This is a genomic window from Kitasatospora sp. NPDC048662 (assembly GCF_055587065.1).
In genome coordinates, this window is sequence record NZ_JBVJHA010000006.1 from 391,252 (window position 1) to 447,520 (window position 56,269).

Sequence of the window (56,269 nt, forward strand, 5' to 3'; positions counted from 1 at the left end):
TTGGAGAACGCCCTGGGGCGGTGATCAGAATGACGATGCCGATTCCGGTCGACCCGGACGTGCGGCCGCCCGAACCGCCGGACAGCCCCCCGCGCCCGACCGATCCGCCCGGCCCGCTCGGCCCCTCGCCGCTTCCGCCGGACCCGGACCCGCCGATCTCCCCGCCCGTCCCGGGCGAGCCGCAGCCGCCGAGCCCCGCCCCGCCCGGCCCGGAGCCCACGCCCGAACCCGAACCCCAGCCCGCCACTCCCCCACCCGGCGGGTAGCCGGGCCCTGCTGACCCGATCGGGTGAGGCCCGCCGCCGGACGGCGGCGCGGAGCCGGGCCCGGCGGGCCGGGCACCGCTAGCGTCCTGCGGGACCGGGCAGCGACCGGACGGGGAGAGGACGGGGAGAGGCACATGCGGTGGTGGACGGCGGTGGCCGAGACGACCCTGTGGTGGGTCGTGCTGTGCGGCCTGTACACCGTGCTGATCTCCACCGTCGACCCGTTGGAGCTGCTGGTGGGAGCGCTGGCCGCACTGCTCGGTGCGCTTGCCGCCCGCCCCGCCCGCCGGTCCTCCGGTGCGCGCACGGGCGGCGCGGCGGGGCTGTGGCCGGCGTTGTGGCGCTGGCCGTTCTCGGTGCTCGCCGACACCTGGCGGCTCGCCGTCCTCACGCTGCGCCCGTCCCTCGCCCGTCCTGGTTTCCGTGACCTGCCGTTGCCCGAACGCACCGGCGCCGCTTGGGCGTTGGCACTGTACTCGGCGACCCCGGGCGGCTACGCGGTGGCCGCCGACCCGGCCCGGGTGCACGTCCTGGCGGACGAACCCCGAATGCTGGAGCGGGCGTTGACGGGCCGTCGAGGGTGAGCGCCTGGCTGGTGGCCGCAGCCCTCGACTCCGCGGTCCTCGCACCTTGTCTGTGGCGCTGCACGATCGGCGCGCCCGAGGAGCGGCTCGCCGCGGTGGCGCTGGCCGGCCCCGTGGTGACGGCGCTGTTCCTGCTCCTCTCGCAGGGCTTGAACCGTCCCTCCTACGGCGACCTGGCGCTGGTGTCGGCCGTCCTCGCCCCGGCCGGGACGCTGGTGTTCACCCGACTGCTGGCGGGCGATCCGCACCACGAGACCACCGACGAGGAGGCCGGGTGACGGGGCGTCACACTGCGGCGCTGGCGCTGCTGTCCGCCGGGTGCGCGGCGCTGCTGCTCGCGGGGGCGTCGTTCGCCCGGCTGCGGGGGCGCTACCTGCGGCTGCACGCACTGTCGGTGGCGAGCACCCTCGGGGTGCCGTTGACGGCCGCGGCGGTGGCGGTGGAGACCGGGCCGGGCCGGGTCGCGCTGAAGCTGCTGCTGATCGGCGCCCTGGTGCTGACGACCGGCCCGGTCACCACGATGGCGATCGGTCGCCTGACGGTCCATCAGGACCCGTCGCGGGAGGAGGATCCCCGGTGACCGGCCTGATCGCCGTCGCGCTGGCACTGACCGCCGCGTTCGCCACCCTCGCCGCGCTGACGCGTGACCCGGCCCGGCAGGCCGTGGTGCTGGCCGGTCTCGGCCTCGCCCTGGCGTTCCTGTTCACCACCCTCCAGGCGCCGGACGTGGCCCTGTCGCAGCTCGGCGTGGGCACGGCGATCACGCCGCTGCTGATCCTGCTGACGGTCCGCAAGGTGCGCCGCCGACAGGACGACGAGCCCGGCGACCGGGAGCGGCGGTGAGACCCGCCGTCCGGCTCGCCCTGTTCGCCCCGGCCGCGGCCGGCCTCGCGGCCGCGTTCACCGCCGCCGCGCTGCGCCTGCCGGTCTTCGGCGGCGACCAGCACCCGTACGGGACGAGGGCGGTGGCGGCGGCTCTGGCGCACCGGACGGCGAACGCGGTGTCCTCCGTCAACTTCGACCAGCGGGCGTTCGACACGCTCGGCGAGGAGTCGATCCTGTTCGCGTCGGTGCTCGGCGCGACGCTGCTGCTGCGCCTGGCCCGGGACGAGCACCACCGCCGCCCGGAGCCCGCCCGGGTGCTGCCCAGCACCCGGCTGCTCGGGGCGGGCCTGCTGCCGTTCACGCTGCTCACCGGCGTGTACCTGGTCGCGCACGGGGCGCTCAGCCCGGGCGGCGGCTTCCAGGGCGGCGTGGTGCTGGCGACCGGTCTGCACCTGGCGTACGTCGCCGCGGACTACCGGGCGCTGCGCCGGCTGCGGCCGCTGGCGGTGCTGGACGTGGCGGACGCGGTCGCGGCCGGGTCGTTCGCGGCGCTCGGGCTGGTGGGCCTGGCGGCGGGCGGGGCGTACCTGCAGAACGTGCTGCCGTGGGGGACGTTCAACACGCTGGCGTCGAGCGGGCTGGTCGCGGTGGTGAACGCGGTGGTCGGGGTGGAGGTGGCGTGCGGGGTGGTCGTGCTGCTGGCGCACTTCCTGGAGCAGGCCGTGGAGACGGCGGAACGGAGTGAGGGCTGAATGGGCGTCCTGGCGTACCTGGCGGCGGGCTGGATCCTGCTGGCCGGCTGCTACGGGCTGGTGACCAGCCGGAACCTGATCCATGCGGTGGGCTGCCTGGCGGTGTGCCAGTCGTCCACGTACGTGCTGCTGTTGGCGGTCGGCTACCGGGCGGGGGCGACCGCGCCGGTCTTCGCCGACGTGCCGACGGACACGCCCGTGGTCGATCCGGTGGTGCAGGCGTTGGCGCTGACCGACGTGGTGGTGGGCGCCACCGTGACGGCCCTGCTGCTGGCCCTGGTGATTCAACTGCGCAAGCGGCACGGCACGGTGGACCCGCAGCGGCTGACCGGCCTGCGGGGCTGACGGAGTGCCGGGGGCCGCCACGCCGCTGCCGCTGTCCGCCCCGCTGCCGGACGCGGCGGCGCTGCTGCCGCTGTCCGTCGCGGTCCCGCTGCTGGGCGCGGCGCTGCTGGCGGCGGCCGGACGGTGGCTGCCGCGCACCGCGCGGGACGCGCTGGCCGGGTGCTGCGCGCTGGCACAGGTGCTGTGTCTGGTCGCCCTGTGGGTGGGCACCGGTGACGGGGTGTCGGTGTCCTGGCTGGGCGGCTGGGCTCCGGTGGGCGGCTCCTCGGTGGGGATCGTGCTGGCGGCGGACCGGATCGGCGTGCTGCTGGCGCTGCTCGCGGCCGTGCTGGTGCTGGCGGTGGTCGGCTACTCGTGGCGGTACTTCGAGGAGCCGACCGGCCGGAAGGGCGGGGTGTATCCGGCGCTGCTGCTGCTGTTCTCCGCCGGGATGTGCGGGTTCGCGCTCACCGCCGACCTGTTCGACGCGTTCGTGTTCTTCGAACTCATGGGCGCCGTCGCGTACGCGCTGACCGGCTACCGGATCGAGGACCCGCGGCCGCTGCACGGCGCACTGGCCTTCGGCATCGTCAACTCGCTGGCCGCGTACTGCTCGCTTCTCGGCATCGGCCTGCTGTACGCGCGCACCGGCGAACTCGGCCTGGCCCAGCTCGGGCAGGCCCTCGACGCCCGCCCGCCGGACGCGCTGGTGCGCTGCGCGTTCGTCCTGGTCCTGGCCGGGCCGCTGGTGAAGGCCGCCGCCCTGCCGTTCCACTTCTGGCTGCCGGACGCGCACGCGGTCGCGCCCAGCCCCGTGTGCATGCTGCTGTCGGGCGTGATGGTGGAGCTCGGCGTGTACGGGACCGCGCGTATTTTCTGGACGGTGTTCGCCGGCCCCGGCGGGGTACCGGCGGACGCGGTGCGGCCGGTGCTGCTCGCGCTGGGCGTGCTCACGGCGCTGGTCGGGGCGGTGATGTGCTGGCAGCAGCGGCACCTGAAGCGGCTGCTGGCGTTCTCCACGGTCGGTCATGTCGGCCTGTTCCTGGCCTCGTTCGCGCTGCTCACCCCCGCCGGGGTGACGGGCGCGGCGGTGTACCTGGCCGGCCACGCGGGCTGCAAGGCCGCGCTGTTCGGGCTGTGCGGCGTCCTGCTGGACCGCTTCGGCTCGGTCGACGAGCACGGGCTGTTCGGCCGTGGGCGACAACTCCCCTTCGCCGCCGCACTGTTCGCGCTCGGCGGGCTGGCCCTGGCCGGGCTGCCGCCGTTCGGCACCGGCCTCGGCAAGGCACTGGCGGAGGACGCCGCCGGCGCCTGGTCGTGGTGGCTGCCCGGCCTGTACGTGCTGGTGTCGGCGGTCACCGGCGGCGCGGCACTGCGGGCCTGTGCCCGGGTGTTCGGCGGCTGGGGGCGGCACCCGTCCGAGCGGCCCGGCGAGCCGGAGACCACCGGCGAGGGCGAGGAGCCGGAGGTCCGCGACCCGACCCGCCCGCTCCCGCCGCCCGTCCTGGCCGTCCCCGCGCTGCTGCTGGCCGGCTGCCTGGCGATCGGCCTGTGCCCGCCGCTGGACCGTCAACTCGCCTCCGCCGCCGCGCGGTTCACCGACCGCCCCGGCTACCTCGACGCCGTCCTGCGCGGCGTCACCGCCCTGCCCGCCCCGGCCTCCCCGCCCGCCGACTGGACCACCGCCGGCGTCCTGCTCGGCCTGCTCTCCACCGCCCTCGCCAGCGCCCTCGCCGCCGGCGCCCTGCGCGGCCCGCTCCCCGCCCCCACCTGGACCCGCCGCACCGTCCGGGCCCTGCGCCGCCTCCACTCCGGCCTGCTGGGCGACTACGTCACCTGGCTGCTGGTCGGCCTGGCGGGCCTGCTCGCGGCGATCACCGCCCTGGCCTGAACCGAGGAGGCGTCAACTCGCCGCACGCTCCTCCCCCGTCGCGGCGAACGGCGCCGAGGGGGCGTCAACCGGCCGCGCGCTCCGCCTCCGTCGCGGCGAAGAACGCCAGCAGCCGCTCGTTGACCAGCTCCGGGCACTCCAGCGTCAGCCCGTGGCCCGCACCCGCCACCATCTCCGCCCGCACGTTCGGCAGCAGCGCGTTGACGCGGGCCAGCACCCTGCGCGGGCGCAGCAGAGCACTGCGGGCGCCGATCAGGACGAGGGCGGGGACGGTGACGGCGCGAAGTTCCTCGTCGGTGAACGGGGGTGCGGCGGGGCGGCCGGTGGGCTTCCAGGTGCGCATGGCGAGCATCATCGGGGCGAGCATCTCGGGCGGGGCGACCAGCGCGGGGTTGGCGAGCAGGCGGGCGAGGGCGGGGCGCAGGCGGCGCGGGGCCAGCATGCCGAACAGGCCCGCGACCATGTGGAAGTAGAACCGGACCGGCACCTTCTCGATCCCGCCCGGGTCCAACGGGGCGGGTGGCGGCGGTGGCCCGGACGCGGTCCCCACCGACGAGGAGAGCCGCACCTTCCACCTCGTCCACACCGCGTACGCCGTCCTCTCGGTCACCGACCCGGCCCTCGCCGGGCAGCCCTTCCTGGCCGCCCCCGACGAGATGGAAGCCTTCCTGGTCGCCCACCTCACCGCCGCCGGCATCCCCGACCCCCACCACGAGGCCGTCGCCCTCCTCGCCCTCTCCGCCGGCCTCGGCCTCAGCGTCCTGCTCGCCCAGCGCACCCCCGAGGCCGCCACCGCCGTCCTGCACCACCACCTCGCCCGCCTGTTCCGCGCCCCCTGATCCCGCTCCCTCCGGATGGCCCCCGCCGGGCCGGCGGCCCCCCGGTCGGCTGGACGGCCGACGGCGTCGCCGCCACCGGCAACGGCCGCACCACGCTGACCGCCGTCGTGATGTGCGCGAGCTGACCTCCGGCACGGCCCCGGAGCGGACGGTTCCCGAACGGCGCGCGCGGGGAGGTCCCGATCGAGGCCGCGCCACGGCGGGCGCGCCGGACGTTTCCGTTCCGGATGAGTGGCCAGACGCGCGGAGAGGTTTGTTCGCGTCTGAAGGAGGGACGTCCCCGTGTCCAGGAACGTGGCCGATCAGGTGTTGGGGCGACTGCGGGAGTGGGGGGTGGAGCAGGTCTTCGCGTACCCGGGGGACGGGATCAACGGGCTGTTGGCGGCGTGGGGGCGGGCCGGGAACGAGCCGGTGTTCGTGCAGGCCCGGCACGAGGAGATGGCGGCGTTCGAGGCGGTGGGGTTCGCCAAGTTCTCCGGCGAGGTGGGGGTGTGCGCGGCGACCTCCGGGCCGGGTGCGATCCATCTGCTGAACGGGTTGTACGACGCCAAGCTGGACCATGTGCCGGTGGTCGCGATCGTCGGGCAGACCGACCGCTCCGCGATGGGCGGCTCGTACCAGCAGGAGGTGGACCTGCTCAGCCTGTACAAGGACGTCGCGTCCGCGTACTGCCAGATGGTGACGGTCCCCCAGCAGCTGCCCAATGTGCTCGACCGGGCGATCCGCACCGCCGCGCTGTACCGCACCGTCACCGCCGTGATCATCCCGGCGGACGTGCAGGAACTGGCCGAGCAGGCCCCCGAGCACGCGTTCAAGATGGTGCCGTCCAGTCTCGGGCTCCCGCACTCCCGGCCGGTGCCCGAGGACGCCGACCTGGACCGGGCCGCCGAGGTGCTGAACGCCGGCACGAAGGTCGCCATGCTGGTCGGCCAGGGCGCCCGGCACGCCCGTCCGCAGCTGGAGCAGGCCGCGGACCTGCTCGGCGCGGGAGTGGCGAAGGCACTGCTCGGCAAGGACGTACTGCCCGACACCCTGCCGTACGTGACCGGCTCGATCGGGCTGCTCGGCACCCGGCCCTCGTACGAGCTGATGCGGGACTGCGACACCCTGCTGACCGTCGGTTCGAGCTTCCCGTACACCCAGTTCCTGCCGGAGTTCGGGAAGGCCCGGGCGGTGCAGATCGACGCGGACCCGTTCATGGTCGGGCTGCGCTACCCGTACGAGGTCAACCTGGTCGGCGACTCCGCGGACACCCTGTCGCGGCTGCTGCCGCTGCTGCGCCGCAAGAAGGACCGCGACTGGCAGCGGGGCATCGCGAAGAGCACCGAACGCTGGTGGCAGGTGATGGAGGCGCGGGCGAAGGTCCCGGCCGACCCGATCAACCCCGAGTACCTGGTGCACGCCCTGGACGCGCTGCTGCCCGACAACGCCATCGTGGCCGCCGACTCCGGCTCGGCCGCCAACTGGTACGCCCGGCACCTGCGGATGCGCGGCAGCATGCGCGGCTCGCTGTCCGGCACCCTCGCCACCATGGGCCCGGGCGTGCCGTACGCGATCGGCGCCAAGTTCGCCCACCCGGACCGGCCGGTGGTGGCGATCGTCGGCGACGGCGCGATGCAGATGAACGGCATGGCCGAACTCGTCACTGTCGCACGGTACTTCGAGCAGTGGACGGACCGCAGGCTGGTGGTGTGCGTACTCAACAACGGCGATCTCAACCAGGTCACCTGGGAGATGCGGGCCATGCAGGGCGCCCCGCAGTTCCTGCCCTCGCAGTCGCTGCCCGACGTGCGCTACGCGGACTTCGCCGAGTCCGTCGGCCTGCGCGGCCTGCGGGTCGAGGAGCCGAAGAAGGTCCACGCCGCCTGGGAGTGGGCGCTGACCGCCGACCGGCCGTGCGTGCTGGACGTGCGCACCGACCCCGCGGTGCCGCCGATCCCGCCGCACGCCGAGTGGTCGCAGATCAAGGACGCCGCCGAGTCGGTGCTGCGCGGCGACAGCGACCGCGCCGCCGTGGTGAAGCGGGGCCTGCGCGCCAAGCTCGCCGAACTGCTGCCGCACCGTTCCGGAAGCCGGTGAGGACGGTGACGAAGGCAGCCGGTGCGCCAGCGGCCACGTCCTTTCCGGCCACGTCCTTTCCGGCCACCGCCCTGGAGGCCCTGCGCACCGGCCGGTTCCAGCGTTCGCTGGCGCTGGCCACCGCCGGCGGATCGCTGGTGACCGCCGCCGAGATCTACCTGGAGCACGACCGGGCGGGCTTCGGCAACCGGATGATGTGGTGGCCGGTGCTGCTCGGCCCGGTCGGCGCCGCCGCCGGGGTGGCCGGCGCCGTGGACGAGCGGGCCGCGCGCACCGTGCTGCCCGTGGTGTCGGCCGCCGTCGCCGCCAACGGCGTGCAGGGCTTCTGGCTGCACCTGCGCGGGCTGCTGGAGAAGCCCGGCGGGTGGCGGATGGCCCGGTTCAACCTGGAGACCGGCCCGCCGCTGTTCGCACCGCTGCTGATGGGCATGGTCGGCGGCCTGGGCCTGGTCGCCGCCGTGCTGCGCCGCGAGGACACCGCCCTTTCGACGGACGGGAGTTGAGCGATGGAACGGTTCCCCGGCCATCGCTCGCTGGACCGGCGCCGGCACTGGGACCCGGTGACCGCCGCCGTCGTCACCGCCCGGGTCGCCGGCCCCCGACCACCGCTGCGGCTGTTCTCCCCCGCCGAGGAGGCCTGCGCCCGCGCCCTGCTGAACCGGCTGCTCGACGATCCGCCGGTCGACCTGCTGCCGATGATCGACGCCCGGCTCGCCGAGCGCGAGACCGACGGCTGGCACTACGCCGACCTGCCGCCCGACGACCGGGCCTGGCCCGAGACGATGCGCGCCCTGGACGAGGACGCCCGCGCCCTGCCCGGACGCACCGCCTTCGCCGAGCTGACGGAGCGCCAACAGACCGGCCTGGTCGAGAAGGTGCGCCGCGCACACCGCTGGCACGGCTGGCCCGCCAGGCACGTGTGGAGCCTGTGGACGCGCTACGCCTGCACCGCCTACTACAGCCACCCGAACGCCTGGGACGAGATCGGCTTCGGCGGCCCCGCGTTCCCGTCCGGCTACGCCCGGCTCGGCATCGGCCGCCGCGAACCGTGGGAGGTCGCCGACGCGCACCCGCGGGCACCGGACGCCCAGAAGCCCGATCCGCCGCCGCTGCCCGCCGTCACCGACCCCGCCCGGCACAGCGAGGCGAAGGCCGCGCTGGCCACGCTCCGGCAGACCACCCGCCGGCAGCGCTCGGTGCGCCGCCGCAACGCCTCCGCCTGGCTGCTGCCGCCCGGCGGACTCGGCTTCGACCGTCAACTCCTCGACCGCATGCGGATGTTCCACGACGAGGACGAGGTGGACCTGGTGATCGTCGGCTGCGGCGCCGGCGGCTCGGTGCTCGCCCAGCGGATGGCCCGGGCCGGCTGGTCGGTGGTGGTGCTGGAGGCCGGGCCGTTCTGGGACCCGCTGCGGGACTGGGTGAGCGACGAGTACGGCTCGCACCACCTGTACTGGACCGAGCCGCGGGTGCTGGCGGGCCGCGACCCGGTGCCGATGGGATCGAACAACTCCGGCCGGGGCGTGGGCGGTTCGATGGTGCACTTCGCCGGGTACACGCCGCGCTTCCACCCGTCCGACTTCGAGACGTACAGCCGGGACGGCGTGGGCGTGGACTGGCCGCTGGACTACGCCGACCTGCGCGAACCGTACCGGCGGCTGGAGGCCGAACTGCCCGTCGCCGGACAGTACTGGCCGTGGGGCGAACCGCACGCCTACCCGCACCCGCCGCACCCGGTGGGCGGCAACGGCGAGGTGTTCCTGCGCGGCGCGGCGGCACTCGGCATCGAGGCCCGGGTCGGACCGGTGGCGATCTCCAACGGCCGCTTCGGCCGCCGCCCGCACTGCGTCTACCGGGGCTTCTGCCTCCAGGGCTGCAAGGTCAACGCGAAGGCCTCCCCGCTGATCACCCACCTGCCGGACGCGCTCGCGCACGGCGTGGAGATCCGCGCCGACGCGATGGCGGCCGCCGTCGAACTCGGCCCCGACGGCCTGGCCTGCGGCGTGCGCTACCTGCGCGGCGGCCGCGAACACCTTCAGCGGGCCCGCACCGTGGCCGTCGCCGGGTACGCGATCGAGACGCCCCGGCTGCTCCTCAACTCAACGGGAAAGCGTTTTCCGCACGGCCTGTGCAACGACCACGACCAGGTCGGACGGTACGTCATGGTGCAGGGTGCGCCGCAGACCTCCGGCCGCTTCGACCAGGAGATCCGGATGTACAAGGCGCCACCGCCGGAGGTCTCCACCGAGGCGTTCTACGAGACCGACCCGGCCAAGCCCTACCGGCGCGGCTTCACCATCCAGAACATCTCGCCGCTGCCCATCACCTGGGCCGAACACGTGGTCGCCCAGGGCCACTGGGGCCCGCAGCTGCGCCAGTACCTGTCCGACTACGTGCACTGGGCGACGCTCGGCGCGATGGCCGAACTGCTGCCGCAACCCGGCAATCGCGTCACCCTCGCCGAGGAGAAGGACCGGCACGGGCTGCCCGTCGCGCACTTCGCGTACTCGCAGTGCGACAACGACCGCCGACTGATCGCCGCCGCCCGCGGCGTGATGGAGGCCCTGCTGGCCGCCGCCGGGGCGAGCGAGGTGATCACCATCGACCGGTACGCACACCTGGTCGGCGGCTGCCGGATGGCCACCCGCCCCGAGGACGGCGTGGTCGACCGGGACCTGCGCAGCTTCGCGGTGCCGAACCTGCTGATCACCGACGGCAGCGTGCTGCCCACCCAGGGCGCGGCCAACCCTGCGCTCACCATCATGGCCCTGGTCGACCGGGCGGCGTCCGTTCTCGCCGCCGGCGCCCGCAGCGGCCTGCGCACCCCCGCGGAGGCCTCATGACGAGCCGTCGGCCCGAGTTCCCCGTCGATCGCCTCACGGTGCGGGTGTACACCGTCCCCACCGACCGTCCCGAGGCCGACGGCACCTTCTCCTGGCACACCACCACCCTGGTGCTGGTGCAGGCCCACTGCGGCCCCGCCACCGGCCTCGGCTGGACGTACGGCGCGCCGGCCACGGCCGCGCTGGTCCGCGAACCGCTGGCCGCCGCGGTGCTCGGCCGGGACGCGCTCGACACCGCCGGTGCCTACGAGGCGATGCGCCGCGCCCTGCGCAACGCGGGGCGCCCGGGCGCCGGCACGTACGCGCTGTCGGCCGTGGACGTCGCGCTGTGGGACCTGGCGGCCCGGCTGCTCGGCCTGCCGCTGGTGCGCCTGCTCGGCGGGCGGTCCCGGCCGGTGGCGGTGTACGGCAGCGGCGGGTTCACCAGCTACCCGGACCGGGTGCTGGAGCGTCAACTGCGCGGCTGGACCGACCGTCAGGGCATCCCCCGCGTCAAGATCAAGATCGGCGAGGCATGGGGCACCCGCCCCGAACGCGACCTGGAGCGGATCGCCGCCGCCCGGCACGCGATCGGCCCCGGCACCGCGCTCTACGTGGACGCCAACGGCGCGTTCACCGCCAAGCAGGCGATCCGGCTGGCCGACGCCTTCGCCGAGGACGGGGTGACCTGGTTCGAGGAACCCGTCCCGTCCGACGACCTGCCCGGCCTGGCCGCCGTCCGCGCCGCCGTCTCCTCCGACGTGGCGGCCGGCGAGTACGGCGACGAACCCCGGTACTTCGCCCGCCTCGCGCCCGCCGTGGACTGCCTCCAGGCCGACGCCACCCGATGCGGCGGCCTCACCGGCTTCCTGCGCGCCGCCACCGTCGCCGAGGCCGCCGGGGTGCCGCTGTCCGCGCACTGCGCGCCGCACGTGCACGCGCACGCCGCGGCGGCCCGGCCCGGGGTGCGGCACCTGGAGTGGTTCCACGACCACGTCCGGGTCGAGTCACTGCTGTTCGACGGCGTCCTCGACCCCACGGGCGGCACCGTCACCCCCGGCGCGTCCGACGCCTCCGGCCACGGGCTGCACCTCGCCACCGAGCGGGCCGAGTCCCACCTGACGGCCGCCTGGACCCTGCCCGCCGATTGAGCGCAGGGCCACGGGGCAGACGCCGCATGCAACGGAGCAACGGAGCAAGCGAAAGGACAGGACCCATGCTGCTGCTGCTCGGACTCCTCCTGTTCGCCGCATCCGGCGCGTTCGCCGGGCTGCTGATCGCCGACAACCTGGGCGGCGGACCCGAGACGGGCGTGACGGTGCTCGGCCAGCACATCGCCACGATCAGCACCCTGGGCGCGTTCCTCGCCGGAATCGCCCTGACGCTGATCTTCTGCGCCGGTCTGCTTCTGATCCGCAGCGGCCTGCACCGGCGCCATCGCTACGTCCGCACGGCCGCCGCCGGTGGGCCGGTGACCGTCGGCCGCACCGCCGGTCCACCGAGCTCGGGCACCGCCGATCCGCTGGGCACGGGCACCGCGACCCGTCCACCGGCGCGCAGCGACCGGGCAGCCGTTTCACCCACTGACCATCGCGAGAAGGGGCACCCTCATGAGTGACGCCTCCGACAGGATCAAGCACCGGGCCGAGGAAGCCGCCGGCGCCGCCAAGGAGAAGGCCGGCTCCGCCACCGGCAACGAGCGGCTGGAGCACGAGGGCCGCGCCGACCAGACCGAGGCCCAGACCAAGCAGACCGCCGACCGGGCGAAGGACAAGATCAAGGAGGGCACCGACCGGGTCAAGGGCGCCTTCAAACACTGACCCGCACGCCCGCACGCCCGCCCGCCCGCCCCCGACGATCAGGACGATCTGTCGGGGGCGGGCGGGCGCGTCGGTCTGCGACCGGCTCGATCGTGCCGGTCAGCCTCGGCGGCGGCGCAGGCCAGCGCCGAGGACGACGCTGGTGAGCAGCGCGGCAGCGGCCAGCGGGACGCGGTGGCGGTCGGCCCAGGCCTGCGGGGTGTGGGCGTGCGCCTCGTCGTCGAAGCGGCCGTGAGCGCCGTGGTCGGTGACGGCGTCCTGCGGGGTCCACAGGTTGTCAGGGGCGCCGGGTGGGCTGTCCTGTTCGGTCTGCTGGGCGTCGAAGCCGGTGCGGGCCAGGTAGCGGTCCAGCAGCCCGGGGGCGACCGCGTTGGCCAGCAGGGTGGCGACGGTGGACGCGCCGACCCGGTACTCCCGGCGGCCCGGGTGGTCGGCGGCGTACAGGATCGCGCGGGCGATCGGTTCCGGCTGGTACACCGGCGCGACCGGCCGGGCTCGGCGGGGCAGCCGGGAGCGCACCCAGTCGAACTGCGGGGTGTTGACGGCGGGCAGCTGCACCATGGTGCAGCGCACCGCGGTGCCCTGGTGCAGCAATTCGCAGCGCAGCGCCTCGTGCCAGCCCTGGAGGGCGTGCTTGGCGCCGCTGTAGGCACTCTGCAACGGGATGCCGCGGTAGGCGATCGCCGAGCCGACCTGCACCACGCTGCCGCGGTCGCGGGGCAGCATCCGGCGCAGCGCCGCGCGGGTCGCGTACACGTAGCCGAGGTAGGAGACCTCGGTGACCCGGCGGAAGTCGGCCGGGCTGATCTCCATGAACGGCGCGAACACGGACGCCAGGGCGGCGTTGACCCAGATGTCGATCGGCCCGAGGGAGCGCTCGACGCTCTCGGCGGCGCGCTCCACGGCCTCCGGGTCGGCGAGGTCGACAGTGATCGCCACCGCCCGGACGCCGGCCTCCCGGGCCTCGGCGAGGGCGGCGTCCAGTCCGGCGCGGCCCCGGGCCAGCAGGGCCACCCGGTCGCCGCGGGCGGCGAAGGCGCGGGCCGCGGCGCGTCCGATGCCTGCGGAGGCGCCGGTGATCACGACGGTGCGGGGTTCACTGGTTGTCATGGCGGGCGTCTGACCGTCCGGGGGCGGCGGAAACCCGGCCGTGGTCGTCGTCCGCGTCGTCCTGCGGGGCGTCGTCCTGCGGGTGGTGGAAGTGTCCGTTGCGCCGGATCAGCAGCATCGGCAGCAGCAGCCACCACAGCGCGAACCAGACCATCACCCCGGCGACGATCAGCCCGGCCGCCGGGGCGCCGAGGGCGACGTTCAACAGCAGGAGCAGCGCCGAGCCGATGGTCAGTGCGAGCAGCACCACGCCGAGGGTGACCACGCGGGCGGTGGCGTCGACGAGTTCGGGTTTGAGGCGGCGGCCGGCCAGCAGCCGGTGGTAGGCGACGGGGGCGATCAGGGCGCCGGTGGCGAGGCCGCCGAGCACGACCGTGACCACGTAGAGGTCGCGCTGGAAGGTGGAGAGGGTGGCGAAACGCGGCATGAACACCACGCTCAGCAGGAAGCCGAACAGGATCTGCGCACCGGTCTGCGCCACCCGGACCTCCTGGAGCAGTTCCGTCCAGCGCCGGTCCGCGCGCTCGTTCGGGGTCTCGTGCCGGCCCCTGCCGTCCTCGGGCGTCATCGTTGCTCCTTTCGCGCTCGCGTCTGTCCGCAGCGCCGGGCCCGGAAACGGCCGGTCAGATCGCGCTCACGTCTGTCTGCGACGCCGGACCCGGAAACGGCCGGTCCGACCGGTGCGGCGTGTGGGGGCGGGCGACGGGGGTAGACGGGCCGACGCGCCGGAACGGCTCCGGCGGGACCCCGGACCGCCCCGAGGAGGAGACGCCATGGCAGTGGACCCGGCAGCCGCACTGTTCGACGTGGACGGCACTCTGGTGGACACCGCGTACCTGCACACCCTCGCCTGGTGGGAGGCCCTGAGGCAGTACGGCCACCGGCTGGCGGCCGCACCGGTGCACCGCGCCATCGGCATGGGCTCCGACCAGTTGCTCGCCCACCTGCTGGGCGACGGCCGGGACCGCTCGGAGGACGACGCGATCGCCGCCGCCCACCTCGCCCTGTACGCCCAGCACTGGCCGGGCCTGCGGGCCTTCGACGGCGCCGCGGACCTGCTGCGTGCCTGCGCCGGACGGGGCTGGCGGGTGGTGCTGTGCACCTCCGCCTCGGGCCGTGAACTCGACGTGCTGCGGGCGGTGCTGGACGCGGACGAGGCGGTCTTCGCGTTCACCGACGCGGATTCGGTGTCGGCCTCCAAACCGGCCCCCGACCTGGTGCGCACCGCCCTGGAGCGGGCCTCGGCGCCCCCCGAACGGGCGATCTTCGTGGGCGACAGCGTCTGGGACGTGCGCGCCGCGAATCGCGCGGGCACACCGTGCGTGGCCGTCGAGACGGGCGGCTTCGCCGGCGACGAGTTGCGCGCCGCGGGCGCACTGGAGGTGCACGCCTCGGTCGGCGAGCTGCTCGATTCGCTGGACGACAGCGTGCTGGCCCGCCCCAGGGCGGACGCCCGATGAACGCCGCACGGCGGCGGACGGCCCGGGGCGGACGCCCGGTGAACGCCGCATAGGGCCCGGCCCGGGGCGGACGCCCGGTGAACGCCGCATAGGGCCCGTCGGCCTCGGCCCGATCTGCCGGGCCCGATCTGCCGGGCCCGGTCGGCCGCCGTGGGCCAACCGCCGGCGCCGGTCGTCCTGGCGGGTCACGCGCGGGGCGCATGACGGGGCCGAACCTGCGCGCCCGGCTCTCGTTGACCACTTCTCGCGCGCTCGGCGCACGCAAGCCGCTGCCGCACGCCCCTCAACCGCCGCCCGACCCACTTCCCGGTGCGCGCAGCTCGCGGAACACCGCCCACCCCACCGACAGCACCGGCACTGCGACGGCCGCGCCGACGATCCCGCCGAGGGTGCCTCCGACGGCGACCGCCAGGGCGACCGCGACGGGGTGCAGGCGCACCGCCCAGCCCATCACCAGGGGGTGCAGGACGTGGCCCTCCAGCTGGCCAATCACCACGATCATGGCGAGCACCACCAGCGCGGTCACCGGCCCCCTGGTGGCGAGCGCGACCAGCGAGGCGATGGCCAGCGCGATCGGTGAACCGATCAGCGGGATCAGCGCCGCAACGAACTCCAGGAAGGCCAGCGGCACCGCGAGCGGTACACCGAGCGCAGCCAGTCCGACGCCGACCAGGACGGCGTTGGTGCCCGCGACCAGGAACAGGCCCCGGGTGTAGCCGGCGAAGGTACGCCACGCGGCGTGGCCGGCCCGCCGCCACACACTGCCGGTGCGAGTGGTCAGCAGGGAGGTCCCCCAGCCCCACATCCGCTCGCCCGAGAACGTGAAGAACACCGCGCAGAACAGCGCCAGCGCACCGCCGGCCACCGCCTCGACCACCCAGCCCGCACCGGTCACGGCCGTGGACAGCACGGCCTGCCGGTGGGTGCTGAGCAACTGGCCGAACCGCTGCCGCAGGTCGCCGAGGGTGCCGGCCCGGGCGTGGAACGGCGGGCCCTCCAGCCAGTGCTCCAGCCGGTCCAGCCCACCGCGCACCTGGCCGCCGAGCTGCCCGGACTGAGAACGGACCACCACCGCGATCAGCGTCCCCAGCCCGGCGAGCAGCACCAGCGAGCCCAGCACGGTGAGCAGCACCGCGAGCGCGCGCGGCATCCTGTGGGCCAGCAGGTCGACGGGCGGGCGCAGCACGGCGGTGACGACCAGCGCGACGAAGACCGCCACCACCGGCAGCAGCAGCCGGCTGACGATCAGGTACCCGGCGTACCCGGCGACCGCGACGGCCAGCAGCCGCCAGGCGCGCCCGGCCACCCGTTCCAGCCCGGTCGGCCGCACCGGAACGGTGGTTTCACGTGCGAGCGCCGCCCGCCGCCGCGGTCCGGCCGGCCGACTGCCGAGCGGCGCACGGGTCCTGCCGTCCCGCCGACCGCCTGTGCGTCCGGGCATCACTGTCCCTCCTCCGGCCGCCGCGTCTGCCCGGCCGCGCCACCCCTAGCCTCGCCGCCCCGGTCGGCTTTCGCAGCGCACGCAACGCAGCCACGCCCGACCGCACCACCGGCCACCACCGACCACCTCCAGCCCCCCGCTCCCCACCTCCGCCCCGGGCCGTCCTCCCCCGCACGCGGCCCGCCGGAGCCCTCTGCCCGCCCACCGTCCGTCCCCGGCTGCCGCCGCTGCCCCGTCGGCCCGACCCGTTTCGGGACGGGCGGCGCAGGACACACGGAGGAAGCAGCCGGTCACGGGTACGCGGACGTGGACGACGGCTGGGAGTGGTCGCCGGAACTGCTTGCCCTTCGGGCCACCCTGGTGGCCCGGTGATGACCGCCCGGGCGCAGTGCTGCGAGGACCTCGGCCTGATCGAACCGGATGACCGGACCGAGGACTTGCCGGTGGTGCGCGGTGTCCGCCGCCGACTCCGTGAGCGGCCCGCCCCGCGGGTCCGGCTGACCGATCGCGGCTGGCCGGTGCTGATCGACGGCCCGGTGGAGCTGCTGCTGCCGGACGGAACCACACTGCACTGCGACCGGCCGGTGGTCGCCATCTGCACCTGCCCGCCGCAGCCGCCGCTGTCCGCTGTCCGTTGTGTGGCACCAGTCACCGCCGCTGCGGCCGTCCGCGCCCCGCTCCGTCGCCGTCGCCGTAGCCGTTTCCGCCGCCCACTCCCGGGCAGAAGTCGGATAAGCACAAAAGGGGAGGAATTGCACGGCAGATGGAGGTGGACACCATGGGGCAGCTCAGCGTTCCGGTGATCTGCGGACTCTCCGGCGATCTGGCCATTCCCGCCCTGCAGGTGGTCCGATTGCTGCGGGCGCTGCCCGAGGAGTGGCAGGAGTGGGCGGGCCGTGACGACAACGAGCTCGACCCGGTGACCGCCTCGGCGCTCGCCGATCTGGTCCGCCAGCTCGCCGACCAGATCGACCTGGCCTGCATCGAGATCGCCAGCACGGACTGACCGACCGACCAACGGCCCGACGAACGGACCGACCGACGCACTGGCGCACCGACCGACGGCCACGACCGGACCGACCGGACCGAGGCGACGCGCCGACCGACCAACGCGCCACGACCGGAGCGACCGGCGGCCGGGTTCCGCATCGCACCGGACCCGGCCGCCGCACCCGTCGCGATCCGTCAGCTCGTCAACTCCGGTAGCACGCGCTGCCGGTAGCAATCGAAGAACTCCTCGACGTGGCCGCCGATCTGGCCCACGTACACCTCGTCGAACCCGGCCTGCAGGTACGGGCGCAGCAGCGCCAGGTGTGCCTGCGGGTCGGGGCCGTTGCCGCCCGACTCGGCGGCCGCGGACTCCGGAACCAGTTCGATCGCCTGCTCGAAGTGGTGTGGTGTCGGCAGGAGTTGGTTGAGTTCGCCGGGCAGGTACTCGCTGGCCCACAGCCGGTGGCGGGTGGCGACGGCACGCTGTTCGTCCGGGGCCCAACAGGCTTTCGTCCCGGCCAGGGTCGGGCCGGTGCCGCCGGACTCCCGGTAGGCGCGTAGCAGTTCGGCCTCGGGCACGGTGGTGACCAGCCCGTCGCCGAGGTCGGCCGCGAGCTTTGCTGCGCGCGGTCCAAACGCTGATACGTACAGCGGGAGTTCGCCGTCGGGGGCGGTGTACAGCCGGGCATTGTCGACGGTGTAGTACCGGCCGCGATGGTTGACAGTGCCCCCGGCGAACAGTGCGCGGATCACCCGCACCGCCTCCGCGAGCATCTCCGCCCGCTCCGCGAACGACGGCCAACGGCCGCCCACCACATGCTCGTTCAGCGCTTCGCCGGTGCCGAGCCCGAGCCGGAACCGGCCGCCGGTCAGCACCCTGGAGGTGGCCGCGGCCTGCGCTGTCACCACCGGGTGCAGGCGGACCGTCGGACAGGTCACCAGCGTGGTCACAGGCAGCGCGGAGACCTGCGAGATCGCTCCGATCATCGACCAGACGAACGGGCTGTTGCCCTGGGCGTCCGTCCACGGATGGAAGTGGTCGGAGATCGCCAGCCGGGTGAACCCGGCCTGCTCGGCCCGCCGTGCCTGGTCGAGCAGTTCGGCAGGCGCGTACTCCTCGCACGACAGGAAGTAGCCGTACTCCGTCATGCCGCCGCCCTCCCCCGAAGGGCACCGTTGCCGCGCACGCATCGGACGCGGGTGCGGCGACACCGCTGCGGCGGACAGCGGAACTGCCCGCCCGGGGCGAGCGCCGTCCGACGGCCTGGCCGGTGCGTCACGCGGGTCCCGGGTCGGCCGACTGCCGGGGTCGAGGGGGTCCGTCCTGACAGCATGGTTCCTCCAGAGGTCAGCTGATTGCTGTCCGAGCGGCTACCCGGCCCCCCGGAGCGGAACCACCTCCGCCCGCTGCCCACACCCGGCAGGTGGTGGCGGCGGAGGCGGAGCCCAGGCCGACGCCCGGCAGGCGGCGCCGCGACACGCCGCGCCCCGGCTCAACGCCCGCACCTGCGGTCGGGGTGCAGACCTACGAGAACGGACAGCGCGATGAACGGCAGCGACTTCACGAAGCTGTGCACGCGCCGCTCCGCCACCGCGCCCGCCGACCGGCCTACGGTGCACAATTCCCGGAGCCCGGCGGCCCCGTGCGTCCCCGCACCCGCGATCAGCACCGCCAGGCAGCGCCGGACCGACCTCGCACAAGCAGGACGGCCCTCAACGGCGCCCCCACCGACGGTCAGCATCGCCCGCGCACCGCCCGATCGACCTCGCCCAGCAGCACAGCCTCGACGACGGCCCGGCCCGGTCCTCAACGTGCCCCGCCATCCGTTCGATCCTCGGCCGCCACCAACCCAGCGACGCCCGGCCCGCGCCAGCGGGGTGGCAGCAGCCCGCCCCACCCGCGTTCAGCACCGCCAGACAGCGCGGATCGGCCTCGCACAGGAGGACGGCCCTCGCCAACGGCCCTGCCGCCGGTCAGCACCGCCCGCACCGCCCAGCAGCACGGCCTCGACGACGGCCCGGCCCGGCCATCAACGTGCCCCGCCATCCGTTCAATCCTCGGCTGCCGCCAATACAGCAACACCCGGCCCGCGCCGGCGGGCACCAGCGCATACCGCAGCCACCGGCCCGTCCCACCCGCGTTCAGCATCGCCGGACCGACCTAGCACAAGCGGGACGGCCCTCGACGGCGGCCCTGCCCCGGCCATCAACGCCATGCAAGCCGCCAACCCCCGCGCCCCCGCAGCCCGCTCAAGCCTTGGCCGCCGCCAACCCCCGCACCCCCGCAGCCCGCTCGATCGTCGGCCGCCACCAACACAGCGACACCCGGCCCGCGCCAACGAGGCGACAGCGCCAAGGCCGCGCCGGACCGGCCTCGCACAATAGGACGGCTCTCGACGGCGGCCCTGCCCCGGCCATCAACGCCATGCAAGCCGCCAACCCCCGCGCCCCCAAAGCCCTTCAAGCCTTGGCCGCCGCCAACCCCCGCACCCTCGCAGCCCGCTCGATCGTCGGCCGCCACCAACACAGCGACACCCGGCCCGCGCCAACGAGGCGGCAGCACATACCGCAGCCACCGGCCCGTCCCACCCGCGTTCAGCATCGCCAGACAGCGCGGATCGGCCTTGCACAAGCGGGACGGCCCTCGACGGCGACCCTGCCGCCGGTCAGCACCGCCCGCACCGCCCGATCGGCCTGCCCAGCAGCACGGCGGCGACCCGGCGCCCGCTATCAGCGCTGTGTGGAACTCCAACCCCCGCGCCCCCGCCACCCGTTCGATCCTCGGCCACCGCCAACACGGCGACGCCCAGTCCGCGCCGGCGGGCACCAGCGCATACCGCAGCCACCGGCCCCTCGCCGCCTCCCGTACACCCCCGTACCTCCGCGCCCCGGCACTCGGCCGCCTGGTTCCTAGGGTGAGCGGCGGCGACGGGGCGGTCGGGCCGACTCTCCTCGCCGTGCACACCGACCTGTCACGGCGCTCGGACGTCGGCGTCGGGCGGCTCGGGATCGGCCGGGTTGCCGGTCTCGGCCTTGGGCTCCGCTGCCGCGCCCTGCCCGTGCTTCACCTCGGTCGGGGTCGGCGCGACGGTCGGCGCGCCGTCCTTCTCGCTGAGATGCTGTTCCTGACGTTCCGGCAGGTCGGGGTCCGGATGCTGCGGCGACGACGTGCGGTGTTCGGTGGCCATGACGGTACGCCCCTTCCCATCGTTCTCGATCTGTCCTCGGCCGCTGCCGCGCCTACCCGCCGGGATCGGCGCCAATCCGTCCGACGCACCGCACCATCCGTCGGGGTTTGGCATCCGCGCCTCCGGTGTAGACGCTGGTCGGCCCGCCTCCTGGCGGAGCCCGGCGAGGAGTCCCGAGCAGCCCCGACCGCACGGGCCGGGACAGTCGCCGACCGCTCACTTCCGGTTTGGATCCCACCCCCCATGGCCGACCCCGCGACCCCCGCTCCCTCACCCGCCGACCGGGCCCGCAAACAGGGCCTGCGCGACCCGTCGATCGATCAACTCCCCGAGGACCGCCCGGAAACCGAGCCCGGCCCCGAGCCCGAACCTGACTCGGACCGGGCCCGCCCCCGCCACCACCGCAGCATCGACGACCTGAAACTCCCGCCACCGGACCACCCGGACCACCCCCAGCCGTGACGGTCTTCAGTCGGGCCGACACCAGCCACCCTGCGAGGTCAGCCCCGGCCGGAGGCCTGACGGCGGGGCACCCGGACAACGGATGACAACGGATGCCCGCCCGCGACACGAACGACCGCTCCCGGAGTCGCGAAGCAAACGGAAAGCGCTTACCACGCTCGGCCTCGCTCAGTACGGCGACAGCTTGGAAAGCGCTTGCCGAACCGGGCCGGCGGGTCGGCGCCGCGGCAACCGGAAACCGCTTTCCGCAGGTCGGCGGCACAGCGCGGTTTCGCGTGCGCGAACTCGGGCAGGCGCAGTGAGGAGGGGCGGGTACCGCGGACGAAGAGGTGCGTGACGATGACGGTCGAGCGGGAACTGGACCTGTTGGAGCAGCTGACCACCGATCACGAGGTGCTGCGGGTGCGCTTCAGTGAGCTGGCGGGTCTGCCGTTGGGCGATCCGCAGCGGGACCGGCTGGCGTTCCTCACCGCCGACACGCTGGTGCGGCATCTGGCGGCGGAGGACGAGTATCTGTACCCGATCGCGCGCGACGGACGGCCGCCGCACGACGACGCGGTGGCGCACGGGTTGCAGACGCATGCGGCGCTGTACGGGCTGGTGCGTGAGTTGCAGGCGACGGCGCCCGGCTCGGCCGAGTTCGACCGCCTGCTCGCCCGGCTGATCGAGCAGGCGACGGGGCACTTCGGACTGGAGGAGGCCCAGTTGTTCCCGACCGTCCGCACGCACGCCGCCCCGCCCCGTCTGCAGGCGCTGGGCGAACAGGCCCGGGAGACCGAGCGGACCACCTCGCCCCATCCCCGACCGGCCGGACCGCGTGACACCCTGCCTCCGGACGACCTGGTCGCCCCCGAACTGACCTGGCACGAACGCATGCACCGCCTGTTCCGCTTCGGCGACACCCGCGAGAACTGACCCAAGCCCCGCCCCCACCACCCCGACCGCACCTCACACCCGCACCCGCACCCGCACCCGCACCGACACCCCGCGCCCCCTGCGGCGCCCCTGCGGCCACCCCGCGCCGCGCGACTCGCCCTCCCCCGAGGCCCTCGCGTCACGCGCTCGTCCCCGCGCCCGTGAAGCGGATCGCGAGAACGCAGGTGTCATCGACGGGGTTCGGGGCGCCGAGGCGGCGCAGGAGGTGGTCGAGGAGGCCTTCGAGATCCGGCGGGCGATATTCGTTGCAGGCGTGGAGGAGCCGGTCGAGGGCGGTGGCGAGGTCGGTGTTGCGGCGGGCGATCAGGCCGTCGGTGTACAGGAGGAGCCGGTCGCCGGGGGTGAGCCGGAGTTCGGCGGTGCCGTAGCGGGCCCGGGGGGCGACGCCGAGGATCATGCCGGCGGGCGGGTCGAGCGGGCGGGCGCTGTCGCGGTGCAGCAGGACGGGCGGCAGGTGGCCGGCGCGGGCCCAGGTCAGCCGGCCGGTGCGGGGGTCGAGGCGGGCGACGGCGGCGCCGGCGATGTGGTCGGCGCGCTGGTGGCAGAGGATCCGGTTGAGGCGGTCGAGGATGCGGGCCGGTTCGGGTGCGTCGTAGGCGATGCCGCGCAGCGCGTGGCGGAGTTGGGACATCGCGGCGGCGGCGGGCAGGCCGTGTCCGGAGACGTCGCCGACGACGAGCAGGACGGTGCCGTCGGGCAGGTCGAGCAGGTCGTACCAGTCGCCGCCGACCTTGGCCTCGCGTTCGGCGGGCAGGTATCGGTAAGCGCTTTCCAGGCCGGTCACCGGCCGCCCGGCGGGGGCGCCCATCAAAGCCTGTTGCAGGGCCCGGACGGCGCGCTGTTCGCCGCCGGTGCGGCGGCGCTGGTCGGCGAGGCGGTCGCGAGTGTCGCTCAGGGCCTGTTCGGCGCGCCGCCACGGGGTGACGTCCTGGACCACGCCGGCCAGCGCGAGCAGGCGACCGTCGGGGGTGACAGTGGGCTCGCCCAGGGCACGCAGGCAGCGCTCACCGTCGGGGGCGCGGACGGCGAAGTCGACGGGTTCGGCGGTCCGCCCGGCCAGCAGGTCGGCGGCGGCGGCGCGGACGGCGTCCCGGTCGGCGGGGACGACGGCGGCGAGCGCCGTGCGCGGGTCGAGCCGGGTGGTGCCGACGGGAGCGCCGAACAGCGCGGGCACGCCGTCGGAGCAGCTGAGTCCGCGCTCGCCGGGTCGCCACTCCCAGGTGCCGAGCCGGGCGAGTCGGGCGGCCTGAGCAGCCTGGACGAGGTGTCGTTCGGCTTCGTCGTGGGAGCGCCAGGTGACCAGCAGGCCGTCCTGGAACGGGATGGCGTGCAGGGTCATCGCGGTGGCGCGGGCGCTGCCGGCCACCGTTTCGACGTAACGTTCCGCCTCGCCCAGGTAGGGGACGCCGTCCTCGGCGGCGGCCCGCAGCCGCTCGAACGCGCCGGACCCGACCATGCCGGGGTACAGCTCGGACAGTCGGCGTCCGCGCAGTTCGGCAGCGGTCCGGCCGGCCAGGTCGACGGTGGCGGCGTTGGCGTGTTCCACCACCAGGTCGGTGACCGGCCCGCCGGGTTCGCGGACGGCGCGCAGCACCAGGACGGGGTCGAGCAGCCCGTCCAGCACGGCCCGGAACCACGGCGCACCGGCGGGCTCGAAGACCTTCAGGTCGGGCGCCTTCGGGGCGGGGGCGCCGGCCGGGAAAGGGTCGGCCGGATCGGGGACGGCCGGGGACGGTCCGGGCAGCCGCGCCAGCGTGTCGGCGGTGAGGTCGGCGAGCGCGGCGAGGTGCGCTTCGGCGGCGCGGCTGGGGCGGTAGCGTTCGGCCCAGCCGATCTTCATGGCCCCGATCAGCCGGTCGCCGTCCTCGCCGTGTGCCCGCAGCGGCAGTGCGCAGACGGTGACGCCGGGGACCAGGTCCTCGCCCGCGAGGTCGGGGTAGCGGGCGGCGAACTGGCGGCGGTCGGCGACCCAGACGACGCGTCCGGTGCGCAGCGCCTCGGTCAGCGGCACTTTGGTGCGCAGCGGAATCCGTTGCCACTGGCTGAGTTGGCCCGCCGTCACCCCGTGTGAGCCGACCAGTCGCAGTGCGCCGTCCGGTTCGCGGGCGGCGAGCACGACGGCCTGGGCGCCGAGCGGGGCGAGCACGGCCCGGTGCAGACGTTCGGCGAGTTCGTCGGCGTTTCCGGCGGTGGCAGCGGCGGCGGCGGCGAGGTGGTAGCGGGTGGCGAGTTCGGCCTCCCGGTCGGCCCGGTCGGACGGTCGCACCGGTGCCTCGTCGGCGGCGGCAAGGTCCGGGGCGGCGGCGTTCAGGGCGTCAGCGCCCGGTCGGGCCGCGCTCGGGACGTCCGTCTCGGTGTTCTCCGGGGTGCGGGCGGCGGGGCGGGGCGCGGCAGCGGCGACCAGGTCGGCGGCGATCTGCGCGAGTTTGCGGTTCTGCTGCTGGGAGCGGCGCACCAGTTCCCCGAACGCCTCCTCGGGCGTGCAGCCGACCCGTCCGACCAGCAGTCCCTTGGCCTGTTCGATCACGGCCCGGGTGCGCATCGCGGACCGCAGGCCTTCCAGTTCGGTCCGCAGCCGGTCGACGGTGGCCTCCATCGCGGGCGATTCCTCGCCTGCGGGCGACTTGCCGCCGGCCGGCCGCCCGTCGGCCTCCGACCGCTCTTCACCGACCGCCACGGTCTCCTCGCCTCCGCTGTCCTCGGGCCCCAACCTGCGCTGTCCCTTTTGTGGCATTTCATCCTATTTTCGCGGGAGCCCGATACGCCCGCCGAGGCCGGTTTGGCGGGTGGCGATCGCGGTGAGACGCGGCGCGAGGGGGCCGGACGGATCACGGAGCGGAGGAGTCGAGATGAAGGAGCTGGACGGCGTCACCGTCGCATTCCTGGCAGCGCCCCAGGGGACGGAGCAGGTCGAGCTGACATCGCCGTGGCAGACGGTCGCGGACCACGGCGGCACGCCCCGGCTGGTGTCGACGAAGGCGGGGCGGATCCGGGCGTTCCACCACCTGGACCGGGCGGACGCGTTCACGGTGGACGCGGTGGCCGCGGACACCTCGGCCGCCGACTTCGACGCACTGGTGTTGCCGGGGGGCGTGGCGAATCCGGACTTCCTGCGCACCGACCGGCACGCCGTGGACTTCGTCGGCGGCTTCTTCGCGCGCGGCAAGCCCGTCGCGGTGATCTGCCACGGCCCGTGGACGCTGATCGAGGCCGGCGCGGTGCTCGGCCGCACCCTGACGTCCTGGCCGAGCCTGCGCACCGACCTGCTGAACGCCGGCGCGAACTGGGTGGACCAGGAGGTGGTGATCTGCGTGGACGGCCCCAACACGCTGGTGTCCAGCCGCAAGCCGGCGGACCTGCCCGCCTTCGAGCGCGCACTCGTGGACGCCTTCGCCGGCCACCGGGCCGAGGTCTGAGCGACCCGGGGCGGCAGCCCGGCCGAACCCCGCCCGGAGCCCGACGCGCAGGACCCCACCCCGCACGCGCCGGAGCCCCGGGCCCTGCGCGCTCCGGACGGTCGGCCGAGGACCGCCCCGCCGGCGCCCGCACCAGCACGTCCCGCACGGATCGCCCAGCGCCGCGCCCACGCCCACGCCCCGAGGAACCGACCCCTCGGCGAACAGTGCGGCAAGGCCGGCCGGGCACCGTACGCGGAGGAGCTGCGCGCCCACGCGGCACGCTGCGCCGTCAACCGTCAGCCGTCAGCCGCCGCCCCGCTTCGGCGGTCAGCCCCCGAGGTGGTGGGGCGGGCGGTCGAGAATGAGCGCGCCGGCGCGGTCGATCACCTCGGCGCGGGTGCGGCCGGGGTGGTCGGCGGCGAGGAAGTGGCTGCCGATGGCCGTGCAGAAGGCCAGCAGGCTGCGGGCCTCGATCTCGTCGGGGTCGGTGCAGAAGGTGCCGATCACCTCGCGCAGCAGGCCCATGCGCGTGTTGTCCACGTGGCGCAGCCGCTCGGCGACGGCCTGGTCGCGGCGGGCCCAGTCGCGGACGGCCAGGTCGATGGGGCGCAGCCGCTCGGAGAAGGTGAGTTTTCCGGCCAGGCGCGCCCGGTCTCTGAGGTCGCCGCCCCGGTCGTCGAGTTGAGTGAGGACGTCGTCGGTGGCCTCCCGCTCCCAGGTGTCGAGCATCTCTCCCAACAGGGCGTCGCGGTCGGCGAAGTAGCCGTAGAACCCGCCCTTGGTGACGCCGAGGGATTTGGCCAGAGCTTCGACGCGTACGGCGTCCACGCCGCCCGAGGCCAGTGCCGACAGGCCCGCCTCGACCCACTTCTCGCGCGGTGTGCGCAGTGCGCCCATGTGTGTGCCACCTCACAATCCCGTCCGTTGTGCGGATCCGTACAACGGGTCTAGCCTCCTGTTGTACGCAATCGTACAACGTCGGACGGGGCCATCACAGGGCCTCCGTCGGACGTGCCCATCGGCACACCCTTGAAGGGATCCGGACATGCCCAACACGCTCTGGAAGAAGTCCCTGGCCACCGCCGGGATCGCCCTCGCCACCCTGACCGTCTCGGCCACCGCCCTGACCGGCCAGGCCTCCGCCGCCACCGACTCGAAGGTCACCATCGGCACGCCGATCAGCCTGTCGCAGTCCGAGATCATGGCCGACACCCCGAACTGCGTCAGCGACACCGGGGTCAAGGTCTGCTTCGACGCCTACGGCGACAAGGTGCGGGTGTACGACTCCGCCGCCGACGGCTGGTCCGCGGTCGGCCTGTGGGCCACCGACTACGACCGCACGGGCTTCTGCCGCAACTCCGGTGGCGCCGGCACCTGGGTCGAGTGCAACTACGACATGCGCGAAACGGGCAACATCCGGATCCAGCCCGCCCTCTGCGACGGCGACACCGGGAAGTGGCGGGTCTCCCCGATCTGGAAGTGGCTGCCGATCGGCGGCTGACCCACCCGGCAGCCGGGCCGCCCACGCGGGCGTCGCGTACGGGGGTCGCGACGCCCACGCGGTCTTGCGCCGATGTTCCGTCACAGCTCACGGAGTGCGGGCAGCAGTTCACGCTCCGCCCAGTCCAGGTAGGCGGGCTGGCTCTCGCCGCCGATCTGGATCAGCGCGACCTCGTCGAACCCGGCCCGCACGAACGGGCGGATGGCGTCGAGGAAGTCCTCCGTCCGGTCGCCGCAGGGGATGATCCTGGCGACGTCCTCGGGGCGCACGTGGCGGCTGGCGGCGGCGAAGGCGGCGGGGCCGGGGAGTTCGGCGTTGACCTTCCAGCCGCCGCCGAGCCAGCGGAACTGCCGGTGGGCGCGGGTGACGGCGGTGTCGCGGTCGCGGTCGAAGCAGATCGGGACCTGCCCGACGGCGGGCTTTCCCGCGCCACCGTGCTCGGCGAACGCGGTCAGCAGGGAGCGCTCCGGCTGGACGGCGATCACCAGGTCGGCGAGGCGTCCGGCGAGCGCGCAGGAGGCCGGGCCGGAGACGGCGAGGCCGATCGGCGGGGGCGGCTCGGGCAGGTCCCAGAGTTTCGCGCGGTCCACCTGGAAGTGCTGCCCGTGGTGGGTGACGTACCCGCCGGCGAACAGCGCCCGGATGATCTCCATGGCCTCTGCCAGCATCTCCTGCCGCACTGCGGCGGCCGGCCAACCCCGGCCCACCACATGCTCGTTGAGGTTCTCGCCACTTCCCAGCCCGAGCCGGAACCGCCCGCCGGAGAGCAACTGGACGGTCGCGGCCTGCTGCGCCACCACCACCGGGTGGTAGCGGAAGGTCGGGCAGGTGACGTACGTCATCAGCGGCAGCGCGTCGGTGGCCCGGGCGGCCGCGCCGAGCAGCACCCAGGCGTTCGGGGCGTGGCCCTGTTCGTCCAGCCACGGGAAGAAGTGGTCGGAGGTCACCGAGAAGTCGAACCCGGCCCGCTCCGCGCGCACCACGTCCGCGACCAGGTCGGCCGGGCCGCGCTGCTCCGTCATCATCGTGTATCCAATTCGCACCATGGTGCGCGTGTGCCCGGCTCACGCGGGTCTCACAGCCGGATCCGCCCGTTTTCCCGCCGTTCGCAGCAGCCCCTCGCAGCAGCCCCTCGCAGCAGCCCCTCGCAGCAGCCCCTCGCAGCAGCCCTTCGCGGCAGCCCCTCGCGGCAGCCCGATGGCGTCGGCGCGGGTGGGCCCCGTCGGCACCTCGATCAGGTCTTGGTGTTCGTCAGGTGCGCGCCGATGTAGCCGACGATGATCTTCGGCGGATGGCCGGGGATCTGGGTGGCGTCGTAGAAGTGGACGCGGGGGGCGATCATCTTCCAGTTGTCGATCTTCAAGTGGGGCTTCATCGTCACTTTTCCGCTCGGGTGCACCCAGGCGGGGACGGCGAATATCCGCTCGTCCCCCCACCGCTCCATGGTCGTCCGGGTCTCGTTGATGGTGATGTGCTTCGGGGACCAGGCCACCGGGCTGGCATTCGCCTCGCAGAACTGCCGGACGTGGCCGTTGAAGTCGGGCCGGGCGGTGTACGACTCGAGGAACCGCAGGCCGTTCCAGATCCTGGCCGCCCACATCCGGTTGCGCGGGTACTCGTCCAGCGCGAAGGCCTCGGTCGGGTCGGCGGTGACCTCCAGGCCGGTGAACTCGCCCAGCCGCGCCCACAGTTCCTCCAGGGACTGGGGCATGCTCGGTCCCTGCTCGGTCACCACCGTCTCGGTGGACCGCCCGATCGCGCACAGGCGCGCCCGCAGGACATCGCCTTCGGTGCGCAGCCGCTCGACCTCCTCCCAGGCGGCGATCGTCTCCTCGATGTCGCGCAGCGAGGCGGCTTCGGCCTCTTCCGCCTGGGCTTCCAGCGAGCCGATGGTCCGGGCGTCGAGTTGAGCGTTGCGGGTGGCTTCCTTGAGGTCGTGGTCGGCCTGCGCGAGAAGGCCGGTCAGCAGCTCCAAGTCCTGCCGGAGGGTGGCGAGTTCGGCGGTCTTGCGGTCCGCAGCCAGGGCCGCCCGGCGCTCGGCCTGGTGGGCGCGGGCGGCGTCCGGGAAGGCCAGGCCGCGCAGGGCGGGGGGCAGGGGTACGGCGGAGGCGAGCCGCTGGGCGCTGAAGCCGATGCTGCGGAAGGCGCCGTCGTTGGGGGCGGTCATCCGGGAGTAGGGGATGAAGCGGTGGCGGGCGCCGTCCGCCGGCCACGCGGGGTCGACCTCGGTCAGGAAGGTGCGCACCGCGCCGGGGGCCACCCGGTGGTAGTCGCCGACGGCTTTCTGGAAGGCGCGGACCGCGTCGTCGTCGCTCAGCAGGTAGAGGGAGGCGGCTCCGGCGCAGTGCGGCATGGCCCGTTCCATGCGCTGCGACCAGGTGCTGTTCGGTTGCCGGGGCCGCGCGGCGACGATGACGGGCAGTTGCCGGTCGGGATCGCACAGGACGTCGAGGAGGTGACCCACGTTGGTGTCGACTTCCTGGGTGTTGAGCGTGAGCCGGGCCAGGCCGTCGCGGGGGCGGAGGGCGACCACCAGGTCGCGGACGATGCCGGGCCGCATCGGATTCACCGTGGCACCGACGTTCGGGAACGCCTCCAGGGTCACGTTGACGACGGCGGACGCGCTGTCCGGGGTGACGGCGGTGATGGTGGTGCGCCAGGTGGCCTCCCGCTGGTCCTCGCGCAGTTGCAGACGGATGGCCCGCTCGGTGCCGCCGCTGCCGTAGATCACCTGATTGACCAGGACCGAGCCGGACTTGAGCACGTGACTGCCCGTCGCCAGCGGTGCGGTAGCGAACTTCTTCCCCAGCCACTCGGAGGTGAGGCGACGGACCGTGGGAAAGACCTGGGCCGGGTCGGAGGCGGTGAGGGTGGAGCGAACGGTGATCGGATTCGCGGGAGACAACGTTCTGGCCGTCCTGGAGTGCGGAAGAGGGCGCATGGGGGCGGGCGACGCCCCAGGTTGGCCTGACGCCGCCAAGGCCACCGTACCGACTGCGAACGACTGTTGTCGCCGCCACGGGTTGGCCGAGTGCTCGAAGTCCTTTACTGGCACACGATATTGACGATCCATCAGTTGCCTGATGGCGCAAGGCCCGACGGGCCGCCCGACCCTGCGCGGTGCTCCGGCGTGCGTCAAACCGCGCTCCCACCAGGCAACTTGACCCGATCACGCCCACCCGGCACCATTCCACTAATCAATTACTGATCGTTTCAGAATGACTTTCGAAGGCGCCGGAGGCAGATGATGCTGCAGGCGAGGTCGAGTAGTCCTTGGTGGAGGTCGGCGCGTCGCTCGTAGCGGGTGCGGAGGCGCTTGAACTGGTGAAGCCAGGCGAAGGCGCGCTCTACGACCCAGCGGACCTTGCCGAGTCCGGAGCCATGGGCGACGCCTCGTCGGGCGATCATCGGCTTGATGCCGCGCTTCCACAGCAGGCGGCGGTACTTGTCGAAGTCGTAGCCCCGGTCGGCGAACAGCCGCCGGGGCCTGCGGCGCGGGCGTCCTCGCAGTCCTCGGATCGGCGGGATCGCGTCCAGCAGGGGCAGCAGTTGGGTGACGTCGTGGCGATTTCCTCCGGTGAGCGTCACGGCGAGCGGGGTGCCACAACGGTCAACGATCACATGGTGCTTGGAGCCGGGGCGGGCGCGGTCGACGGGCGAGGGGCCGACATGATCCCCCCTTTGAGGGCCCGGACGTGCGAGCCGTCCACGGCGCAGTCGTCCAGGTCCAGTAGGTCCGCGCGGCGCAGTTCGGTCAGCAGTGCGGCGTGCAGGCGGGGCCACACGCCGGCTTCGGTCCAGTCCCGCAGCCGGCGCCAGGCCGTGACCCCTGAGCAGCCCACGGCCTGCGCGGGGACATCGCGCCACGCGACACCGGTCCGCAGCACGTAGATGATGCCGGCCAGGGCCGCCCGGTCCGGGACTCGTAGTCGCCCGGGGTGGCGGTGGCGTCGTTCGGGAGCGGGCGGCAGCAGTGGAGCCACCCGCTCCCACAGGTCGTCCGGGACAAGATCAACACACACCCCGGATACCCTGCCGACCAAGATCGTCGAGCGCAAGAGTGCAGCTCGACTCATTCTGAAACGATCAGTTAGTGAAAGGGTGGTGGTGCCGTGATCGAGTACCGCCTCGATCGGCGTGGCGGCGTGCCGACGTATCAGCAGATCGTCCAGCAGACCAAGCACGCGCTGCGGCTCGGCGCCCTGCAGCCCGGGGACCGGTTGCCGACGGCGCGGGAGGTGGTGGAGCGGACGGCCGTGAATCCGAACACCGTGCTGAAGGCGTACCGGGAGCTGGAACGGGAGGGCCTGGTGGCGCCGCGGCCGGGGCTGGGGACGTTCGTGCTGCGGTCGCTGTCCCGGCCGGAGACGGCCGAGGACGGGCCGCTGCGGGCGCAGTTGACGGCGTGGGTGGACGGGGCCCGGGAGGCCGGGCTCGACCGGGAGGACATCGGCGCGCTGGTGGCCTCCGTACTGGATCAGCGCTTCGAGACCGGGCCCGGCCCGGCGGAGCGGACGACACTGGGCAAGGGGGAGGAATGACCGCAGCTATGGGCGCGCAGCCGCTCGCACTGGAGGCGAGGAACCTGGGCCGGTCCTACCGGCGGGGCCAATGGGCGGTCCGGCACTGCGACTTCACGGTGCCGACCGGCCGGATCTGCGGAGTGGTCGGGCCGAACGGAGCGGGCAAGAGCACACTCCTTGCCCTGGCGGCACGGCTGTTCACCCCGTCGGAGGGCGAACTGCGGGTGCTGGGTGAGCCGGTGAGCTCCCCCGCGACGCCCGAACTGCGCGCCGGGGTCGCCCATGTGACGCAGGAGAAGCCGCTGTACCGGACGTTCACGGTCGCCGACACGCTGCGCATGGGCCGCGAGCTGAACCCGTCCTGGGACGAGGCGACCGCCCAACGCGTGGTCGAGCTCGGCGAGTTGCGTCCGGATGCCCGGGTCGGCCGGCTGTCCGGCGGCCAGCGCAGCCGGGTCGCGCTGGCCCTGGCGCTCGGCAAGCGGGCCCAACTCCTGCTGCTGGACGAGCCGTTCGCCGATCTGGACCCGCTGGCCCGGCACGACCTGACCGGCCTGTTGCTCGCCCAGGCCGCCGAGCACGGCACCACGGTGGTGATCTCCTCGCATCTGCTGGCCGAGCTGGAGGACGTGGTCGATCACGTCCTGCTGGTGCAGTCCGGCCGCATCCGGCTGGCCGGCGACCTGGACGAACTCCTGGACGGGCACCGCCTGGTGGCGGGCCTGGCCGATGCGGAGCGGCCGGCCGGGACGGTGGTCGAGTGGCGGGTCACCGGCCGCCAGGCCACCGGGCTGATCCGTACCGACCCGACCGGCCCGCCGCCCGAAGCGCTGTCCGAGTCCTGGGACGCGACCCGTCCACGCCTGGAGGATCTCCTGCTCGCCCACCTGCGCAACCCCGCCGAGCCCGGGCCGCCGGACCCGGAGAGCGTTTCCACGGACCGTCTTTCGAACACCAGCGAGGCCGCCGCATGAGCACCGCAGAGCTGACCCCGGCCGCCGCGCCCGACACCGTCTCCGGCGGCCCGGACCCGGCCCGCCGCTCGCGCCTGCGCGGCCTCGTCTGGCTGGCCTGGCGGCAGAACCGGCTCGCCGTCTGGACCTTCGGCGGCGCCATGCTGCTGGTGTGCGTCGCGCTGTTCGTCCTGCACTGGAAGTTGCGGGACGTCATCTTCCTGACCCACGGCCCCTGCGCCGAGCCCAGCAGTTGGAACGTGCCGATCTGCGGGCACCTGGTGGCCGACCGCGGCAATGCGATGGACGCGTACACCAACCTGACGCACCGGCCGTTCTTCCTGCTGCCCGTGGCGGTCGGCATGTTCCTGGGTGCTCCGCTGCTGGCCCAGGAGTACGAGCGCGGCACCCTGCGGATGATCCGCGCCCAGTCGGTGTCGCCGGTGCGCTGGCTGACCGCCCGGCTGACCGCGCCCGCGGCGCTGGTGACCGTCGCGGTCGGCCTGTTCGCCGCGATGAACACCTGGCTCTGGCTCGACATGCACCGCCTCGGCTGGGGGCAGGACAACCTGTTCCCGGGATTCACCTACGCGACGATCGGCCTGGCGCCGCTCGCCTGGTCGCTGTTCGCGCTGGCGGTTGGCGTGGCGGTCGGTCAACTGCTGCGCCGCACCCTGGTGTCCGTGCTGGTGACCGGCGTCCTCGTGCTGGGGGCCCAGCTGCTGGTCCGTTCGCTCCGGGTGTACTTCGTCCCGCTGGCCGAGGCGACCGGCCACATCCCCGGGGCCGTCCCTTCCCACGCCGTCCCGTACTCGATGCCGCCCAACTCCTGGCTGGTGGACCACGGGCCGGTGCTGGCCGACGGGACGCGGGCTTCCGAATCCGACTGCTACCGCCTCGGCGACGCGTGTGACAACTCCTCTCTCTCCTGGGTCACTTACCACCCGAACTCGCATTTCGTCCCGATGCAGCTCGTCGAGGGCGGCCTGTTGCTGGCCGTCTCGGCCGCCCTGGTGTTCCTGGCCTACCGGCGGGTCACCCGGGCCGCCGTCTGAACATGCCGGTGCCCGGCGCCCTGGTCCTTCGACCGCGGCGCCGGGCACCGGCGTGTGTCAGGTCGATCCGACCAGCTCCGGGCCGGGGGTGACGGTGACGGGGACGCCGCGTCGGCGGTGCTGGTCGGCCCAGGAGGTGAGGGCCTGGCGGCAGGCCGCGTCGAGGTGGGTGAGGGCGGACAGGTCGAGTTCCACCGGGCCGGTCGGGGTGACGTCCTCCAAACGGTCGACCAGGGTGGGGAGTTTGACGAAGGTCGCGTTCCCGTGCACCCGCACCACGGTGCCGTCCGGCGACTGCTCGACGTGCAGCCGGATGTGAGTGACGTCCCAGGCGGTCTTGGCGAGCGCGGCGACCAGGCCGATCGCCACGCCCTCCAGCAGGTTGGTGGTGACGATGCCGACCGCCGTGGCGAGCAGCACGAGCGCCTCGGAACGATCCGCGCGCCACAGCCGCAACCGGGCCCGGGGCGCGACGAGTTTGCCGCCCGCGTGCAGCAGCAGCCCGGCGAGCGCGGCCAGCGGCACCAGGTGCAGCAGGCCGGGCAGCACCAGCGCGAACAGCAGCAGCCAGACGCCGTGCAGGATCCGCGCGGCCTTCGTTCGGGCGCCCGCCTGGACGTTGGCGGCGCTGCGGACGATCACCGCCGTCATCGGCAGCGCACCGAGCGCCCCGGCCACCGTGTTGCCGACACCCTGGGCGAGCAGCTCCCGGTTGTAGGCGGTGCGCGGCCCGGCGTGCATGTGATCCACGGCGGACGCGCTGAACAGGCTCTCGGCGGACGCGATCAGCGCGAACGCCAGCACGGTGCCCCAGACTTCGGGCCGCACCAGCAGCGCGAACTGCTCGACGCCCGGCGGCTGCACGGTGTCGAGCAGGCCGTCCACCCGGACGGTCGGCACCGGCAGGTGCAGCAGCCGGACGGCGGCCGCGGCGAGCACCACCGCCACCAGCGGGCCCGGCAGCAGCGCGAGACGGCGCGGCGCGTACTTCCACAGCACCAGCACCGCCACCACCCCCGCGCCGACGGCGAGCGACGCCCCGCCTGCCGCCGTGTCCACCGCGCGGACGGCCGCGACGGGCAGACCGGCCAGGTCGGCGAGCGCCTCCCCTTCGGCCTTGCGGTCCAGCAGCACGTAGGACTGCGAGGCGATCAGCACGATGCCGATACCGGTGAGCATCCCCTCCACCACGGCGGCGGAGACGGCCCGGAACCAGCGGCCCAGGCGCAGCACCGCGAGCAGCACCTGCACCAGCCCGGCAGTCAGCACCACCACGCCGAGCGCGGGCAGCCCGTAGGTGGTGACGGCGGAGTGGACCAGCACGGTCAGTCCGGCGGCGGGCCCGCTGACCTGCAGGCTGCTGCCGGGCAGCGCGCCGGCCACCAGGCCGCCGATGATGCCGGTGACCAGGCCGAGTTCGGCGGGCGCGCCGGAGGCGACGGAGACGCCCACGCAGAGTGGGACGGCGACGAGGAAGACGGTGATCGAGGCGGGCAGGTCGGTGCGCAGCACGGCGCGCACCCGGGCGGGGTTCCAGGGCATGGCGGGTCCTCGGACGTAGCAGTGACGGGGACTTCCGGTGGCGCGGGGGCACGCCCGGCCCGCCCGGCGGGCAGGCGGGTGCGGGCGGCGGGCGGGACGGCGCGGCGCGGTGCAGTGCGACGCGGCGAGGTACGGCGCTGGGCAGTACGGCGCGACGCGGTACGGCGCGGCATTGTGCGGCGCGGTGAGGGTCGGTGACGGGGTGTCGGGGCCGGGCGCGACGGCTCCGGCTCAGCGGCGGAACACCTGGAGTGCGGCGGGTCCGGCCGGTCGGGCGGCCGGTGCGGGTCGGCCGGCGGTATCGGGCGGCGTGCGCGGGGCAACGCAGCCGTCCGCGTGAACTGCCGCCAGTGATCCCGTCCGCTTCACCGTCCCGGGGGTCCGGGCGTCTCGGCGAACGGGGGGTTGGGGAGCGGAAGTTGTGGAGTCGCGTCCTCGCTCGACGCCCTCCGGCTCCTCCTCCACCACAGTGACGGCGCTGGCCGCACTGACCGCACTGCTCGTGCTGCCGACCGTGGCGCCGGCCGCCCGAGCCGCTGCCCCGCGGGTGTCCGTGAACCGGTCGCCCGCCGGGCCGGGGAGCAGCGCCACCACCAGGGCCACCGCCAGCGCGACAACCATCGCGGCAAGCAGCGCGACAACCATCGCGGCGACCGGTGCGGTGCGCGGCAGCCGGGTCGGCGGCACGGCTCTGTGCATCCCCGCCCTCCCCGGCTCGCGTCCGCGCCGGCTCCCCGCCGGGTGGACTTGATGTGCCGTCATCGTATCGGGACGGTCACCGTGGGTGTGCGGCTGTGGGCGGTCTGCCGGGGTCTCGGCCACGGGTTTGTCCGGTTCCCGGCCGCGCACACGCCGCGCACACGCCGCATCCAGGGGCCGCACGCCGTCGCACCGGCCGTCGTACAGGCCACCGCACCGTCGACGGCCCGGCACCGCCGCCGGGAACAGCAACGGCAGGGCGGTCGGGCCGCTCCTGCCACTACCAAGCTATAGCGCGACGGGGGGCTTGTGGCAAGGCCCGGGGGCTGTCGCAGAATGTCCGACCGAGGGCGGGGAAGCCCGGGAAGCGACGTTCGCGCCGGATCTGACGAAAAATCACTTGCCGGGCGATTTGGGAGAGTTGATGATCGACGTGCTGGTGGTCGGTGGCGGGCCGACCGGGCTGATGCTGGCGTGCGAGTTGCGGCTGCACGGGGTGGAGGTGGTGGTTCTTGAGCGGTTGACGGCTCCGACCGGGGAGTCCCGTGGGCAGGGTCTGCATGCGCGCAGTGTGGAGGTGATGGATCAGCGCGGATTGTTGGAGCGTTTCCGGGCGGTGAGTCCGGAGTATCGGGTCGGCGGGCTGTTCGGCGGCGTACTGAAGGGCTGGCCGGAGGGCATGGACACGGCTCATCCGTACGGGCTGGCGACGCCGCAGCCGGTGACGGAGCGCTTGTTGGCGGAGCGCGCCGGGGAGTTGGGCGTGGATCTGCGGCGCGGCTGCGAGGTGGTGGGTCTGGCGCAGGACGAGGAGGGTGTCGAGGTCGAGTTGGCGGACGGCTCGCGGTTGCGGGCACGCTGGCTGGTGGGCTGCGACGGCGGTCGCAGTACGGTGCGCCGGCTGGCGGGTGTGGCGTTCCCGGGCGAGGCGGCGACGGTGGAGACGCTGCTGGGGCAGATGTCGGCGGCGGAGGATCCGGAGCGGATTGCCGAGGTGGTGGAGCGGGTCCGGCGTACCCAGGTGCGGTTCGGCATGCAGCCGGAGGGCGGCGGGCAGTACCGGGTGGTGGTGCCGGCCGACGGCGTGTCGGAGAATCGGGCGGCACCGACGCTGGAGGATTTCCGGCGGCAACTGCAGGCGGTGGCGGGTACCGACTTCGGTGTGCACTCGCCGCGTTGGCTGTCCCGGTTCGGCAACGCGACGCGGCAGGCGGAGCGGTACCGGGTGGGCCGGGTGCTGCTGGCCGGCGATGCCGCGCACATCCACCCGCCGACCGGCGGCCAGGGCCTCAACCTGGGCGTGCAGGACGCGTTCAACCTGGGCTGGAAGCTGGCGGCCGAGGTCAACGGCTGGGCCCCGCCCGGCCTGTTGGACAGCTACCACGGGGAGCGCCACCCGGTGGGTGCCTCTGTGCTGAACAACACCCGCGCCCAGAGCCTCCTGATCGGCACCGACCCGGGGCCGACCGCGCTGCGCGAACTGTTCGCCCGACTGATGGATTTCCCTGACGTGAACCGCCACATCACCGGCGTCATCACGGCCCTGGACATCCGCTACGCCTTCGGCGACGGCCCGGACCAACTCGGCCGCCACCAACGGGACATCCCCCTCACCGACGGCCGCCTCTACGCCCACCTGCACACCGGCCGCGGCCTCCTGCTGGACCGCACGGGCCACCTGTCGGCCGCCCCCTGGTCCGACCGCGTCGACCAACTCACGGACCCTTGCCCGGACTTGCCCGCCCCCGCCGCCCTGCTCCGCCCGGACGGACACGTGGCCTGGCTCGGCGAGAGCCAGCACGACCTGACGACCGCCCTGACCCGCTGGTTCGGCGCCCCACAGCCCCACCTCCCCTGACCCGCCGTGCCGCAGGGTTCCGTGCGCGGAGCGGTCCGCGCTGCCCGGCGCCGCTTACGGCCGCGGCTCCCCCCGATGGGCGCGAACCCCGGGGAACGGGGGAAGCGCGGCCCGTTCGGGTTGGGCGGCTGTGAGCCGGACAGTGGGGGCCGGTTCGGTGAGGGCGTCCACCAGTGCTTGACGCCCCGTGATTTCGGCACCGGCTCCAACCCGGCGGATCCGGGCCGGACGCAGTGCACGACCGTCAGCGCGCACCGCGGGCCGCCGACGGCCGGCGCCTCGACCGCCTCCGGCCATTGAGCGGCTTCGGCCCCTGGCCCAGCGGTCGGCGCGGCGGGCCGAGGCCGTAGTCTCACCGTATGGAGAAGACCGTCACGTACCTGGAGATGACCGACCCTGCCGAGCTGCGGCCGTCCCCGCCGGTCGCCGCGCTGGCCCTTGTCCCGGCTGACGGCTCGTCCCCGGAGGTGCAGGCCGTCCAGGCGCGCGTCGGGGCGCCGCACGGCTGGCGCAGCACCGCCCGCACCGCCGCCGACTGGGCGGCCCACCTCGCCGAGCACCCCCGGCGCCAGTACTGGCTGCTGACGCACGACGGCGAGCCCGCCGGCGTCGCCAACCTGGAGCCGCACCCGGCCGGCGAGGTGGAGATCACCACTTTCGGGCTCGTCCCGGAGCATGTCGGCCGTGGCCTCGGCGGCTACGCGCTGACGCTCGCGCTGCGCCAGGCGTGGGCCACCGAGCCGCTCGATGCCGAGTGCGTCCGGCGGGTCTGGCTGCACACCGACACCGGCGATCACCCGAACGCCCTGCGCAACTACCAGAGCCGGGGTCTGCGCCCGTACGACGTCCGGACCGAGACCACCGGCGCCCCCTGAGCTCGACTCTGTCGGGGATCTCGGACGATCCGGCTCACGTGCCAAGGGTTCGCCGAGCGCCAGGGCCTGTTCGAGCCGGTCGGCGTCGCGGGCCTCAGCCGGCGGCAACTGCTGGGCGGATCGCGTCGCGGTAGAGCTGGAAAAGGCTGATTCGCTCGCTCTTGTCTGTGTGCTTCTCCAGGAGCGACCAGCATTGCGCGACGAGTTCACGGGCCTGCGTGCCGGGCCAGGGCTGGGGCAGCAGTTCCGGCGGCAGGAGGGGGTCGGGCTCCATGGCGCGGGTGAATTCGGCGGCCAGTTCGACCGCGATCGTCAGCCGCTCGGGGCCGGGGAGGTGAGCGTCCTCCTGGAGTCGGCGCAGCCGCGGTCGGGCGACGCTGGCCAGTCGCCGGTAGCGGTCGGCGATCTCGTCCTGTGGCCACAGGGTGCGGGCGATTGCGACGGGGTCGTGTTCGTTGCCGTGGCGCAGGTTGTCCGTGGTCAACAGCGTGAGGTGGTCGAGGACATCGAGGTGGCGGGCTTGGTCTTCGACGTAGGGCTCCCAGGCGCCGGCGCTGACGTAGAGGCCGCCCTGCACGGGTGCGCCGCCGAGCCGGGTGAGAGCGGCTCGCAGGGCGTCGCGGGCGGTGCGGGCGGTCTCGGGGACCGCGAAGGCGACGAGGTGCCAGGTACCGTCCCAGGGGGCGAGGCCGGCATCCTGCCGGAACGCGTGTGCGACGAAGTCGACGTCGGGTCCAAGTGCCCGCTCGGTGGCGCCGGTGGCCCGCAGGACCGCTTTGCGTCCCCTGCCTTCCTGGGTGAACCGCCCTTCGGTGACCAGCCGCTTGACGCACAGCCGTACCTGTTGGTCGGTCATGCCGAGCAGCGGGGCGATGGCGTAGAGCTCGCCGGCGTCAACCGTGTTGTCGGTGCGGATCAGTGCCTCGACGAGTGTCCGGGTGGGGACCTGGACGGCTGGTTCCGGAGTGCGGGGTGAATCCGTTCCAGGCATGGGGTGGTGGGCCTCTCTGGCGTCGTCGAGATGGTTGATCAAGGTGCCGCGTCGGAGTGCTGGATCGAGGAACGATCGGAATCGATTCAATCGTTTGCCGAACAGATTACCGTCGGCTCATGGGCTCCGGGAGTGATGCCGACGACCTCGACACAGTCCTGATCGGGGGCGCGAGGCGGGGCCGATCGTCATGGTCGCCCCGGTCCGGACCGGGGCGACCATGTGGCTCACCGGCAGGCGTGCACAAGGCGGTCCGGGGTCGGGACCTGCGCGTTGCACCCGCCGTCAAGCCCTGGCGCGACGCGCTTCACCGGTTGTTCCAGAACGAGCTGAGCAGGGCGGCCGTCTCTTCGGTGCGCTCGATCTGCGGCAGGTGACCGGTTCGCGGGAAGAGGTGGGTACGTGCCCGGGGCAGGGTGGACGCGGCGTTGATGAGATGACGGGCGGGGAGGATGCGGTCGTGGGTCCCCCAGGCGACCAGCGTCGGGGTGTCCAGCGCCGAGACCTCCGCAAGCAGCTCTGCGCGCCAGTGGGAACGTACGCCGCGCCAGGAACCGAGCTCGCGGGCCACCTGTCGCAGCGTCCGGGCGGCTCCTTCACGGCGGGCGAGAGCGAGTGCTGCGGCTGTCCGTTCGGGGGTCGCGAAGTCCGGATCGTGGAAGAGGGAGCGCTCCGCGAGCTGTGCGTTCTCCTTGGTGGGGCGCAGAAGCAGCCGCCAGAGCAGCGGCAGGTCGAGGATGCGCAGCGCCCAGGTGACCTCGCGGCCGAAGCCGGCGCTGTTGAGCAGGGTCAGCGAGGACACGCGCGCGGGTGCGTGAACGGCGAGCTGCATCGCGATGGCGCCGCCGAGGGAGTTGCCGACCACGTGCACGGGGGACGTCAGGCCGAGTCGGTCGAGTACCCGCTCGACGTGTCCGGCCAGTGAGGGGAGCCGGCAGTCCGGCAGGGGCTGCGACCGGCCGAACCCCGGGACGTCGATCGCGATGAGCCGGTGGTCGGGCAGGGCTGCTTGGAGCGGTGCCCAGTCCACCAGGCTGCGGTCCAGACCGTGCAGGAGGAGCACCGGGGGGCCGCTGCCCGTCGCGGCGTAGTGGACGGTACGTCCCGCGACGTCGATGAACTCGGTGGGGGGTGTGGTGGCTTTCTTCGATGGCACGTTGTTGTCTCCTGCCGCATTTCACCGGCTCGGGGTCACATCGACGATCACGCCGTCGCGAGGGCCGTCGGGGCCGGGAAGGTCGGGCACGTGGCGTGCCAGGTCGAGGAAGAAGCGGTCGGCGTCGATGGCTGTCTCCGGCGGGTGGACGCCGAGGTGGCCACCGGCGCCGTCCAGCAGTTGCGCGAGCCCCAGCGCCAGGGGCAGACCGGTTGCCTCCGCCATGTCGTTGAGCAGCGCCGAGGCGCCGGGCGTATCGGCGAGCCTGGCCAGGGCCGTGACGCGGCGGCCGTCGCGGGTGCCGGTGGCAACAGCGAAGAACGGGGGCAGCGACCCGGGCCCCTTGCGGGTCATGGCACCGGCGGTGGCCCGCAGCGCGCGGGACACCGAGGGCTTGGCGAGTTCGGCTGCCGCGGTCTCGTTGGTGAGTTTTCCGGCGTCGATGTCGCGGCGCAGGACGTCGAGGTAGGCGATCGTGCCCGGGGTGATGACCATGAGGTTGGCGGCCTCGCCGGCCGGCCGGAAGCTGCGGTGCAGGGTGACCGGCTCGGGGTGTCCGACGGTGTAGGCCGTGCCGGTGCGTCCGGCGGCTACGGAGAGGGCGACCGGCTGGAGCGGCCGCCGGTGAACGAGCCGTCCGCCGCTGACCATCGCGACTTTCCCGCTGATCTGCTCCATCCAGTGCACCGCGGCCGCGCTGGGGCGCCCGTCGGGGTCGCTCAGCTGCTCGTCGTCCCCGCCGCTGCCGGAGACGTCGACGGGCCAGGCGGTGTACAGGTCCTGGACCTGGTCCAGTTGCCGGACGGCACGTGTGGCCAGCAGATTGCTGACACCGGGGCTGGCGCCCATTCCCACCACGGCACGGACCCCGGCGGCCCGGGCCTCGTCGTCCAGGCCGAGCATCTGCAGGGTCGGCTCCCAGTCGTCGCAGATGTCCAGATAGTGGGTGCCGGTCGTGATCGCGGCTCGCAGCACGGTCAGGCCGAAGCGGTAGTACGGGCCGACGGTGTTGAGGACGGCGTCGGCGTCCTCCAGAGCGGCGTGCAGGGCGCCGCTGTCGGTCACGTCCACCTTGAGCGCCCGCATCGGCGCGCCGCCCGTGCCGTCCTCGTCGAGCCGGCGCACCAGTGTCCGGGCCGCCTCCAGGTTCCGGTCGGCCACGACGATCTCGGTGACGCCGGGGAGTCCGGCCGCCACGCGTACCGCTACGGCACCCATTGCTCCGGGGCCTCCGAGAGCCAGAATCCTCATTCGCTGCTCCATCTATCGAGTGGATTACGATCGTGGCGCATACGATAGCATTCAGTTCGAGCATTCTTCTGGATGGAGGGGAACCATGACCGACCCGCACACCACGGGCCCGGCCCCGCACGAAGCAGCCGGCGCCTCACCCGGACACGTGTCCGTCGTCATCGTCGGCGCGGGATTCGCAGGCCTCGGCACAGCCATCCGGCTGCTGCAGGAGGGCTACCGCGACCTGCTGATACTGGAGCGGGCCGATGAGGTCGGCGGCACGTGGCGGGACAACGCCTATCCCGGATGCGCCTGTGACGTGCCCTCGCGCCTGTACTCGTTCTCGTTCGCGCCCAACCCCACCTGGAGCAGGCGCTTCGCGCCTCAGGAGGAGATCGAGCGGTACCTGAAGCGCTGCGTCGACCGATACGACCTGACGCCCCGCCTTCGGCTCGGCTGCGAACTGCAGCGCGCCACCTGGGACCCCGATCGGCTGCGCTGGGAGCTGGACACCAGCACCGGACCGCTCAGCGCCGGGCTGCTGGTGATGGCCCAAGGGCCCCTGTCGGAGCCGGCCGTCCCCTCGCTGCCCGGTCTGGACGGCTTCGCCGGAGAAGCGTTCCACTCCGCCGGATGGAAACACGACCTGGACCTGTCGGCCAAGCGGGTGGGCGTGATCGGCACCGGCGCGAGCGCCGTCCAGTTCATCCCTCACCTGCAGCGCACGGCCCGGCAGGTGACGGTCTTTCAGCGGACTCCCTCATGGATCGCCCCGCGCCGGGACCGGCCGGTACCGGCGTGGCAGCATCGCCTGTTCCAGCTGGCCCCGACGGCGCAGCGACTGGCGCGAGGCTGGGAGTACCTGGCACGGGAGGCGACGCTGCCGGCCCTGCTCGGCAACCGCACCATGGCCGCGCTGGGGCGTCGGGAGGCACTGTCCCACCTGCACCGCCAGGTCAAGGACCCCGAGCTGCGGTCCAAGCTGACCCCGGACTACGCACTGGGCTGCAAGCGGGTCCTGCTTTCCGACGACTACTACCCGGCACTGGTTCAACCCAACGTCCGCGTCGTCACCGACCCGATCGCCAGCGTCGGACCGAACGCGGTCCTCACCACCCCGCGCAGTGGCACTCGAGGCGCACCCGCCGGCACCACGCATCCAGTGGACGTACTGATCTTCGGAACCGGATTCCGTGTCACCGACGCCTCGTACGCGCAGCACGTCATAGGTGGTGACGGACGGTCCTTGGACGAGGTCTGGCGAGGCAGCCCGCAGGCACACCTCGGTACCACCGTCGCGGGATTCCCCAACCTGTTCCTGATGGCAGGACCCAACACGGGCGTGGGGCACACCAGCCTCATCCACATGATCGAGTCGCAGATCAACTACCTCGTCAGCACCCTGCGGCTGATGCGGAGCCGCGGTCTGGGCTCCGTGGACGTGCGCGCGGAGACGCAGCACGCGTACAACGCCGAACTGCAGAACCGGATGGCCCCCACCGTCTGGGCCGCGGGCGGTTGTTCCGGCTGGTACCAGGACCGCACGGGCCGTGTCACCACCATCTGGCCCGCATCGACCTGGCAGTTCCGCCGTCGAACCCGAGCCATCGACCCGGATGAGTACGTACTGACGGCGCCGCGCGTCGCCCCGGACCGGTCCATCTCCGACGGGTCCGTCCGCGCGGGCGTCGGCGAAGCGCAGCCGGGGTCATGACGGATTCACTCCGCCCCCGAGCGATCGGTTGCGCCTGCGGCCACCGGAGACTTCTGTCCAAGGAGACGCTGGTGTCCACGCCCCGTACCCCCGCCACCCGGCTCTTCGCCTTCGAGGCGTTGAGCACCTTGTTGTTCGCGGTGCCCATGCTGATGGTCACCGCGCCAGGCCGTCCCAGAGTGCCCGAATGGGCCCAGCTCCTGGGGCTCGCCCTGCTTCTCACGATGATCGTGGCGATCGTGCACACGTGCCGGCTGACCACCGCCGAAGGGCTGAGACTGATCACCGGTGGGGCTGCCGGGCAGGGCGAGAGGGCAGCCAGGCGGCTGCGCCAACAGTCCAGAGCGGAGCGGCGGTTGGGGTGGCTACTGGTCCTGTATCCGGCCGTGCTGACGATCCTGCTGCCAGTCCCCGATACCTGGGTGCGTTTCTGGTTCTGGTCCACGGTGCTGCTCAGCCTGTCCGCGATGCTCTCGCTCGGCTTGCTGCTGCGCGGCGCGGGCCACGCGGACTGCCGGCAAGGAGGACTTCCGAAGACCGCGGGCCCATAGCACCGGATGCCGGACGACGTCACGGCGTCGAGGGCGGGGCCTTGTCGGGCGGGCCCGGGGCGTGGTGGCATGGGCCCGGCCGGACAAGGCCCCTACGTGGGTTCCCCCGTTGCCGCCGGTCATGGCCCGCTTCCCAGTGGCTTCCCAGTCGACTCCCACTCCCCGGGCGCACGCTCGTGGTGTCGGGACGACCGACCGAATTCCCAAGGGGGGAAGCGACAGTGGATCCGAGAATTCCGGGACGGTACGGCGGGGCACGGGCTCTGCGGTCCGCCGGGCGGCGCGTGCGCGCAGGGGCGGAACGGGTGCTGGCCCTGCTGCTGGTGACCGCCGTGCTGGTGGTGGGGGCGGACCTACCGGCCCGCGCGGCCACGGGGCCGGTCAATGTGGACATGGAGCAGCTGCACAGCCGGGTGTTCTCGGCGTACGTGCGCAACTACGACCGGGGTCTCCAGGGGCTGAAGGACCTGGTGCTCACCGACAACATGATGTACTGGCGCCAGCAGCACCCGACCGTCTCGGCGGACGAGGTGGTGCATCACATGGCGCTGGTGCAGCAGCAGTTGGATTCCAAGCTGACGGGGTACGACCCGGGCAAGGCCGGCTATGACGCGTTCATCAAGGTGATGGAGGCGCTGTCGGGGGTCCCCGAGATCAACATCGCCACGCCCGCGCTGAAGGCGCTCGCCGAGGTGACTCTCGCGGACAGCGCGGCCAAGTGGCAGAACCTGACCGACGCGGTGACCAGCAGCCGCACCGCGCTCACCTGGATGAACAAGTACTTCGCCCTTCAGGACCAGGTCTGGGGCGAGTTGCAGCGCCGCGCCGCCGTCGACACGACGATGGCCAACGCCTGGGACGGGTACGTCGGTTCGCGGCTGAACGTGACCTCGACGGCCAGCTTCGAGCAGCTGTCGGCGGACCCGGCGCTGGCCAACTGGCTGACCATCCAGACCATTCTGGAGAACCAGAGCAACACCGACACCTACCTCACCGAGATGCGGCGTCAGCTCGCGGTGGCGTTCGGTCAGCTGGACGCGAAGACCGACCAGGTCACGGCGGACCTGCGTCAGCTGTCGGACAAGTACCCGGTGGGCGTGGACGGTGCCAAGCCGACGGCCGACGAGCAGGCGGCGCAGAAGAAGAAGTCGGAGGAGTTCCAGGCGCAGATCGAGGCGGCGGGCTCCGCGGTGTACATCCTGTCGACGCTGGCCGGCTTCGCCGACGCCAAGTTCGGCCGGGACGTCGCCCTGGCCGGCAACGCGGCCGTCACGATCGCCTCGGCGATCAACAAGTACCTGCCGACGGTGGCGGGTCTGGACCTGACCCAGGCATTGACCTCGGCGAGCACCCTGGTGTTCAGCGGGAACGTCCTGGGTGCGGTGCTGAGTCTGCTGCCGCTGTTCATGGGTGAGAGCGCCTCCCCGGACCAGCTGATCATGAACGAGCTCGGCAAGCTCCGCGAGGACGTCGCCAACCTCGGGCAGCAGATGAACGACCGGTTCGACCGGATCGAGAAGGCGCTGACCCAGGTCTACGCCGACGTGATGACCCAGTTCGACCGGCTGTTCCAGGACATCGTGATCGTGCGGGGCAACCTCTCCGACATCGAGCACCGGATCTTCCTGCTGAACGCCAAGATCGACACCTTCGCCGCCTCCACCCAGGCCGCGCTGACCGCCGTCGCCACCCAGGACGTTCGCGGCAACATCAACCGGTACGTCAACTACCGGGACACCTACGGCCAGGACATCCCCACCTATCAGGAGTACACCACCCCGGAGAACTCCTTCCACTTCACCGCGACCGCGCTCTCCTCGGACGACACCTTCCTGGTGCCGGCCGGCACCTACGGCGCGATCGACCCGGTCTCCACCCTGGCCAACTACCGTCCCGCCGGCAGCATCAACTACCTGGCGTGGCTGGCCCAGCAGCGCTTCGACGGCGCGTTCCCGCAGCCGGCCGGCAAGGTCGCCAACCCCGCTGTCTGGGAGCTCGGCGCCCGCTCGTACGCGGTGCTGGAATCCCAGAACCAGCCCTACGCGTCCAAGGTCAGCCCGGCCCGCGCCGCGCAGATCCAGGCCACCGGGCAGGACATCAACCGGGCCGCCGCGAACTTCAGCAGGCCCACCGCCGACGGGAAGACCAACGCGCTGTTCAACGGCCTGACGGCCAACTACCGGGCGGCGATGAACAGTTTCTCCGACCAGCTGGCGAAGATCCGCACCACGGAGGTCCAGCAGGGCAAGTCCTACGACCTGTTCGGCAACTCCGACCAGGCCCGCCGCCCGGAGTGGCCCGTCCCGGCCACCCCCACCGAAAGCACCTGTGCCACCACCCAGGGCCCGACCACCTCGCACCCGCGGCCGAACAACGTCACCAACAACGACCTGGCGTCGCCGTACCTGCTCGCCAACTACCTGGCCCCGGACGGCGCCAAGCCGACCTTCAGCTGGTCGTGCAACGCGGTGGTGTCCCTGACCGACCGGACGTACGACGACGACGGGGTGCGCCACGACTTCTACACGGTGACGCTCACCTACCGGAACTACGTGCTCTGGCCCGGCGAGAGCACGCGCCGGCTGATCCGCACCCGCACCTTCACCGACGACCCCTTCGAGTCCACCGAACTCGGCATGGCGACGCTCAACCACAACTGGATCTGGTTCATGAACCGGTTCGAGGAATCCGCCACCACCACCGACGAGGACACCACCCTCGCCGACGCCAAGGTGCGGACGCAGAACGTCCTCAACGGTCGGCAGAAGCTGTACTACGACACCGTCTCCTCCCGGCTCGGCAGCCCCGGGGACCTGCTCGCCGCCAACACCAAGGTGACCGAGGCCGTCACCCTGCTCCAGGCGTACTCCGAGCTCGGCTGGGCCCGGGCCGTCCAGCAGGACGACCTGCTCAACGGTCTGCTGAACGGCCGCCTGCACCTGCCGGCCGACCTGCCCGGCACGGCCCACTTCACCGACGCCTTCCGGACCGCAGCCGCCGCCTACCAGGGCTGCAACCCGGCCACCGGCGGCGGGCCGTGCACCGGCCGCGGACCGTTCGACCCGTACGCCGGGCAGCAGCAGTACACGGCCGGCTGCCAGATCGACGGCGGCCAGCTGCCCGGCGACCCGCTCGGCAACTGCCTGCTCTCGGTCGCCCGGCAGCGGACCGACGCGCTCGCCCAGCGGTACGCGGCCCACTCGGCCGAACTGGCCGCGGGCACGTACACCGAGAGCCTGCCCACGGTCGACGCGCTGATGACCACGGTCAAGGTGACCGACCTGGCGGTGCGGAACTGACCCACCATCAAGGGCCGGACGGGTTCGCTGAACCCGTCCGGCCCTGCTGCCTGCGCGCGGGCGCCGTCAGCGGCCGGCGGAGTCGGAACAGCAGGTCCTGACCCCGGCGAGCAGCTCGGCCGCCTCGGCGGCGGACAGCCGGCGTCCCCGCTCGACGTGGTACGCGAAGTCGCCCTCGGGCAGCGCGCCGCGCACCAGTTCGGCGTACCGGGGGCCGTCCACCGGGTCGAGCGCGGTGGGGGTGAACCCGATCCGCTCGCCGCGCCGCGCCACCACGCCCAGCAGCGCCGCGCCCTGCGCCGGCTGCCCCGAGCGGGCCAGGGCGGCGGCGGTGGTGTGGGCGATGACCAGCCAGGCGGTGGTGTCGCGGTCCTCCTCCAGGACCCGCAGGATGTCCAGCCCCGCGCAGAGCGCCTGCTCGGTGCGGCCCGCGTCGAGGTCGCTCTTCATCACCAGCCAGGCCGAGGAGGACATCACGAAGCCGAAGCCGCACCCGCGCGCCACCTCGATGGACTCGGTCAGCACCGCCCGCGCGCGCTCCTCCTCCCCGCCGAAACGCAGCAGCATGCCCAGCAGCATCAGCGCCTCGGCCCGCACCCACGGCGGGCCGACCGCCTGCGCCAGCTCGACGGCACCCTGCGCATCCGCCATCGCCCCCGCCGCCCCGCCCAGGGCGCCGAACAGCGCCCGGTACCCCAGCGCCTGCGCCTCGACCGTGGCATCACCCGCCCGGCGGGCGAGTTCGACGGCCTCCGCCGCGGCTTCCGCCGCCGTGCCGAAGTCGCCCACCAGGTACGACAGCGCCGCCACCCCGATCGACGCGCGGGCCCGCGCCCGGGCGGGCGCCTGCGGTCCGCTCATCTCCAGCGCCGCCCGCAGCCAGCCGAGCCCCTCGGTGACGTGGCCCCAGCGGTACCAGAACCTGGTCAGCGCCCCGCCGAGCCGCAGCGCGTACGAGGACTCGCCGGCCAGCAGCGCGGAGGTGAAGGCCGCCCGGATCTCCGGCTGGTCACGGACGGTCCGCTCGGTCGCGGCGCCGGCCTGCCCGCCCAGGATCTGTGCCTCCGCGGACTCCGCCCGGCCCAGCACCCAGGCCCGGTGCGCGGCCTGGGCGGCCGCCAGCAGCGACGGCTCCCCCTGACGGCGGGCGAACTCCTTCAGGGTCTCCAGCATCCGGTAGCGCCTGGGGTGGGTGCCCGGCTCCACGGCCAGCAGCGACTTGCGCACCAGCGCGGTCACCTCGGCGAGCACCGGGCCGCCGCAGACCGCGGCCGCCGCGTCCAGGTCCAGGCCGCCCGCGAACACGCTCAGCCGGTGGAACACCGCGCGCTCGCGCTCGTCCAGCAGCCGGTGGCTGCACTCGACGGCCGACTCCAGCGCCCGGTGCCGCGCCGGGCCGCTGGCCGGACCGCCGACCAGCACCGCGAACCGGTCGTGCAGGGCCTCCTCGATCTGCTCCAGCGACAGCGTCCGGCACTGCACGGCGGCCAGTTCGATCGCCAGCGGCAGGCCGTCCAGCTCCCGGCAGATCCGCTCGGCCACCACCCGCTCCGCGTCCGAGGGCGTCCAGCCGGCCAGCGCGGCCGACGCCCGCGCGACGAACAGTTCCACCGCCGCGGCGGCCGGCAGCGGGTCCACCGGCCAGACCAGCTCGCCGCTCACCCCCAGCGGCTCCCGACTGGTGGCCAGCACCCGCACACCCGCGCACCGCGACAGCAGTCGCGTCGCGCACTCGGCGGCCGGGGCCAGCACGTGCTCGCAGTTGTCCAGCACCAGCAGCAGCCGGCGCTCGCCCAGCACCTCCGCCAGCCGCTCCGCCGACACCGCGTCACGGATCCCCAGCACATCGGCGATCCGGGCGACCAGCAGGGGGGTGTCCGCGCCCTCCAGGTCGGCCAGTTCCACCAGCCACGGGCCGTCCTCGTCCGTCCGCGCCCGGGCCGCCTCCACCATCAGCCGGGACTTGCCGATGCCGCCCGGGCCGGTCAGCGTCACCAGCCGGTGCTCGTCCAACAGGGCGGCGAGCCGGTCGCGCGCGTCCTCGCGGCCGATCATCGCGGTGAGCGGGATCGGCAGGTTGCGGCCGCGGCGCGGGGGCGGCGACGCGGGGTACGGGGGCGCGGCAGCGGCGCGCGGGGGCGGGAACGCTGTTGTCGCGGGGTGCGGGAGGGCGGCGGCGCGCGGGGGCGGGGGTGCCACGGACTCGTCCTGGGTCAGCAGCGCCGACTCCAGCCGCCGCAACGACGGGCCCGGGTCGATGCCCAGCTCCTCGGCCAGCAGCCGACGGGCGGTGCGCAGCGTCTCCAGGGCGTCCGCCTGCCGCCCGGAGCGGTACAGGGCGAGCGCCAGCAGCTCCCAGCCGCGCTCGCTCAGTGGCTGCTCCGCGGTGTGCTTGCCCAGGTCCGCGACGACCGCGGTGTGCCGGCCCCGGGCCAGCTCCGCGCTGTACAGGTCCTCCTGCGCCGACAGCCGCAGTCCCTCCAGCCGGGCCGCCTCGGGCATCGCGAAGGCGCTCGCGGCGAACTCGGCGTACGCCGCGCCCCGCCACAGTGCCAGCGCCTCGGCCAGCACCCCGGCCGCCGCCTCCGGGTCGTCGGCGCTCAGCAGTCGCTCCCCGCGGCCGGCCAGCAGCGTGAAACGCTCGGCGTCCACCCGCTCCGGGGCCAGTCGCAGCGCGTACCCCGTGCCCTCCCTGACCAGCACCTCCGCCGAGCCGCGTGCCGCGCGGCGGGGCTCCAGGGCCCGGCGCAGTGCGGCGACGTAGGAGTGCAGGGTCGTGGCGGACGGTAAGCGCTGCCGCTCCCACGCCTGCTCGATCAGCGCGTCCTGATCGACCAGGCGTCCGCGCGCCGCCACCAGCGCGGCCAGTACCGCGCGCTGCCGCGGCCCGCCGAGCGCCACCGGCCGGCCGTTCACGGCGGCCGTGACCGGGCCCAGCACGCCGATCCGAAGACTTGACACCGTGTCGTCCTGATCCGTCACAACTGGCAAGGGTGCCATCCGGTTGCCGCACGGTAAACCGAGTTGCGCTTCGCCGTTGCCCGTCGGGGCCCGGTCGGGGCTCGTGGGGGCTCGCCGTTGCCCGTCGCGGCTCGTCGGGCGGAAGAGCCGGCCGCCGCGCCGGGCCCCATTCCAGCCATCCTCCAGCCGCAATTGGTCCATACCATTGACGCGCTCAACTCAATCCCGAAAGATCGTCCGCGGCCGGGCGATGTCCGCCCGTCCCCTCATGTCCCTTTGCCCTCCCGGGAGTTCCCCATGGCAGTCCGTCGCGCCGCCAAGGCCGCGTCCGTTCTCGCGCTCGGTGGTGCGCTGGCGCTCGGAACGGCCGGCCCTGCTTCCGCCTCGGGAGTCGCCGACCTGACCGGAATGGGGTGCCCGGACTACTACACCGACTACTACGGCAACGGCGGGTTCGTGCAGACCCTGGCGTACACGTACACCGGCGGCAACGGGTACCGGTACGGCCACTACAACGTGGTGTTCCGCAACAACTTCGGCACCACCAACGAGGGTTCCCGCGACTACCGCTGCTACTGAGCGGCGCCGGAACCCAGGGCGCGGACGCTGCATAACTATCGCGGTCGTCACACCGATATCCGAAGGATTCCGGCCGTCTTCGACCGCTTCGTCCGGTTCGGCGAACGGTTTCGGCCGGTCCGGCGGGTGGCCCGGACGAGCCTGCCTCTGGACGGAGGACGTAGTCTGCGGGCATGACAGACGCCGCGAACCTCACTCCCCGGGAAGCCTTCGAGATGCTGCTGGCGGGCAACGGCAGGTTCGTCGCCGGTAGCCCCCACCACCCGAACCAGGATGCCGCCCGCCGCACCCAGACCGCGCCCTCGCAGGCGCCGTTCGCGGTGCTGTTCGGGTGCTCCGACTCCCGACTCGCCGCCGAGATCATCTTCGACCAGGGTCTCGGTGACCTGTTCGTGGTCCGCACCGCCGGCCACGTGCTCGGCCCGGAGGTGCTCGGGAGCATCGAGTACGGCGTGAGCCTGCTGGGCACCCCGCTGGTCGTGGTCCTCGGCCACGACTCCTGCGGCGCCGTCGCCGCCACCCGCGAGGCGGTCGCCGCCGGCGCCACCGGCGAGGGCTACGTCCGCGACGTGATCGAGCGGGTCACCCCGAGCGTGCTCGCCGCGAACGCCGCCGGGCACACCGACAACTCCCACTTCATCAACGAACACATACGGCACACCGTGGCCCTGCTGATGGAGCGTTCGCGCACCCTCTCCAACGCGGTGGACGCCGGACGCACCGCCGTCGTCGGCCTCTCCTACCGTCTGGTGGACGGCACCGCCCACCTGGTCACCACCCGCGGCCTCGACCTCCCCACCCCCGCCGCCGCCTGACCCGCCCCGGCCTCCCCACCCGCGGCCCCGGCCCGACCAGGCCGGGGCCGCGGCGCGTCAGACCGGCCGCAGCACCGCGCCGAACTGCACCAGGGCGAGCAGCAGCAGCGTCGTGCCCGCCTCGATCCAGGGGTAGGTTGAGCCCTCGGCCGTCGGCACCGGCGGCAATCGGTCAAGGGGGAGACATGGCGAGTTACTCGATCTCGGTTCGCCTGCAGCGCACGACGGTGGAGGAGGCCTACGTGTCCGTCCCTGTCACCGACGCGATGATGCGGGACGAGCCGAACGAGGACGGGTCGTACGGCATCGACGTGACCGAGTTCTACGCCGCCGCGCTCCAACTCGGCGCTGCGGCCGAGTGGTTGCCGGAGGACCGGAGCGTCGTCGTGCACCCGATCCAGAAGGCGCCCGACCACATTCAGCAGGTGTTCGACGCCCAGCAGTGACGGTCCCCGGCTCAGCGCCCGTCCGGCGCGCCGAACCGGCTGCCACCTCGAACTCCCGCACCCCACCCGGCCGTTGAACCGGCTCGACAACAGCCCCTGGGCAGCCCGCGTCCTCGCGCTCTCTCCGTGGGATCCCCTACGCCTCTGATACGACGTCAACTGTGTTGCAGGCGAACTATGTTGCCTCCATGACCGCAATCCGTCGCACCGCCGCCGCAGCCGCGCTCCTGCTCGCCCTGCCGCTGTCCGCCGTCGCCACCGCCGCGCCCGCGCTGGCCGCCGCCGCGCCCGCCGCATCCACCGCACCGGTGGGCGTGCAGGTCGAACTCCCGCGCCCCACTGGGCCGTTCGCGGTCGGGCGGCAGATCCTGCACCTGACCGACCGGAGCCGGACCGACCCGTGGGTGCCGTCCGCCGGCCCGCGTCAGCTGATGGTCTCCATGTACTACCCGGCCAAGGCGGGCACCGGCGGGCCCGCGCCGTACATGACGCCCGAGGCCGCCCGGCTCATGCTGGACGTGAAGCTCCCCGGCAACACCATCCCCACCGAGGTGGTCACCGGCACCCGCACCTGGTCCAGGACCGACGCCCTCCCGCAGCACGGCCGGTTCCCGCTGGTCGTCCTCTCCCCCGGCTACACCATGCCGCGCACCGAACTGACGGCCCTCGCCGAGGACTTGAGCAGCCGCGGCTATGTCGTCGCACTCGTCGACCACACCTACGAGAACACCGGCACCACCTTCCCGGATGGGCACACCACCACCTGCGAGGCCTGCGAATTCCCGCCCAGCGACGAGCAGTTGGCAACCTTTGCGGAGAGCCGGCCGAAGGACGTCTCCTTCGTCCTCGACCGGCTCACCGACCGCGGACGCCCCGCCTGGCGCTACGCCCACCTGATCGACCGCGACCGCATCGGCATGGCCGGCCACTCCCTCGGCGGCGCCGCCGCCGTCCCCGCCCTGCTGACCGACGACCGGATCCGGGCGGGTGCGAACCTGGACGGCACCATGTTCGTCCCGGTCCCGGCCACCGGGCTCAAGGGCAAGCCGTTCCTGATGATCGGCCGTCCCCTGGACGGCCCGGACGACCCCAGCTGGACCGAGAGTTGGTCCCACCTCGACGGCTGGAAGCGCTGGCTGACGGTCGCCGGCTCCGACCACGGCAGCTTCACCGACATCCCTCTGTTCTTCGAAAAGCTCGGCCTCCCCCAGTCTCCCGAGACCACCATCACCGCCGCCCGCGGCATCCAGCTCACCCGGCAGTACGTGGCGGCGTTCTTCGACCTCCAGCTGAAGGGCATCCCTCAGCGGATCCTCGACGGCCCGACCCCCGTCAACCCGGAGATCGGCTTCCACCCGTAGCAGCCACCTTCCGCCGCGAGGTCGCCGGGCACAACGCCCGGCGGCCTCGCCCGCGTTCCGGCACCGGTGCGACGGCCCTGCGCCGAAGGGCAGACGTCCGGCTGGCAGGACTCTCGACCCGGAGGCTACGTTGAGTGTCGGCCCTGTCGCATTGTGCGATCAATCATGCCTGCATCCGAGGAGCCCGACCGTGACCACCACCTCCACCCGTCCCACCGGTGTGCCCGCCATCGAGCAGCTGCCCAAGCCGCCGCTGCGGACGAGCACCGACATCCAGGGCAACATCCTGGCGGCGTTCAACAAAGACTTCATGGACTTCCGCTACCTGCACTTCCCCGACGCCGCCCGGGGCCGCGGCTGGCTCTCCGCGATCCTCAACACCGTCTCGACGACCAGCGAGACCGAGGACTTCAACGAGCAGTTCTCGCTGGCCCGCCGGGCGTTCGGCCGCGACCCCGGCCTGGTCACCGTCCGCTGCGGGGTCTCGCTCACCTTCGAGGGCCTGCTGACGGTCGCCAACAACCCCGACCAGGTCAGAGCGGACCTCCAGGCGAACTTCCCGTCCTTCAGCGCGGGCGCGGCCGCCCGGGCCTCCGACCTCGGCGACACCGACGACAGCGACCCCAAGCAGTGGCTGTTCGGCGCCGGAACCGGCGACCAGGTCGTGCACGCCGTCCTGATCGTCGCCGCGGACACCGACGAGATGCTGCAGGAGAAGCTGAAGAACCTCGACGCGGTCGAGAACGCGAACCAGATCGTCCGCGTCCACGTGGACGAGGGCCGCACCCTGACCGGCGCGCTGAAGGGCCACGAGCACTTCGGATACAAGGACGGCATCTCCCAGCCGGGCGTGAAGGACTTCCACCAGGAGAGCCCGGACCAGCCCGGCACCCGCGACGTCCACCCCGGCACCGAGCTGATCGAACCCGGCGAGTTCGTCTTCGGCCAGAAGAGCGAGGCGGGCGACCGGACGGCTCCGCAGTGGATGGCGAACGGCTCGCTCCAGGTGGTGCGCCGCCTGCGCCAGGACGTCGCGGGCTGGAACAAGGCCGTGGTGGACGGCGTCGCGCAGTTCACCGGGACGATGGACGCCACCCGGCTGGGTGCCTGCCTGGTCGGCCGTTTCAAGGACGGCACGCCGCTCGCCCCGCCGAACGGCACCGTGACCGGCGTCGGCACCGACCGCAACGACTTCGACTACAGCAACGACCCGGCGGGCGAGCACACCCCGTGGGTCGCGCACATCCGCCGCACCAACCCGCGCTCCTTCGCCGGAATCGGCGACGGCCAGCCGAAGAGCCACCGGCTGATGCGCCGGGGCATCCCGTACGGCCCGGAGTTCCCGGGCGGCGCGGACGACGGCGTGGACCGCGGGCTGATGTTCGTCTGCTACGGCACCTCGTTGGAGCAGCAGTTCGAGCTGGTCCAGCAGTTCTGGGCCAACGACTCCTCGTTCCCGCCCGGAAAGCCGAACGGCCCCACGCCTGCCCCGAACGGCTTCGACAAGGTCATCGGCCTCGCCGGCAAGGCCGAGATCGGGCTCGCGGACGGCACCCACGGCACCGTCGACATGAAGCGTTTCGTCCGCACCACGGGCGCGCTGTACGCCTTCACGCCCTCGATCTCCACGCTGCGGCTGCTCGCCGGCGGCCAGGACCTCCCCAACACGCCGACCAGCTCCTGACCTGCCGTCGCCCGGAGGAGAAACCATGACGAACCCCGTCACCGAGGGCACCGCCGGTGACCGCGAGCGATGGCAGACCTGCCGGCAACTGGCGCGCGAACTGCTGCTGATCGGCCCGGACGACAAGGACCTGAAACTCCGCTACCTCGACGTCCTGATCAAGGACGGCATCCCGCAGACCGATCAGCCGAAGGACGTGCTGATCATCGGCGCGGGCATCGCGGGCCTGATCGCCGGGAAGCTGCTCAAGGACGCCGGGCACCGCGTCACCATCCTGGAGGCCAACGCCAACCGGGTCGGCGGGCGGATCAAGACCTTCCGTTCCACCGACGACAGCGCCGACGGCCCGTTCCACGACCCGAAGCAGTACGCGGAGGCCGGGGCCATGCGGCTGCCGAGCTTCCACCCGCTGACCCTCGCGCTGGTCGACCGCCTCGGCCTGCGCCGGCAGCTGTTCTTCAACGTGGACATCGACCCGGACACCGGCAACCAGAACGCGCCCGTCCCGCCGGTGGTCTACGAGTCCTTCGAGCCCGGCAAGGTCTGGCAGTACGGCGCGGACAGCCCGGAGTTCCGCGAGCCGGTCAAGCGCTTCCACTCCTGGATCCGCACCAACCGGATCCAGGCCCGCCGCAAGGACTACGCCGACGACCCGAGCTGCATCAACGAGGGCTTCCACCTCACCGGTGAGGAGGCCCGGATCACCGTCGCCGAGATGGTCAACCAGGCGCTGGAGCCGGTCCGCGACTACTACTCGGAGATCAAGGACGGCAAGCGCGTCAACAAGCCGTTCGCCCAGTGGCTGGACGGCTGGACCCGGGTGATCCGCGACTTCGACGGCTACTCGATGGGCCGTTTCCTGCGCGAGTACGCGGGCTTCAGCGACGAGGCCATCGAGGCGATCGGCACCATCGAGAACATGACCTCGCGGCTGCACCTGGCCTTCTTCCACACCTTCCTGGGCCGCAGCGACATCAACCCGAACGCCACCTACTGGGAGATCGAGGGCGGCAGCTGGAAGCTGCCCGAGGCGCTCGCGGACGAGCTCCGGGCGGAGCTGCGGATGGGCCGGCGGATGATCCGCATGGAGTACTGGGACCCGCGCCGGGACGGCGGCGGCACCCTCAACGTCGGCCCGATCGGTCCGCAGGTCGCCGTCGAGACCGTCCCCGAGGACGACCCGCAGGCCCCGCCCACCGTCTGGAAGGGCGACCTGGCGATCGTCACGGTCCCGTTCTCGGCGCTGCGGTTCGTCCAGGTGACACCCCCGTTCTCGTACAAGAAGC

Annotated in this window: 53 protein-coding genes (2 of these 53 running past the window's edge); 36 read left to right on the top strand and 17 right to left on the bottom strand. The window is 73.3% G+C overall.

Annotated elements, in window-relative coordinates:
• The 9 genes from ACZ6R9_RS19990 to ACZ6R9_RS20030 all read left to right on the top strand — a co-directional run.
• On the top strand, positions 1-24 hold the end of the coding sequence (locus ACZ6R9_RS19990) for a plasmid stabilization protein (protein WP_380482667.1). Its footprint begins 300 nt before the window's first position; 24 of the gene's 324 nt are visible here — the last part of the coding sequence; its start codon lies off the left edge, out of view; it ends in the stop codon at positions 22-24.
• Between the two features lie 5 nt (positions 25-29).
• On the top strand, positions 30-266 hold the full coding sequence (locus ACZ6R9_RS19995) for a hypothetical protein (protein WP_380482669.1): 237 nt from the start codon (positions 30-32) through the stop codon (positions 264-266).
• Positions 267-400: 134 nt separating this feature from the next.
• Positions 401-850 carry a Na+/H+ antiporter subunit E gene (locus tag ACZ6R9_RS20000; RefSeq protein ID WP_465539290.1) on the top strand — a complete coding sequence of 150 codons (450 nt, stop codon included), beginning with the start codon at positions 401-403 and terminating at the stop codon, positions 848-850.
• Positions 847-1,128 carry a monovalent cation/H+ antiporter complex subunit F gene (locus ACZ6R9_RS20005; RefSeq protein ID WP_465539292.1) on the top strand — a complete coding sequence of 94 codons (282 nt, stop codon included), beginning with the start codon at positions 847-849 and terminating at the stop codon, positions 1,126-1,128. The genes ACZ6R9_RS20000 and ACZ6R9_RS20005 overlap by 4 nt, the downstream gene beginning before the upstream one ends.
• A complete protein-coding gene (locus ACZ6R9_RS20010) occupies positions 1,125-1,430 on the top strand; it encodes a cation:proton antiporter (protein ID WP_465539294.1) in 306 nt (101 codons plus the stop codon). Before ACZ6R9_RS20005 ends, ACZ6R9_RS20010 begins: the two co-directional genes overlap by 4 nt.
• Positions 1,427-1,693 carry a Na(+)/H(+) antiporter subunit B gene (locus tag ACZ6R9_RS20015; RefSeq protein ID WP_380482677.1) on the top strand — a complete coding sequence of 89 codons (267 nt, stop codon included), beginning with the start codon at positions 1,427-1,429 and terminating at the stop codon, positions 1,691-1,693. Before ACZ6R9_RS20010 ends, ACZ6R9_RS20015 begins: the two co-directional genes overlap by 4 nt.
• A complete protein-coding gene (locus ACZ6R9_RS20020; protein WP_465539297.1) occupies positions 1,690-2,427 on the top strand; it encodes an MnhB domain-containing protein in 738 nt (245 codons plus the stop codon). The genes ACZ6R9_RS20015 and ACZ6R9_RS20020 overlap by 4 nt, the downstream gene beginning before the upstream one ends.
• Positions 2,428-2,772, top strand: coding sequence for a sodium:proton antiporter (locus ACZ6R9_RS20025; RefSeq protein ID WP_380482681.1), 345 nt, complete (start codon positions 2,428-2,430; stop codon positions 2,770-2,772). It begins immediately after the preceding gene.
• A gap of 4 nt (positions 2,773-2,776) precedes the next feature.
• Entirely contained in the window at positions 2,777-4,642 is a 1,866-nt protein-coding gene (locus ACZ6R9_RS20030; RefSeq protein ID WP_465539299.1) for a complex I subunit 5 family protein, read from the top strand.
• 64 nt (positions 4,643-4,706) lie between these two features.
• Here the strand turns inward: ACZ6R9_RS20030 and ACZ6R9_RS20035 are convergent, their stop codons facing one another.
• A complete protein-coding gene (locus tag ACZ6R9_RS20035; RefSeq protein WP_465539301.1) occupies positions 4,707-5,252 on the bottom strand; it encodes an alpha/beta fold hydrolase in 546 nt (181 codons plus the stop codon).
• Here ACZ6R9_RS20035 and ACZ6R9_RS20040 point away from each other — a divergent pair.
• From ACZ6R9_RS20040 to ACZ6R9_RS20070, 7 genes are all read left to right on the top strand, one after another.
• Positions 5,137-5,481, top strand: coding sequence for a TetR family transcriptional regulator C-terminal domain-containing protein (locus ACZ6R9_RS20040; protein ID WP_465539392.1), 345 nt, complete (start codon positions 5,137-5,139; stop codon positions 5,479-5,481). The two genes, ACZ6R9_RS20035 and ACZ6R9_RS20040, sit on opposite strands and share 116 nt — an antisense overlap.
• Positions 5,482-5,763: 282 nt before the next feature.
• Positions 5,764-7,560 (top strand): thiamine pyrophosphate-requiring protein, encoded by a 1,797-nt coding sequence (locus ACZ6R9_RS20045; RefSeq protein WP_465539303.1) that lies wholly within the window; start codon positions 5,764-5,766, stop codon positions 7,558-7,560.
• Between the two features lie 5 nt (positions 7,561-7,565).
• Positions 7,566-8,063, top strand: a complete 498-nt coding sequence (locus ACZ6R9_RS20050; RefSeq protein ID WP_465539305.1) for a hypothetical protein — start codon at positions 7,566-7,568, stop codon at positions 8,061-8,063.
• A gap of 3 nt (positions 8,064-8,066) precedes the next feature.
• Entirely contained in the window at positions 8,067-10,403 is a 2,337-nt protein-coding gene (locus tag ACZ6R9_RS20055; RefSeq protein ID WP_465539307.1) for a GMC family oxidoreductase, read from the top strand.
• Positions 10,400-11,533 (top strand): enolase C-terminal domain-like protein, encoded by a 1,134-nt coding sequence (locus ACZ6R9_RS20060; RefSeq protein ID WP_465539309.1) that lies wholly within the window; start codon positions 10,400-10,402, stop codon positions 11,531-11,533. The genes ACZ6R9_RS20055 and ACZ6R9_RS20060 overlap by 4 nt, the downstream gene beginning before the upstream one ends.
• Before the next feature lie 65 nt (positions 11,534-11,598).
• Positions 11,599-12,000, top strand: a complete 402-nt coding sequence (locus ACZ6R9_RS20065; RefSeq protein ID WP_380482694.1) for a hypothetical protein — start codon at positions 11,599-11,601, stop codon at positions 11,998-12,000.
• Positions 11,993-12,202, top strand: a complete 210-nt coding sequence (locus ACZ6R9_RS20070) for a CsbD family protein (RefSeq protein ID WP_380482696.1) — start codon at positions 11,993-11,995, stop codon at positions 12,200-12,202. Before ACZ6R9_RS20065 ends, ACZ6R9_RS20070 begins: the two co-directional genes overlap by 8 nt.
• 99 nt (positions 12,203-12,301) lie before the next feature.
• On the opposite strand, the gene ACZ6R9_RS20075 is transcribed toward ACZ6R9_RS20070, so the two are convergent.
• Positions 12,302-13,312, bottom strand: coding sequence for an SDR family oxidoreductase (locus ACZ6R9_RS20075; protein WP_465539312.1), 1,011 nt, complete (start codon positions 13,310-13,312; stop codon positions 12,302-12,304).
• On the bottom strand, positions 13,299-13,880 hold the full coding sequence (locus ACZ6R9_RS20080) for a DUF6328 family protein (protein WP_465539314.1): 582 nt from the start codon (positions 13,878-13,880) through the stop codon (positions 13,299-13,301). The genes ACZ6R9_RS20075 and ACZ6R9_RS20080 overlap by 14 nt, the downstream gene beginning before the upstream one ends.
• A 205-nt stretch (positions 13,881-14,085) precedes the next feature.
• Here ACZ6R9_RS20080 and ACZ6R9_RS20085 point away from each other — a divergent pair, with 205 nt between their 5' ends.
• Entirely contained in the window at positions 14,086-14,772 is a 687-nt protein-coding gene (locus tag ACZ6R9_RS20085; RefSeq protein WP_380482702.1) for an HAD family hydrolase, read from the top strand.
• A gap of 283 nt (positions 14,773-15,055) precedes the next feature.
• On the opposite strand, the gene ACZ6R9_RS20090 is transcribed toward ACZ6R9_RS20085, so the two are convergent.
• Positions 15,056-16,213: an AI-2E family transporter gene (locus ACZ6R9_RS20090; protein WP_465539317.1), complete on the bottom strand. Its 1,158-nt coding sequence runs from the start codon at positions 16,211-16,213 to the stop codon at positions 15,056-15,058.
• 763 nt (positions 16,214-16,976) lie between these two features.
• On the opposite strand from ACZ6R9_RS20090, the gene ACZ6R9_RS20095 reads away from it, so the two are divergent.
• Entirely contained in the window at positions 16,977-17,219 is a 243-nt protein-coding gene (locus ACZ6R9_RS20095) for a hypothetical protein (protein ID WP_380482706.1), read from the top strand.
• 179 nt (positions 17,220-17,398) lie between these two features.
• On the opposite strand, the gene ACZ6R9_RS20100 is transcribed toward ACZ6R9_RS20095, so the two are convergent.
• The gene (locus tag ACZ6R9_RS20100) at positions 17,399-18,352 is read right to left on the bottom strand and encodes a TIGR03557 family F420-dependent LLM class oxidoreductase (RefSeq protein ID WP_465539320.1); all 954 of its coding nucleotides are present in this window, start codon (positions 18,350-18,352) and stop codon (positions 17,399-17,401) included.
• Between the two features lie 1,823 nt (positions 18,353-20,175).
• The gene (locus ACZ6R9_RS20105) at positions 20,176-20,391 is read right to left on the bottom strand and encodes a hypothetical protein (protein ID WP_380482709.1); all 216 of its coding nucleotides are present in this window, start codon (positions 20,389-20,391) and stop codon (positions 20,176-20,178) included.
• Positions 20,392-20,634: 243 nt separating this feature from the next.
• Here ACZ6R9_RS20105 and ACZ6R9_RS20110 point away from each other — a divergent pair, with 243 nt between their 5' ends.
• Positions 20,635-20,853 carry a hypothetical protein gene (locus ACZ6R9_RS20110; protein ID WP_465539322.1) on the top strand — a complete coding sequence of 73 codons (219 nt, stop codon included), beginning with the start codon at positions 20,635-20,637 and terminating at the stop codon, positions 20,851-20,853.
• Positions 20,854-21,192: 339 nt separating this feature from the next.
• A complete protein-coding gene (locus tag ACZ6R9_RS20115) occupies positions 21,193-21,768 on the top strand; it encodes a hemerythrin domain-containing protein (protein WP_380482713.1) in 576 nt (191 codons plus the stop codon).
• Positions 21,769-21,907: 139 nt separating this feature from the next.
• On the opposite strand, the gene ACZ6R9_RS20120 is transcribed toward ACZ6R9_RS20115, so the two are convergent.
• The gene (locus ACZ6R9_RS20120) at positions 21,908-24,523 is read right to left on the bottom strand and encodes a SpoIIE family protein phosphatase (protein WP_465539325.1); all 2,616 of its coding nucleotides are present in this window, start codon (positions 24,521-24,523) and stop codon (positions 21,908-21,910) included.
• A 115-nt stretch (positions 24,524-24,638) separates the two neighbouring features.
• Between ACZ6R9_RS20120 and ACZ6R9_RS20125 the strand changes: the two genes are divergently transcribed.
• Entirely contained in the window at positions 24,639-25,205 is a 567-nt protein-coding gene (locus tag ACZ6R9_RS20125; protein WP_380482717.1) for a type 1 glutamine amidotransferase domain-containing protein, read from the top strand.
• Positions 25,206-25,514: 309 nt separating this feature from the next.
• Here ACZ6R9_RS20125 and ACZ6R9_RS20130 read toward each other — a convergent pair whose 3' ends face one another.
• On the bottom strand, positions 25,515-26,084 hold the full coding sequence (locus ACZ6R9_RS20130; protein WP_380482718.1) for a TetR/AcrR family transcriptional regulator: 570 nt from the start codon (positions 26,082-26,084) through the stop codon (positions 25,515-25,517).
• Between the two features lie 148 nt (positions 26,085-26,232).
• Between ACZ6R9_RS20130 and ACZ6R9_RS20135 the strand changes: the two genes are divergently transcribed.
• The gene (locus tag ACZ6R9_RS20135; RefSeq protein WP_380482720.1) at positions 26,233-26,688 is read left to right on the top strand and encodes a hypothetical protein; all 456 of its coding nucleotides are present in this window, start codon (positions 26,233-26,235) and stop codon (positions 26,686-26,688) included.
• A gap of 80 nt (positions 26,689-26,768) precedes the next feature.
• Here ACZ6R9_RS20135 and ACZ6R9_RS20140 read toward each other — a convergent pair whose 3' ends face one another.
• The 3 genes from ACZ6R9_RS20140 to ACZ6R9_RS20150 all read right to left on the bottom strand — a co-directional run bounded on the left by ACZ6R9_RS20140 (position 26,769) and on the right by ACZ6R9_RS20150 (position 30,710).
• Positions 26,769-27,734, bottom strand: coding sequence for a TIGR03557 family F420-dependent LLM class oxidoreductase (locus tag ACZ6R9_RS20140; RefSeq protein WP_465539328.1), 966 nt, complete (start codon positions 27,732-27,734; stop codon positions 26,769-26,771).
• Between the two features lie 188 nt (positions 27,735-27,922).
• Positions 27,923-29,593, bottom strand: coding sequence for a hypothetical protein (locus tag ACZ6R9_RS20145; protein ID WP_465539330.1), 1,671 nt, complete (start codon positions 29,591-29,593; stop codon positions 27,923-27,925).
• Positions 29,594-29,901: 308 nt separating this feature from the next.
• Positions 29,902-30,710, bottom strand: a protein-coding gene (locus tag ACZ6R9_RS20150; protein ID WP_465539332.1) for an IS5 family transposase whose coding sequence is annotated in 2 segments (ribosomal slippage) — positions 29,902-30,371 and positions 30,371-30,710 — 810 coding nt in all. Because the reading frame shifts where the segments join, the coding sequence is not laid out codon by codon here.
• Between the two features lie 90 nt (positions 30,711-30,800).
• Here ACZ6R9_RS20150 and ACZ6R9_RS20155 point away from each other — a divergent pair.
• Genes ACZ6R9_RS20155 through ACZ6R9_RS20165 form a run of 3 tightly spaced genes read left to right on the top strand, consistent with a single transcriptional unit; the run spans position 30,801 to position 33,219 of the window.
• Positions 30,801-31,229, top strand: a complete 429-nt coding sequence (locus ACZ6R9_RS20155; protein WP_380482726.1) for a GntR family transcriptional regulator — start codon at positions 30,801-30,803, stop codon at positions 31,227-31,229.
• Positions 31,226-32,185, top strand: a complete 960-nt coding sequence (locus ACZ6R9_RS20160) for an ABC transporter ATP-binding protein (protein WP_465539334.1) — start codon at positions 31,226-31,228, stop codon at positions 32,183-32,185. The genes ACZ6R9_RS20155 and ACZ6R9_RS20160 overlap by 4 nt, the downstream gene beginning before the upstream one ends.
• Complete coding sequence (locus ACZ6R9_RS20165) at positions 32,182-33,219, top strand: hypothetical protein (protein WP_465539336.1); 1,038 nt, start codon at positions 32,182-32,184, stop codon at positions 33,217-33,219. Before ACZ6R9_RS20160 ends, ACZ6R9_RS20165 begins: the two co-directional genes overlap by 4 nt.
• Before the next feature lie 57 nt (positions 33,220-33,276).
• Here the strand turns inward: ACZ6R9_RS20165 and ACZ6R9_RS20170 are convergent, their stop codons facing one another.
• Complete coding sequence (locus tag ACZ6R9_RS20170) at positions 33,277-34,761, bottom strand: SulP family inorganic anion transporter (protein ID WP_465539338.1); 1,485 nt, start codon at positions 34,759-34,761, stop codon at positions 33,277-33,279.
• 231 nt (positions 34,762-34,992) lie between these two features.
• Entirely contained in the window at positions 34,993-35,460 is a 468-nt protein-coding gene (locus ACZ6R9_RS20175) for a hypothetical protein (protein ID WP_465539340.1), read from the bottom strand.
• Between the two features lie 424 nt (positions 35,461-35,884).
• Between ACZ6R9_RS20175 and ACZ6R9_RS20180 the strand changes: the two genes are divergently transcribed.
• Both ACZ6R9_RS20180 and ACZ6R9_RS20185 read left to right on the top strand, forming a co-directional pair.
• Positions 35,885-37,318 (top strand): FAD-dependent monooxygenase, encoded by a 1,434-nt coding sequence (locus ACZ6R9_RS20180; RefSeq protein WP_465539342.1) that lies wholly within the window; start codon positions 35,885-35,887, stop codon positions 37,316-37,318.
• Between the two features lie 359 nt (positions 37,319-37,677).
• Entirely contained in the window at positions 37,678-38,193 is a 516-nt protein-coding gene (locus ACZ6R9_RS20185; RefSeq protein ID WP_465539344.1) for a GNAT family N-acetyltransferase, read from the top strand.
• A 94-nt stretch (positions 38,194-38,287) separates the two neighbouring features.
• Here ACZ6R9_RS20185 and ACZ6R9_RS20190 read toward each other — a convergent pair whose 3' ends face one another.
• The 3 genes from ACZ6R9_RS20190 to ACZ6R9_RS20200 form a co-directional block, all read right to left on the bottom strand.
• Complete coding sequence (locus ACZ6R9_RS20190) at positions 38,288-39,184, bottom strand: PaaX family transcriptional regulator C-terminal domain-containing protein (RefSeq protein WP_465539346.1); 897 nt, start codon at positions 39,182-39,184, stop codon at positions 38,288-38,290.
• Positions 39,185-39,491: 307 nt separating this feature from the next.
• A complete protein-coding gene (locus ACZ6R9_RS20195; protein WP_380482742.1) occupies positions 39,492-40,340 on the bottom strand; it encodes an alpha/beta fold hydrolase in 849 nt (282 codons plus the stop codon).
• Positions 40,341-40,361: 21 nt separating this feature from the next.
• Positions 40,362-41,603, bottom strand: coding sequence for a saccharopine dehydrogenase family protein (locus ACZ6R9_RS20200; RefSeq protein ID WP_465539349.1), 1,242 nt, complete (start codon positions 41,601-41,603; stop codon positions 40,362-40,364).
• Positions 41,604-41,610: 7 nt separating this feature from the next.
• Here ACZ6R9_RS20200 and ACZ6R9_RS20205 point away from each other — a divergent pair, with 7 nt between their 5' ends.
• The 3 genes from ACZ6R9_RS20205 (at position 41,611) to ACZ6R9_RS20215 (ending at position 47,137) form a co-directional block, all read left to right on the top strand.
• Positions 41,611-43,287: a flavin-containing monooxygenase gene (locus ACZ6R9_RS20205; protein WP_465539350.1), complete on the top strand. Its 1,677-nt coding sequence runs from the start codon at positions 41,611-41,613 to the stop codon at positions 43,285-43,287.
• Positions 43,288-43,358: 71 nt separating this feature from the next.
• Positions 43,359-43,838 carry a hypothetical protein gene (locus ACZ6R9_RS20210; protein WP_465539351.1) on the top strand — a complete coding sequence of 160 codons (480 nt, stop codon included), beginning with the start codon at positions 43,359-43,361 and terminating at the stop codon, positions 43,836-43,838.
• A gap of 284 nt (positions 43,839-44,122) precedes the next feature.
• Positions 44,123-47,137: a hypothetical protein gene (locus ACZ6R9_RS20215; RefSeq protein ID WP_465539353.1), complete on the top strand. Its 3,015-nt coding sequence runs from the start codon at positions 44,123-44,125 to the stop codon at positions 47,135-47,137.
• A gap of 66 nt (positions 47,138-47,203) precedes the next feature.
• Here the strand turns inward: ACZ6R9_RS20215 and ACZ6R9_RS20220 are convergent, their stop codons facing one another.
• Complete coding sequence (locus tag ACZ6R9_RS20220) at positions 47,204-50,098, bottom strand: AfsR/SARP family transcriptional regulator (protein WP_465539355.1); 2,895 nt, start codon at positions 50,096-50,098, stop codon at positions 47,204-47,206.
• A gap of 297 nt (positions 50,099-50,395) precedes the next feature.
• On the opposite strand from ACZ6R9_RS20220, the gene ACZ6R9_RS20225 reads away from it, so the two are divergent.
• The 6 genes from ACZ6R9_RS20225 to ACZ6R9_RS20250 all read left to right on the top strand — a co-directional run.
• The gene (locus ACZ6R9_RS20225; protein ID WP_465539357.1) at positions 50,396-50,677 is read left to right on the top strand and encodes a hypothetical protein; all 282 of its coding nucleotides are present in this window, start codon (positions 50,396-50,398) and stop codon (positions 50,675-50,677) included.
• A 173-nt stretch (positions 50,678-50,850) separates the two neighbouring features.
• Positions 50,851-51,492, top strand: a complete 642-nt coding sequence (locus tag ACZ6R9_RS20230; RefSeq protein ID WP_380482754.1) for a carbonic anhydrase — start codon at positions 50,851-50,853, stop codon at positions 51,490-51,492.
• 185 nt (positions 51,493-51,677) lie between these two features.
• Positions 51,678-51,938 carry a hypothetical protein gene (locus tag ACZ6R9_RS20235; protein WP_380482758.1) on the top strand — a complete coding sequence of 87 codons (261 nt, stop codon included), beginning with the start codon at positions 51,678-51,680 and terminating at the stop codon, positions 51,936-51,938.
• 188 nt (positions 51,939-52,126) lie between these two features.
• On the top strand, positions 52,127-53,299 hold the full coding sequence (locus ACZ6R9_RS20240) for an alpha/beta hydrolase family protein (RefSeq protein WP_465539360.1): 1,173 nt from the start codon (positions 52,127-52,129) through the stop codon (positions 53,297-53,299).
• Between the two features lie 190 nt (positions 53,300-53,489).
• On the top strand, positions 53,490-54,983 hold the full coding sequence (locus ACZ6R9_RS20245) for a Dyp-type peroxidase (RefSeq protein ID WP_380482762.1): 1,494 nt from the start codon (positions 53,490-53,492) through the stop codon (positions 54,981-54,983).
• 25 nt (positions 54,984-55,008) lie between these two features.
• Positions 55,009-56,269, top strand: the 5' portion of a protein-coding gene (locus ACZ6R9_RS20250; RefSeq protein ID WP_380482764.1) for a flavin monoamine oxidase family protein. It continues 845 nt past the right edge of the window; only the first 1,261 of its 2,106 coding nucleotides appear in the window; its start codon is at positions 55,009-55,011; its stop codon lies beyond the right edge, outside the window.

Excerpts from the sequence above, each read along its gene's own strand:
- ACZ6R9_RS20105 (WP_380482709.1), bottom strand. The coding sequence starts at position 20,391 with ATGGCCACCGAACACCGCACGTCGTCGCCGCAGCATCCGGACCCCGAC.
- ACZ6R9_RS20110 (WP_465539322.1), top strand. The coding sequence starts at position 20,635 with ATGGCCGACCCCGCGACCCCCGCTCCCTCACCCGCCGACCGGGCCCGC.
- ACZ6R9_RS20060 (WP_465539309.1), top strand. The coding sequence starts at position 10,400 with ATGACGAGCCGTCGGCCCGAGTTCCCCGTCGATCGCCTCACGGTGCGG.
- ACZ6R9_RS20225 (WP_465539357.1), top strand. The coding sequence starts at position 50,396 with ATGGCAGTCCGTCGCGCCGCCAAGGCCGCGTCCGTTCTCGCGCTCGGT.
- ACZ6R9_RS20120 (WP_465539325.1), bottom strand. The coding sequence starts at position 24,523 with ATGCCACAAAAGGGACAGCGCAGGTTGGGGCCCGAGGACAGCGGAGGC.
- ACZ6R9_RS20240 (WP_465539360.1), top strand. The coding sequence starts at position 52,127 with ATGACCGCAATCCGTCGCACCGCCGCCGCAGCCGCGCTCCTGCTCGCC.
- ACZ6R9_RS20200 (WP_465539349.1), bottom strand. The coding sequence starts at position 41,603 with ATGGAGCAGCGAATGAGGATTCTGGCTCTCGGAGGCCCCGGAGCAATG.
- ACZ6R9_RS20085 (WP_380482702.1), top strand. The coding sequence starts at position 14,086 with ATGGCAGTGGACCCGGCAGCCGCACTGTTCGACGTGGACGGCACTCTG.
- ACZ6R9_RS20070 (WP_380482696.1), top strand. The coding sequence starts at position 11,993 with ATGAGTGACGCCTCCGACAGGATCAAGCACCGGGCCGAGGAAGCCGCC.
- ACZ6R9_RS20125 (WP_380482717.1), top strand. The coding sequence starts at position 24,639 with ATGAAGGAGCTGGACGGCGTCACCGTCGCATTCCTGGCAGCGCCCCAG.
- ACZ6R9_RS20115 (WP_380482713.1), top strand. The coding sequence starts at position 21,193 with ATGACGGTCGAGCGGGAACTGGACCTGTTGGAGCAGCTGACCACCGAT.
- ACZ6R9_RS20080 (WP_465539314.1), bottom strand. The coding sequence starts at position 13,880 with ATGACGCCCGAGGACGGCAGGGGCCGGCACGAGACCCCGAACGAGCGC.
- ACZ6R9_RS20185 (WP_465539344.1), top strand. The coding sequence starts at position 37,678 with ATGGAGAAGACCGTCACGTACCTGGAGATGACCGACCCTGCCGAGCTG.
- ACZ6R9_RS20175 (WP_465539340.1), bottom strand. The coding sequence starts at position 35,460 with ATGCACAGAGCCGTGCCGCCGACCCGGCTGCCGCGCACCGCACCGGTC.
- ACZ6R9_RS20190 (WP_465539346.1), bottom strand. The coding sequence starts at position 39,184 with ATGCCTGGAACGGATTCACCCCGCACTCCGGAACCAGCCGTCCAGGTC.
- ACZ6R9_RS20130 (WP_380482718.1), bottom strand. The coding sequence starts at position 26,084 with ATGGGCGCACTGCGCACACCGCGCGAGAAGTGGGTCGAGGCGGGCCTG.
- ACZ6R9_RS20170 (WP_465539338.1), bottom strand. The coding sequence starts at position 34,761 with ATGCCCTGGAACCCCGCCCGGGTGCGCGCCGTGCTGCGCACCGACCTG.
- ACZ6R9_RS20025 (WP_380482681.1), top strand. The coding sequence starts at position 2,428 with ATGGGCGTCCTGGCGTACCTGGCGGCGGGCTGGATCCTGCTGGCCGGC.
- ACZ6R9_RS20090 (WP_465539317.1), bottom strand. The coding sequence starts at position 16,213 with ATGCCCGGACGCACAGGCGGTCGGCGGGACGGCAGGACCCGTGCGCCG.
- ACZ6R9_RS20160 (WP_465539334.1), top strand. The coding sequence starts at position 31,226 with ATGACCGCAGCTATGGGCGCGCAGCCGCTCGCACTGGAGGCGAGGAAC.
- ACZ6R9_RS20140 (WP_465539328.1), bottom strand. The coding sequence starts at position 27,734 with ATGGTGCGAATTGGATACACGATGATGACGGAGCAGCGCGGCCCGGCC.
- ACZ6R9_RS20230 (WP_380482754.1), top strand. The coding sequence starts at position 50,851 with ATGACAGACGCCGCGAACCTCACTCCCCGGGAAGCCTTCGAGATGCTG.
- ACZ6R9_RS20235 (WP_380482758.1), top strand. The coding sequence starts at position 51,678 with ATGGCGAGTTACTCGATCTCGGTTCGCCTGCAGCGCACGACGGTGGAG.
- ACZ6R9_RS20065 (WP_380482694.1), top strand. The coding sequence starts at position 11,599 with ATGCTGCTGCTGCTCGGACTCCTCCTGTTCGCCGCATCCGGCGCGTTC.
- ACZ6R9_RS20135 (WP_380482720.1), top strand. The coding sequence starts at position 26,233 with ATGCCCAACACGCTCTGGAAGAAGTCCCTGGCCACCGCCGGGATCGCC.
- ACZ6R9_RS20055 (WP_465539307.1), top strand. The coding sequence starts at position 8,067 with ATGGAACGGTTCCCCGGCCATCGCTCGCTGGACCGGCGCCGGCACTGG.
- ACZ6R9_RS20075 (WP_465539312.1), bottom strand. The coding sequence starts at position 13,312 with ATGACAACCAGTGAACCCCGCACCGTCGTGATCACCGGCGCCTCCGCA.
- ACZ6R9_RS20100 (WP_465539320.1), bottom strand. The coding sequence starts at position 18,352 with ATGACGGAGTACGGCTACTTCCTGTCGTGCGAGGAGTACGCGCCTGCC.
- ACZ6R9_RS19995 (WP_380482669.1), top strand. The coding sequence starts at position 30 with ATGACGATGCCGATTCCGGTCGACCCGGACGTGCGGCCGCCCGAACCG.
- ACZ6R9_RS20000 (WP_465539290.1), top strand. The coding sequence starts at position 401 with ATGCGGTGGTGGACGGCGGTGGCCGAGACGACCCTGTGGTGGGTCGTG.
- ACZ6R9_RS20180 (WP_465539342.1), top strand. The coding sequence starts at position 35,885 with ATGATCGACGTGCTGGTGGTCGGTGGCGGGCCGACCGGGCTGATGCTG.
- ACZ6R9_RS20165 (WP_465539336.1), top strand. The coding sequence starts at position 32,182 with ATGAGCACCGCAGAGCTGACCCCGGCCGCCGCGCCCGACACCGTCTCC.
- ACZ6R9_RS20095 (WP_380482706.1), top strand. The coding sequence starts at position 16,977 with ATGGAGGTGGACACCATGGGGCAGCTCAGCGTTCCGGTGATCTGCGGA.